This is a genomic window from Agarivorans sp. QJM3NY_33, assembly GCF_050870865.2.
Lineage (GTDB): Bacteria > Pseudomonadota > Gammaproteobacteria > Enterobacterales > Celerinatantimonadaceae > Agarivorans.
Map to the genome: position 1 here is coordinate 57672 of NZ_CP194039.2, position 56412 is coordinate 114083.

Annotated in this window: 55 protein-coding genes and 3 pseudogenes (1 of these 58 cut by a window edge); 39 read left to right on the forward strand and 19 right to left on the reverse strand. The window is 47.3% G+C overall.

Features of this window, described 5'->3' with window-relative positions; translation table 11 throughout:
- The first annotated feature begins 180 nt into the window (after window positions 1-180).
- A complete protein-coding gene (gene efpL / locus ACRRSY_RS00255; RefSeq protein WP_432455206.1) occupies window positions 181-756 on the forward strand; it encodes an elongation factor P-like protein EfpL in 576 nt (191 codons plus the stop codon).
- 423 nt (window positions 757-1179) lie between these two features.
- Here the strand turns inward: efpL and ACRRSY_RS00260 are convergent, their stop codons facing one another.
- The 6 genes from ACRRSY_RS00260 to ACRRSY_RS00285 form a co-directional block, all read right to left on the reverse strand.
- A complete protein-coding gene (locus ACRRSY_RS00260; RefSeq protein ID WP_432455204.1) occupies window positions 1180-3120 on the reverse strand; it encodes a propionyl-CoA synthetase in 1941 nt (646 codons plus the stop codon).
- A gap of 104 nt (window positions 3121-3224) precedes the next feature.
- Window positions 3225-4403, reverse strand: coding sequence for a 2-methylaconitate cis-trans isomerase PrpF (gene prpF / locus ACRRSY_RS00265; RefSeq protein ID WP_432460571.1), 1179 nt, complete (start codon window positions 4401-4403; stop codon window positions 3225-3227).
- A gap of 9 nt (window positions 4404-4412) precedes the next feature.
- Complete coding sequence (acnD, locus tag ACRRSY_RS00270; protein WP_432464127.1) at window positions 4413-7007, reverse strand: Fe/S-dependent 2-methylisocitrate dehydratase AcnD; 2595 nt, start codon at window positions 7005-7007, stop codon at window positions 4413-4415.
- Between the two features lie 119 nt (window positions 7008-7126).
- On the reverse strand, window positions 7127-8251 hold the full coding sequence (gene prpC / locus ACRRSY_RS00275) for a bifunctional 2-methylcitrate synthase/citrate synthase (RefSeq protein ID WP_432455201.1): 1125 nt from the start codon (window positions 8249-8251) through the stop codon (window positions 7127-7129).
- 472 nt (window positions 8252-8723) lie between these two features.
- On the reverse strand, window positions 8724-9599 hold the full coding sequence (prpB, locus tag ACRRSY_RS00280; protein WP_432460574.1) for a methylisocitrate lyase: 876 nt from the start codon (window positions 9597-9599) through the stop codon (window positions 8724-8726).
- A complete protein-coding gene (locus ACRRSY_RS00285) occupies window positions 9596-10351 on the reverse strand; it encodes a GntR family transcriptional regulator (RefSeq protein WP_432455199.1) in 756 nt (251 codons plus the stop codon). Before ACRRSY_RS00285 ends, prpB begins: the two co-directional genes overlap by 4 nt.
- Window positions 10352-11203: 852 nt before the next feature.
- On the opposite strand from ACRRSY_RS00285, the gene ACRRSY_RS00290 reads away from it, so the two are divergent.
- Entirely contained in the window at window positions 11204-11488 is a 285-nt protein-coding gene (locus ACRRSY_RS00290) for a hypothetical protein (protein ID WP_432455198.1), read from the forward strand.
- 123 nt (window positions 11489-11611) lie between these two features.
- On the opposite strand, the gene ACRRSY_RS00295 is transcribed toward ACRRSY_RS00290, so the two are convergent.
- Window positions 11612-12544 (reverse strand): AEC family transporter, encoded by a 933-nt coding sequence (locus tag ACRRSY_RS00295; protein WP_432455197.1) that lies wholly within the window; start codon window positions 12542-12544, stop codon window positions 11612-11614.
- 309 nt (window positions 12545-12853) lie between these two features.
- Between ACRRSY_RS00295 and ACRRSY_RS00300 the strand changes: the two genes are divergently transcribed.
- Both ACRRSY_RS00300 and ACRRSY_RS00305 read left to right on the forward strand, forming a co-directional pair.
- Complete coding sequence (locus ACRRSY_RS00300; protein WP_432464128.1) at window positions 12854-13327, forward strand: type 1 glutamine amidotransferase domain-containing protein; 474 nt, start codon at window positions 12854-12856, stop codon at window positions 13325-13327.
- A 368-nt stretch (window positions 13328-13695) separates the two neighbouring features.
- The gene (locus ACRRSY_RS00305) at window positions 13696-14628 is read left to right on the forward strand and encodes a ketopantoate reductase family protein (RefSeq protein ID WP_432455195.1); all 933 of its coding nucleotides are present in this window, start codon (window positions 13696-13698) and stop codon (window positions 14626-14628) included.
- A gap of 107 nt (window positions 14629-14735) precedes the next feature.
- Here the strand turns inward: ACRRSY_RS00305 and ACRRSY_RS00310 are convergent, their stop codons facing one another.
- The 4 genes and pseudogenes from ACRRSY_RS00310 to ACRRSY_RS00325 form a co-directional block, all read right to left on the reverse strand.
- A complete protein-coding gene (locus tag ACRRSY_RS00310) occupies window positions 14736-15335 on the reverse strand; it encodes a hypothetical protein (protein WP_432455194.1) in 600 nt (199 codons plus the stop codon).
- Window positions 15336-15701: 366 nt separating this feature from the next.
- Entirely contained in the window at window positions 15702-16067 is a 366-nt protein-coding gene (locus ACRRSY_RS00315) for a hypothetical protein (protein WP_432464129.1), read from the reverse strand.
- Between the two features lie 66 nt (window positions 16068-16133).
- Window positions 16134-16241, reverse strand: a pseudogene (locus ACRRSY_RS00320) (transposase); the annotation flags it as partial.
- 425 nt (window positions 16242-16666) lie between these two features.
- Entirely contained in the window at window positions 16667-17656 is a 990-nt protein-coding gene (locus ACRRSY_RS00325; RefSeq protein WP_432464130.1) for a transposase, read from the reverse strand.
- Window positions 17657-17979: 323 nt separating this feature from the next.
- On the opposite strand from ACRRSY_RS00325, the gene ACRRSY_RS00330 reads away from it, so the two are divergent.
- The 6 genes and pseudogenes from ACRRSY_RS00330 (at window position 17980) to ACRRSY_RS00355 (ending at window position 21077) form a co-directional block, all read left to right on the forward strand.
- Entirely contained in the window at window positions 17980-18870 is an 891-nt protein-coding gene (locus tag ACRRSY_RS00330; protein ID WP_432464131.1) for a hypothetical protein, read from the forward strand.
- A gap of 7 nt (window positions 18871-18877) precedes the next feature.
- Complete coding sequence (locus ACRRSY_RS00335; RefSeq protein ID WP_432455191.1) at window positions 18878-19432, forward strand: hypothetical protein; 555 nt, start codon at window positions 18878-18880, stop codon at window positions 19430-19432.
- Between the two features lie 64 nt (window positions 19433-19496).
- Window positions 19497-20057 (forward strand): hypothetical protein, encoded by a 561-nt coding sequence (locus tag ACRRSY_RS00340; protein WP_432464132.1) that lies wholly within the window; start codon window positions 19497-19499, stop codon window positions 20055-20057.
- 112 nt (window positions 20058-20169) lie between these two features.
- Entirely contained in the window at window positions 20170-20610 is a 441-nt protein-coding gene (locus ACRRSY_RS00345; RefSeq protein ID WP_432455189.1) for a hypothetical protein, read from the forward strand.
- A 102-nt stretch (window positions 20611-20712) separates the two neighbouring features.
- Window positions 20713-20829: pseudogene (locus ACRRSY_RS00350) on the forward strand (IS5/IS1182 family transposase); the annotation flags it as partial.
- Between the two features lie 107 nt (window positions 20830-20936).
- The gene (locus ACRRSY_RS00355) at window positions 20937-21077 is read left to right on the forward strand and encodes a hypothetical protein (protein WP_432469374.1); all 141 of its coding nucleotides are present in this window, start codon (window positions 20937-20939) and stop codon (window positions 21075-21077) included.
- 61 nt (window positions 21078-21138) lie between these two features.
- Here the strand turns inward: ACRRSY_RS00355 and ACRRSY_RS00360 are convergent.
- A protein-coding gene (locus ACRRSY_RS00360) for an IS3 family transposase (RefSeq protein WP_432463767.1) occupies window positions 21139-22223 on the reverse strand; the annotation gives its coding sequence in 2 pieces (ribosomal slippage) (window positions 21139-21974 and window positions 21974-22223; 1086 coding nt in all).
- A gap of 446 nt (window positions 22224-22669) precedes the next feature.
- Here ACRRSY_RS00360 and ubiE point away from each other — a divergent pair.
- The 12 genes from ubiE to ACRRSY_RS00420 all read left to right on the forward strand — a co-directional run bounded on the left by ubiE (window position 22670) and on the right by ACRRSY_RS00420 (window position 32712).
- Window positions 22670-23422 (forward strand): bifunctional demethylmenaquinone methyltransferase/2-methoxy-6-polyprenyl-1,4-benzoquinol methylase UbiE, encoded by a 753-nt coding sequence (gene ubiE / locus ACRRSY_RS00365; RefSeq protein WP_432455188.1) that lies wholly within the window; start codon window positions 22670-22672, stop codon window positions 23420-23422.
- A gap of 9 nt (window positions 23423-23431) precedes the next feature.
- On the forward strand, window positions 23432-24031 hold the full coding sequence (locus tag ACRRSY_RS00370) for a ubiquinone biosynthesis accessory factor UbiJ (RefSeq protein WP_432460582.1): 600 nt from the start codon (window positions 23432-23434) through the stop codon (window positions 24029-24031).
- Window positions 24028-25656 (forward strand): ubiquinone biosynthesis regulatory protein kinase UbiB, encoded by a 1629-nt coding sequence (gene ubiB / locus ACRRSY_RS00375; protein WP_432455186.1) that lies wholly within the window; start codon window positions 24028-24030, stop codon window positions 25654-25656. The genes ACRRSY_RS00370 and ubiB overlap by 4 nt, the downstream gene beginning before the upstream one ends.
- 44 nt (window positions 25657-25700) lie before the next feature.
- Window positions 25701-25946 (forward strand): Sec-independent protein translocase subunit TatA, encoded by a 246-nt coding sequence (gene tatA / locus ACRRSY_RS00380; RefSeq protein ID WP_432455185.1) that lies wholly within the window; start codon window positions 25701-25703, stop codon window positions 25944-25946.
- A gap of 2 nt (window positions 25947-25948) precedes the next feature.
- Window positions 25949-26335 (forward strand): Sec-independent protein translocase protein TatB, encoded by a 387-nt coding sequence (gene tatB, locus ACRRSY_RS00385; protein WP_432464133.1) that lies wholly within the window; start codon window positions 25949-25951, stop codon window positions 26333-26335.
- Between the two features lie 3 nt (window positions 26336-26338).
- Window positions 26339-27085, forward strand: coding sequence for a twin-arginine translocase subunit TatC (gene tatC / locus ACRRSY_RS00390; RefSeq protein WP_432455183.1), 747 nt, complete (start codon window positions 26339-26341; stop codon window positions 27083-27085).
- Entirely contained in the window at window positions 27063-27872 is an 810-nt protein-coding gene (locus ACRRSY_RS00395; RefSeq protein ID WP_432455182.1) for a TatD family hydrolase, read from the forward strand. The genes tatC and ACRRSY_RS00395 overlap by 23 nt, the downstream gene beginning before the upstream one ends.
- A gap of 191 nt (window positions 27873-28063) precedes the next feature.
- On the forward strand, window positions 28064-28987 hold the full coding sequence (locus tag ACRRSY_RS00400) for a hypothetical protein (RefSeq protein WP_432464134.1): 924 nt from the start codon (window positions 28064-28066) through the stop codon (window positions 28985-28987).
- Complete coding sequence (locus tag ACRRSY_RS00405) at window positions 28984-30927, forward strand: methyl-accepting chemotaxis protein (protein ID WP_432464135.1); 1944 nt, start codon at window positions 28984-28986, stop codon at window positions 30925-30927. Before ACRRSY_RS00400 ends, ACRRSY_RS00405 begins: the two co-directional genes overlap by 4 nt.
- A 293-nt stretch (window positions 30928-31220) precedes the next feature.
- Window positions 31221-31865, forward strand: a complete 645-nt coding sequence (locus ACRRSY_RS00410; RefSeq protein ID WP_432460587.1) for an FMN-binding negative transcriptional regulator — start codon at window positions 31221-31223, stop codon at window positions 31863-31865.
- Between the two features lie 149 nt (window positions 31866-32014).
- Entirely contained in the window at window positions 32015-32104 is a 90-nt protein-coding gene (locus ACRRSY_RS00415) for a DUF1294 domain-containing protein (RefSeq protein ID WP_432455177.1), read from the forward strand.
- A 128-nt stretch (window positions 32105-32232) separates the two neighbouring features.
- Window positions 32233-32712 (forward strand): GNAT family N-acetyltransferase, encoded by a 480-nt coding sequence (locus ACRRSY_RS00420; RefSeq protein ID WP_432455176.1) that lies wholly within the window; start codon window positions 32233-32235, stop codon window positions 32710-32712.
- Between the two features lie 134 nt (window positions 32713-32846).
- On the opposite strand, the gene ACRRSY_RS00425 is transcribed toward ACRRSY_RS00420, so the two are convergent.
- Window positions 32847-33269 carry an organic hydroperoxide resistance protein gene (locus tag ACRRSY_RS00425; RefSeq protein WP_432455175.1) on the reverse strand — a complete coding sequence of 141 codons (423 nt, stop codon included), beginning with the start codon at window positions 33267-33269 and terminating at the stop codon, window positions 32847-32849.
- Between the two features lie 111 nt (window positions 33270-33380).
- On the opposite strand from ACRRSY_RS00425, the gene ACRRSY_RS00430 reads away from it, so the two are divergent.
- From ACRRSY_RS00430 to ACRRSY_RS00470, 9 genes and pseudogenes are all read left to right on the forward strand, one after another.
- Window positions 33381-33836, forward strand: coding sequence for a MarR family winged helix-turn-helix transcriptional regulator (locus ACRRSY_RS00430; protein ID WP_432455174.1), 456 nt, complete (start codon window positions 33381-33383; stop codon window positions 33834-33836).
- A gap of 56 nt (window positions 33837-33892) precedes the next feature.
- Window positions 33893-34339 (forward strand): annotated as a pseudogene (locus ACRRSY_RS00435) (PLP-dependent transferase); the annotation flags it as partial.
- 262 nt (window positions 34340-34601) lie between these two features.
- The gene (locus ACRRSY_RS00440) at window positions 34602-36251 is read left to right on the forward strand and encodes a CHASE2 domain-containing protein (RefSeq protein ID WP_432464136.1); all 1650 of its coding nucleotides are present in this window, start codon (window positions 34602-34604) and stop codon (window positions 36249-36251) included.
- 32 nt (window positions 36252-36283) lie between these two features.
- The gene (locus ACRRSY_RS00445; RefSeq protein WP_432455172.1) at window positions 36284-36685 is read left to right on the forward strand and encodes a hypothetical protein; all 402 of its coding nucleotides are present in this window, start codon (window positions 36284-36286) and stop codon (window positions 36683-36685) included.
- 2 nt (window positions 36686-36687) lie between these two features.
- Window positions 36688-38289 carry a M48 family metalloprotease gene (locus ACRRSY_RS00450; RefSeq protein ID WP_432464137.1) on the forward strand — a complete coding sequence of 534 codons (1602 nt, stop codon included), beginning with the start codon at window positions 36688-36690 and terminating at the stop codon, window positions 38287-38289.
- A 119-nt stretch (window positions 38290-38408) separates the two neighbouring features.
- The gene (locus ACRRSY_RS00455; protein WP_432455170.1) at window positions 38409-39068 is read left to right on the forward strand and encodes a substrate-binding periplasmic protein; all 660 of its coding nucleotides are present in this window, start codon (window positions 38409-38411) and stop codon (window positions 39066-39068) included.
- A 251-nt stretch (window positions 39069-39319) separates the two neighbouring features.
- On the forward strand, window positions 39320-39871 hold the full coding sequence (locus ACRRSY_RS00460) for a PepSY domain-containing protein (protein ID WP_432464138.1): 552 nt from the start codon (window positions 39320-39322) through the stop codon (window positions 39869-39871).
- Between the two features lie 135 nt (window positions 39872-40006).
- On the forward strand, window positions 40007-40687 hold the full coding sequence (locus tag ACRRSY_RS00465; RefSeq protein ID WP_432464139.1) for a winged helix-turn-helix domain-containing protein: 681 nt from the start codon (window positions 40007-40009) through the stop codon (window positions 40685-40687).
- On the forward strand, window positions 40626-42023 hold the full coding sequence (locus ACRRSY_RS00470; RefSeq protein ID WP_432464140.1) for a sensor histidine kinase: 1398 nt from the start codon (window positions 40626-40628) through the stop codon (window positions 42021-42023). The genes ACRRSY_RS00465 and ACRRSY_RS00470 overlap by 62 nt, the downstream gene beginning before the upstream one ends.
- An 88-nt stretch (window positions 42024-42111) precedes the next feature.
- Here ACRRSY_RS00470 and ACRRSY_RS00475 read toward each other — a convergent pair whose 3' ends face one another.
- From ACRRSY_RS00475 to ACRRSY_RS00495, 5 genes are all read right to left on the reverse strand, one after another.
- Window positions 42112-43512, reverse strand: a complete 1401-nt coding sequence (locus ACRRSY_RS00475) for a metallophosphoesterase family protein (RefSeq protein ID WP_432460596.1) — start codon at window positions 43510-43512, stop codon at window positions 42112-42114.
- 122 nt (window positions 43513-43634) lie between these two features.
- A complete protein-coding gene (locus ACRRSY_RS00480) occupies window positions 43635-44807 on the reverse strand; it encodes an ABC transporter permease (protein ID WP_432455165.1) in 1173 nt (390 codons plus the stop codon).
- Window positions 44804-45979: an ABC transporter permease gene (locus ACRRSY_RS00485; RefSeq protein WP_432455164.1), complete on the reverse strand. Its 1176-nt coding sequence runs from the start codon at window positions 45977-45979 to the stop codon at window positions 44804-44806. Before ACRRSY_RS00485 ends, ACRRSY_RS00480 begins: the two co-directional genes overlap by 4 nt.
- A 13-nt stretch (window positions 45980-45992) precedes the next feature.
- On the reverse strand, window positions 45993-46976 hold the full coding sequence (locus ACRRSY_RS00490) for an HlyD family secretion protein (RefSeq protein WP_432464141.1): 984 nt from the start codon (window positions 46974-46976) through the stop codon (window positions 45993-45995).
- A 9-nt stretch (window positions 46977-46985) separates the two neighbouring features.
- The gene (locus tag ACRRSY_RS00495; protein ID WP_432464142.1) at window positions 46986-48386 is read right to left on the reverse strand and encodes a TolC family protein; all 1401 of its coding nucleotides are present in this window, start codon (window positions 48384-48386) and stop codon (window positions 46986-46988) included.
- Between the two features lie 600 nt (window positions 48387-48986).
- Between ACRRSY_RS00495 and ACRRSY_RS00500 the strand changes: the two genes are divergently transcribed.
- The 3 genes from ACRRSY_RS00500 to ACRRSY_RS00510 all read left to right on the forward strand — a co-directional run bounded on the left by ACRRSY_RS00500 (window position 48987) and on the right by ACRRSY_RS00510 (window position 50824).
- A complete protein-coding gene (locus ACRRSY_RS00500; protein ID WP_432464143.1) occupies window positions 48987-49517 on the forward strand; it encodes a GNAT family N-acetyltransferase in 531 nt (176 codons plus the stop codon).
- A 137-nt stretch (window positions 49518-49654) separates the two neighbouring features.
- The gene (locus tag ACRRSY_RS00505) at window positions 49655-49834 is read left to right on the forward strand and encodes a hypothetical protein (RefSeq protein ID WP_432460600.1); all 180 of its coding nucleotides are present in this window, start codon (window positions 49655-49657) and stop codon (window positions 49832-49834) included.
- Between the two features lie 99 nt (window positions 49835-49933).
- Complete coding sequence (locus tag ACRRSY_RS00510; protein ID WP_432464144.1) at window positions 49934-50824, forward strand: DMT family transporter; 891 nt, start codon at window positions 49934-49936, stop codon at window positions 50822-50824.
- A gap of 260 nt (window positions 50825-51084) precedes the next feature.
- Here the strand turns inward: ACRRSY_RS00510 and ACRRSY_RS00515 are convergent, their stop codons facing one another.
- Window positions 51085-51987 (reverse strand): LysR family transcriptional regulator, encoded by a 903-nt coding sequence (locus ACRRSY_RS00515; RefSeq protein WP_432464145.1) that lies wholly within the window; start codon window positions 51985-51987, stop codon window positions 51085-51087.
- Between the two features lie 148 nt (window positions 51988-52135).
- Here ACRRSY_RS00515 and speB point away from each other — a divergent pair, with 148 nt between their 5' ends.
- The 5 genes in view from speB to ACRRSY_RS00540 are tightly spaced (at most 30 nt apart) and all read left to right on the forward strand, a layout consistent with a single transcriptional unit that may run on beyond the window.
- On the forward strand, window positions 52136-53089 hold the full coding sequence (gene speB / locus ACRRSY_RS00520) for an agmatinase (protein WP_432464146.1): 954 nt from the start codon (window positions 52136-52138) through the stop codon (window positions 53087-53089).
- Between the two features lie 25 nt (window positions 53090-53114).
- The gene (locus ACRRSY_RS00525; protein ID WP_432464700.1) at window positions 53115-53960 is read left to right on the forward strand and encodes a sugar phosphate isomerase/epimerase family protein; all 846 of its coding nucleotides are present in this window, start codon (window positions 53115-53117) and stop codon (window positions 53958-53960) included.
- Between the two features lie 30 nt (window positions 53961-53990).
- Complete coding sequence (locus tag ACRRSY_RS00530) at window positions 53991-55052, forward strand: isopenicillin N synthase family dioxygenase (protein WP_432464147.1); 1062 nt, start codon at window positions 53991-53993, stop codon at window positions 55050-55052.
- 28 nt (window positions 55053-55080) lie between these two features.
- Window positions 55081-55887 carry a transporter substrate-binding domain-containing protein gene (locus tag ACRRSY_RS00535; RefSeq protein ID WP_432464148.1) on the forward strand — a complete coding sequence of 269 codons (807 nt, stop codon included), beginning with the start codon at window positions 55081-55083 and terminating at the stop codon, window positions 55885-55887.
- Window positions 55888-55917: 30 nt separating this feature from the next.
- A protein-coding gene (locus ACRRSY_RS00540; protein WP_432464149.1) for an amino acid ABC transporter permease/ATP-binding protein crosses the window boundary here: on the forward strand, window positions 55918-56412 show its 5' portion. It continues 1032 nt past the right edge of the window; 495 of the gene's 1527 nt are visible here — the first part of the coding sequence; its start codon is at window positions 55918-55920; its stop codon lies beyond the right edge, outside the window.

A 56412-nucleotide genomic window follows, 5' to 3' on the forward strand; every position in this document is an offset into this window, starting at 1 on the left:
GTGAATTGTTGGTTTGATGCCTTTGCCGTTTAATGCAGCCGCATTATCGTATTAATTGGCGCGCGAGATGGGGCGTGTTGGGTGTTGGCCTGCTTAAGTTGGCGTAAACGAAGCATAACTATTGCCTTAAAATTAGATCATGATATTTTTTGTGCTCGAATTATTTAAGGAACCTCAGCCATGCCAAAGGCCAGTGACATTAAAAAGAACGCCGCGATTGAACATAACGGCAAAGTTTTTTTCGTGAAAGATATTGTGAAGCTCACCCCTAGTGGCCGAGCAGGCGCGAGTTTATACCGGATGCGGCTCTACGATGTCGCCACAGGCGCCAAAGCTGATGAAAGCTTTAAAGCTGACGAAATGATTAGCTTGGCCGATGTTAGTCGTCATCAAGTGATGTTCTCTTACATCGATGGCGACGAGTATGTATTTATGGATAATGAAGACTACACTCCCTACAACCTCAATAAAGAAACCATTGCTGACGAAGTACCCTTCATTACCGAAGAGACCAGTGGTATCCAAGTGGTCACCGTGAGTGGAGAGCCAGTGGCTATTGAATTACCGGCCAGCGTTGAGATGCTGATTGTGGAAACCGATCCTTCCATTAAAGGCGCTTCCGCCAGTGCGCGTACGAAGCCTGCGATTTTAAGCACCGGTTTGTCGGTACAGGTGCCGGAGTATATCTCCAGTGGTGAGAAGATTAAGATCAGCACCACCGAGAAGAAGTTTATGAGTCGCGCCGATAAGTCGTGATTTGCAGTGATTGATGGATAGGAAAGCAGCTTTATAGCTGCTTTTTTGGTTTTGAACCGGTAGACAAATTTTGCGGCTCTCAGTGCATAGTGTGCGAATGAAGCCTATGTAGCGAATTTGGGTGAGTCCTTGCTTCAACATGAGCTGGTCGAGGCCAATCTGGTATTCATTAGGGGTTACGGCATGCCAGCGCTGCATAAATGCTTTGGTAAACATCGTTTGAGTAGGCTTTTAGCTTGGGACTGGCTAAAGTCACCGGCTGTGTGGGGGGCCACCGTTTGTCTAAGCTTGCTATTGATGGATTTAATCTTAGTTAACAGGCCGAATACTAGCGATTATTGTTATTAAACACAATATAGAAAGCCACTTTTAAAAGTGGCTTTCTATTCTCATTGCTTTAAGCGCTGATGGAGCCAGGCTTTGTTAAATCATCACTCGACCTTGGCGCATTAATTCTTCTATTTCGCTGAGGCTGCTGGGGTCGTCGATGGTAGAGGGGATGGCGTAGTCTTCACCATCGGCCAGTTGACGCAGGGTGCGACGTAGTATTTTCCCGGAACGTGTTTTGGGCAGACGCTGCACGATAATCGCCTGAGTAAAACAGGCGATAGGACCAATTTCTTGGCGGACTTTTTTAATCAGCTCTTTTGAAATCTCATGGTCTGCTTGTTGTACGCCGTCTTTAAGCACCACCAAACCGAAGGGCACTTGGCCTTTCAACTCATCGTGGCTGCCAATCACCGCGCACTCTGCCACAGCCGGATGAGCGCCCACCACTTCTTCCATTTCGCCAGTTGATAGGCGGTGGCCAGCCACGTTAATTACATCGTCGATACGACCCATGACAAACAGGTAGCCATCTTCATCGATGTAACCGCCATCACCGGATACATAGTAGCCGGGAAATTGTTTTAAATAGGCAGATTCGAAACGGGCCTGATCGCCCCAAATGGTGCTTAAGCAACCTGGGGGAAGCGGTAATTGGATGGCAATAAAACCTTGCTGATTGGCAGCGCAGGGCTCACCCATTTCATCTAAAATGCTTACCTGATAACCGGGCAATGGCTTGGTGGCGCTGCCCGCCTTGACTGGCATGCGCTCTAAACCCAAAGGATTGCCGGCTATCGCCCAACCGGTTTCGGTTTGCCACCAGTGGTCGGTAACTGGTTTATCGGTTTTGGCAAGGGTCCAGTCGAGAGTGGGTGGGTCTAAACGCTCGCCCGCCATGAAAATATCGCGTAGCTGGCTGAGGTCATAGTTTTTTACCAAGGCCCCTTCGGGATCTTCTTTTTTAATGGCCCGAAAGGCGGTGGGGGCGGCAAATAGTACTTTCACTTTATGTTCGCTTGCTACTCGCCAAAAGGCACCTGCATCGGGGGTTCGTACTGGTTTACCTTCATACAAAATGGTGGTGCAGCCTTTGATGAGCGGGGCATACACAATGTAAGAGTGGCCCACCACCCAGCCGACATCGGAAGCCGCCCAAAATACTTCGCCGGGTACCATTTGGTAAACGCTGTGCATTGAATAGTGCATCGCTACTGCGTGGCCGCCATTGTCGCGAACCACGCCTTTAGGTTTGCCCGTGGTGCCCGAGGTATACAAGATATACAGCGGGTCGGTGGCTTTTACCGGCACACAATCGGCGGCGGGTGCTTGTTGTTGCAGCTGCCGCCAGTTGAGGTACTGTTGATTAAAACCAACCGCTTGCTGTGGGCGTTGCCATACTAGAACTGGGGTTTCCATTTGTTGGCTTTGCTCCAGGGCAAGGCTCACCATCGGCAGGTAGTTAATCACCTTGCTGCCTTCGAGGCCGCAGCTGGCGGTCATGATAACCTTGGGCCGAGCATCGTTAATACGCACCGCTAATTCCTGGGCTGCAAAACCACCAAATACCACCGAGTGAATGGCTCCTAGGCGAGCGCAGGCTAACATGGCGATGGCGGCTTGGGGGATCATCGGCATGTACAAGACTACCCGGTCGCCTTTTCTCACGCCTTGCTGAGCCAACATACCAGCGGTTTGTGCTACCTGATCGCGAAGCTGAAAGTAGGAGAATTTTTGCTGACTATGACTCACCGGAGAGTCATAAATCAGCGCCGTTTGATTGCCTCGCCCTTGCTCGCAATGATAGTCGAGCGCCAGATAAGCGGTGTTCATTTCACCGTCGGCAAACCAGCGATAGTTGCCATATTCGTCCTGGCTGAGTGCCTCTTGGGGTGGCTTGTACCAGGCTAATTGTTGCGCTTGGCTTAACCAAAACTGCTCGCGGTGCTGATTGGCATAGTTGATGGTTTGTTGATAATCACCGTTTTGTTGCTCGTTGCCGATGGGGCGCATGGGTTCATGGTGTTGCATATTCATCTTTTTCCTCCTCGTCCCTAAGCTAGTTACCTCTTGGCAAGGGGCGGATGTCTGCTTGGCTCCGCTGGCAGTGCCGCGGCTGATTTAGTGTGCTTGGTGGCGCTTTAATCGTCGTCGCCGGGTACTCGGATCCAACCTTCCATTAAGATCCTGGCGCTGCGACTCATCGCAACTTTGCTGATTTGCCATTGGCCATTGAGTTCTCGTGCCTGTGCTCCAACCGTTAAACTGCCAGAAGGATGGCCAAAGCGCACTGTTTCGCGGGCCTTACCGCCAGCGTTTAAATTGACCAATGTGCCGGGAATGGCAGCCGCGGTGCCAATGGCGACCGCTGCGGTACCCATCATGGCGTGGTGTAACTTGCCCATCGACAGTGCCCGCACCAGTAAATCGATGTCGCCTTGTTTTACGGTTTTACCGCTGGCGCTCTGGTAGTCTTTGCCTGGTGAGACAAAGGCAACTTTGGGGGTGTGTTGGCGTTGCTCCGCCTCTTGTAGCGACGAAATAAGTCCCATGCGCAGCGCGCCATGGGCACGGATCGACTCAAACATGGCTAAGGCGCGCGCATCATTATTAATCGCCTCTTGTAGCTCGGTCCCTTGGTAGCCCAGTTCGTCGGCTTGAATAAAGATGGTGGGAATTCCGGCGTTAATCATGGTGCTCTTGAGGCTCCCCACACCCGGTACATCTAACTGCTCCATCAGTTTCCCTGTGGGAAATATCGAGCCATCGCTGTCGGCGGGGTCGAGAAACTCCAAGCGTATTTCGGCGGCGGGGAAGGTCACACCATCTAGCTCGAAGGCCCCCGTTTCTTGGACCTGGCCTTGGCTGATCGGGACATGGGCAAGAATAGTTTTGCCAATGTTGGCCTGCCAAATTCGGACCTCGGCGATGCCGTTGTCGGGGATGCGTTGCGGATCGACCAACCCGGCATGAATCGCAAAGGCGCCGACTGCCGCAGTCAGGTTGCCGCAGTTACCACTCCAATCCACTTTGGCGGTATCGATGGACACCTGGCCAAATAGGTAATCGACATCGTGTTCTGGATGTTGGCTGGTGGATAAGATCACCGCCTTGCTGGTACTGGAGGTTCCCCCGCCCATGCCATCGGTTTGTTTGCCGTAGGGATCGGGGCTGCCGATCACCCTTAGTAACAGGGCATCACGCGCGGCACCAGCTTGTTGCGCGGCTGGTGGCAGGTCATCGCGTTTAAAAAATACCCCTTTACTGGTGCCACCCCGCATATAGGTGGCTGGGATGCGGATCTGTGCCGGATAAGTCATGATGGCTCCTTAATGCTGAGTCGAGCTTTCGAGAAAATCGTCGGCAAAACGCTGTAATATACCGCCCGCTTGATACACCGAAACTTCCTCGGCGGTATCTAAACGGCATAACACGGGTAAATCGATGTGCTCGCCGTTACTGCGGGTAATCATCAGGGTGAGTGTTGCGCCAGCGCTGGGCTCACCGAGTACATCGAAGCTTTCGCTGCCGTCGATGCGGTAACTATGACGGTTATTGCCGGTAGTGAACTGTAGTGGTAATACGCCCATCCCGACTAAGTTAGTACGGTGAATCCGCTCGAAGCCTTCGGCTACAATCACTTCCACCCCAGCTAAGCGCACGCCTTTGGCGGCCCAGTCGCGTGACGACCCCTGACCATAGTCGGCACCGGCAATAATAATCAGCGGCTGCTTCCGTTGCATGTAAATTTCGATGGCTTCCCACATTCGCATCACGTTTCCTTCGGGCTCTAAGCGGGTCAGCGAGCCTTGCTGAACCTGACCGTTTTGTTTGACCATTTCATTAAATAGCTTGGGGTTGGCGAAGGTGGCTCGCTGAGCGGTGAGGTGATCGCCGCGATGGGTGGCATAGGAGTTAAAATCTTGCTCGGGCAGGCCCATCTTGGCCAAATAAGCACCGGCTGCACTGTCCAGCATAATCGCATTGGAAGGCGATAGGTGATCGGTGGTGATGTTGTCGCCTAATACCGCCAAAGGGCGCATTCCCTGCATCCTGCGTTTGCCCGCCAAAGCTCCTTCCCAGTAGGGAGGGCGACGAATATAGGTGCTTTGTGCACGCCACTCGTAGAGCGGCGAAGTGTGATTGCCATAATCTACCTTCATATCGAACATTGGTTGATAAATCTGGCGAAATTGCTCGGGTTTGACGCTTTGAGCGATCACCGCATCAATCTCTTCATCACTGGGCCAAATGTCTTTAAGGGTGATCGGTTTACCTTGAGCATCGTGCCCTAAGGCATCTTTTTCAATATCGAAACGGATGCTGCCGGCAATGGCGTAGGCCACCACCAAGGGCGGAGAGGCTAAAAAGGCCTGCTTGGCATAGGGATGGATCCGTCCGTCGAAGTTGCGGTTGCCCGACAACACGGCGGTGGTATACAGCTCTCGTTCAATCACTTCTTTTTGAATCGCAGGATCCAAAGCGCCGCTCATGCCATTACAGGTGGTGCAGGCAAAGCCAACAATGCCAAAGCCCAGTTGTTCGAGTTCGGGTAATAACTTGGCCTCTTCCAAATACAGTTGCACTGCCTTGGAGCCCGGAGCCAGCGAGGTTTTTACCCAAGGCTTGCGGCTTAAGCCGCGTTGGTTGGCGTTGCGGGCAAGTAGCCCAGCAGCAATTACATTGCGTGGATTACTGGTATTGGTGCAGCTGGTAATGGCGGCGATAATGCAGGCGCCATCGGGCATTAACCCCGCTTGCTGAGGTACCGGAGAGGCAATTCCGCGGCTCGCCAATTCGCGAGTGGGAACGCGGCGATGCGGGTTGGATGGCCCGGCAATGTTTCGTCCCACGCTGGAGAGGTCGAAATGCAGTACGCGTTGGTATTCGGCCTGACGGAGGGTATCGGCCCACAAGCCAGTGGTTTTGGCATAGTTTTCCACCAGTCTAATCTGTGATTCTTCCCGTCCGGTGAGTCGCAGATAGTCGATGGTTTTGTCGTCGATATAGAACATCGCGGCGCTTGCACCAAACTCTGGCGTCATGTTGGAGATGGTCGCTCGATCGCCTAAAGTCAGCTGCCTTGCACCTTCGCCGTAAAATTCCAGAAAACTTGAAACCACTTTTTGCTCGCGCAAAAATTCGGTGATGGCCAATACGATGTCGGTAGCGGTAATTCCCGGCTGGCGTAGGCCACTCAGTTCCACACCAATGATATCTGGCAGTCGCATATAGGAGGCGCGACCGAGCATCACACTTTCGGCTTCCAGCCCGCCTACGCCCACAGCGATCACCCCTAAAGCATCCACATGTGGGGTGTGGCTGTCGGTGCCAACGAGCGTATCGGGAAATGCCACACCATCTCGAGTTTGGATCACCGGTGACATTTTTTCGAGATTGATTTGATGCATGATGCCGTTGCCGGGCGGGATCACATCGACATTTTCAAAGGCGCTTTTACACCAATTGATAAAGTGAAAACGATCTTCGTTACGGCGATCTTCAATGGCGCGGTTTTTGGTAAAGGCCTGTGGATCGAAACCGGCATGTTCCACCGCCAGCGAATGGTCAACGATCAGTTGAGTTGGCACCACCGGGTTCACCTTGGCCGGATCGCCCCCTTTCGCGGCGATGGCATCACGCAGGCCGGCTAAATCAACCAAGGCGGTCTGGCCAAGAATGTCATGACAAACCACTCGCGCAGGGAACCATGGGAAGTCAAGTTCGCGCTTGTTTTCGATGATCTGTCCTAAGGCGGCCGTTAGTTGCTGCGGTGGGCAGCGGCGTACCAGATTTTCGGCCAGTACCCGCGAAGTATAGGGCAGCCTGGCATAAGCGCCGGCTGAGATGGCTTCTACCGCAGCACGGGTATCAAAGTAATCGAGTTGGCTGTTCGGCAAGGCTTTACGGTATTCACTATTCATATACTCATCCATGGATGCTCGGTCGTAACTAAGGAGAGACCGGATCCGCTACTGTGACTAAAAATAAGCTGACAGGGCTGAGTTGCTGGTGTTTGCTCAGCCCAATTTATTCGTGCGATTTAACGTTGGTCTATGGGCAAATAACTGCGTGGGCCGCTACCAGTATAGTCGGCACTCGGTCGAATAATGCGGTTATTAGCCCGTTGTTCCATAATATGCGCCGCCCAACCGCTGACCCGCGAACAAACAAAAATCGGGGTAAACAAGGCCGTTGGGATCCCCATAAAGTGATAGGCACTGGCATGGAAGAAGTCGGCGTTACAGAATAATTCTTTTTCTCGCCACATTACTTGTTCTACTCGCTCCGAGACTGCAAATAAATGCTGTTCTGGGCTGTTTTCACTGAGTTTTTTCGACCAGGCTTTGATTAGCGCATTGCGTGGATCGCTGGTGCGGTAGACGGCATGACCAAAACCCATGATTTTGTCCTTGCGCGCCAGCATCGCCATAATTTCGGTTTCGGCCTGCTCGGGGCTGGTCCAATGTTCAATCATTGCCATGGCGGCTTCGTTGGCTCCGCCATGCAAGGGGCCACGCAGCGCGCCAATCGCTCCGGCGACTGCGGAGTGAATGTCTGAGAGGGTTGAAGCAATCACCCGGCCGGTAAAAGTTGAAGCATTAAACTCATGCTCGGCATACACCACCAGTGAGCATTGCATGACCTGTTCATGTAAAGGATCGGCGGGTTTACCGTGTAACAATTCCAGAAAATGTCCAGCAATCGACTTGGCCGAGCTTTGGGTGGAAATCCGCTGGCCATGTTGGCTAAAGTGATACCAATAACAAATAATGCCGGGCAAGGTGGCGAGTAAGCGGTTGGCGTGGTGTTGCTGTTGTTCGAAGCTGGCTTCGGTTTCCAGATTGCCTAACATCGACACGCCAGTACGCATCACATCCATCGGGTGGGCGTTTGCTGGGATCAGTTCTAACACCGCTTTGAGTGCATCCGGGAGTTCACGCAAGTTATGTAAGCTGTCGTGATAGGCCGCTAATTGTTCGCGATTGGGCAACTCACCATTGAACAACAAGTAGGCGACCTCTTCGAAGCTGGCTTGCTCGGCTAGTTCGCGAATGTCGTAACCGCAATAGGTGAGCCCCGAACCGCTTTGACCCACGGTACATAGTTTGGTTTCGCCGGCACTTTGACCGCGTAAGCCGGCGCCTCCGATGGCTTTCTGAACCATGATGTTCTCCTTCATTTCTTGATGTTGTAGGGCTAACGGTCAAATCTTTGTTTCACTCGCTAGTTCAGGTCATTGTTGTTTCTCATCACGCGTAGCGCTGCGTGATGTGGTGCTTTGGGTTTCCTGTCTGTTGCAGGCGCAGCGGTCAAATCTTGGTTTGACTCGCCAGTGCATGCTTTGTTCTATTCTGCTTTGTTCTATTCTGCTTGGCTAAGTGGCGAGGCTTTGGTCCGCTCACCTAGATAGTTTGGTTTCGCCAGCGCTTTGACCGCGTAAGCCGGCGCCTCTGATGGCCTTCTGAACCATGATGTTCTCCTTGATTTCTTTATGTTGTAGAGCTAACGGTCAAATCTTTGTTTCACTCGCTAGTTCTGGTCCTTGTTGTTTCTCATCACGCTTAGCGCTACGTGATGTGGTGCTTTGGGTTTCCAGTCTGTTGCAGGCGCTGCGTTTGTATTCTTTGCCGCGCGACTTAATCTTGTTTAAACAGCTGGTCTAACTTTTGTTCGTAGGCGTGATAGCCCAGATAATCGTATAACTCGGCGCGGGTTTGCATGCTATCGACCACGTTACGCTGGTGGCCGTCATCCCGCAGGGCGCGATATACATCGACTGCCGCTTGGTTCATGGCCCGAAATGCCGACAGAGGGTAGAGCACCATATCGACGCCGACAGCAGCCAGTTCTTCACCGCTAAATAAGGGGGTTTGGCCAAACTCAGTAATATTGGCTAATACCGGTACTTTGACCGCTTTGGAAAATTGCTGATATTGCTCCAGGGTGAGCATCGCTTCGGGGAAAATCATATCCGCGCCGGCTTCTACATATTGGCAGGCTCGTTCAATGGCACCGCCCATCCCTTCTATTTGCAGGGCGTCGGTACGAGCCATTACCACAAACTCGGGATCTTGGCGGGCATCTACCGCGGCTTTAATTCGATCAACCATTTCCTGAGTGGAGACAATCGCCTTGTTGGGGCGGTGACCACAACGCTTTTGTGCCACTTGGTCTTCCATGTGTACCGCGGCGGCTTCGCCGCGGATCATTTCTTTAATGGTACGGGCAATATTAAAGGCGCCGCCAAAACCGACATCGATGTCGACCAGCAAAGGTAAGTCACAGGCGGCAGTGATCCGGCGAACGTCTTCCAGCACATCGTTCATGGTGGTGATGCCAAGATCGGGCAATCCATAGGAAGCATTGGCGATGCCTCCTCCAGATAAATAGATGGCTTGATGGCCTTCGCGTTGCGCCATCATTGCGCAGTAGGGATTGATGGTGCCAACAATTTGTAGCGGCTGATTGCTACTGACGGCATGCCGAAAACGGGCTCCTGCTGAGAGTTTCATGAGTTCACTCCTGGTAATACGTGAGGGGATGTGGCCGTGGGCATTAAAGCCTCTGGGCTTTGGTCGGATCCAAATAAACTTTGTTGTTCAATGGCTTTACGAGCGCGTGCGATATGACGGCGCATCAGCATTTCGGCTAACTCGCCATCGCGATCGGCCAGCGCTTGCCAAATGGCCCAGTGTTCTTTGAGCGCGCGCTCGGGGCGCGAAACTTGTTTGCTGGCCTGGTAACGGTACATGCGCAACAGGTGGTAAAGTTCATCACAGAGCAAGTTGACTAAACGCTGATTGGCGCTGCCTTTAATAATGAGATAGTGAAAGTCGAAATCGCCCTGTTGTTCGAAATAAGCTTTGCCTTGGTGTTGCTGTAGATAATCTTGATGGTGTTCTAGTAATGATTTTAACTCGGCCAGTTGTTCTGTCGACAATTGGCTTGCCGCGAGGCGGCAGGCCATGCCTTCCAGCGCCTCACGTACCGAGTAAATGTCGACGAGTTGTTGCGGACTGAGTTGCACCACTCTCGCACCGACATGGGGGATCCGCTCAAGCAGCCCCATGCCTTGTAGTTTTAAGATGGCTTCGCGCAAAGGGCCACGACTAACCCCGTAGTGGCGAGCCAGTTCGGGCTCTGAAATCTTCTCGCCTTGAGCAATTTGGCCACTCACGATGGCTTCGATTAGCGTGTCGCTGAGATTCTGCGACAGCAGGTTTTGTTTATCACTCTGCTCTTTTAGGTGGCTTAGTTCGGACATCTGTTGTTACGTCTGTGTTGTTTAGATGTTGCACAGTGTAGTGTAAATAGTGAGCTACGATCAAGGGATTGTCGACAATCTTGTCTTATACTTTAGTTTTAGACGAGTTTTCACCGCTTAATAGTCTGTTTTGTTTACAATGATTGGGCTAGATGGTTTATTGTCGACAATGTTGGATTTGTTCAATGTTGATTCGGTATTTGGGCTGCATGATTTTGATGGATTTTGACTGCAGTCGTTGCCAGTTGTCATGGCTAGTAAACAGTTATCTCAGCGACTTCGTTGTTTAAATCGTGCCGAATGAAGCTTCACCCGATGGCCTCACGGGCCTGCAAAACGCCGATTGGAAAAATAAACATTGCGCACAATTGTGAGTTCACAGGTTTTATTCTCGTGATCGACTAAGCGTACCAAGCGATCATTCTGTTGGCGATGAATATCAAAAAAAACATGTGCGACGGGAGAGAGAACGATCCTTCAATGTGAATGGAAGGGATTATTTTTATTCACTCAAAATCAATGATAAAAAAAGTCATTTTATTGGTGTTGGTGCTTGATATTTGAGCGTTCAACGGTTATCTTACGTTTTCAATCATTTACTGCATAAGTCGAGGGGAAATATGAAACATTTATCATGTGTTACACATCATTCCGTACGACTAATGGCTAACGTTTCGCAAGCTCGTTTTTTCAATATGAATAAACGATGCGTGTTACTAAAGGCCTACGCAGTTAGCTAAGATTGAGACCCATCCCAATTTTACCCGAGCTGCGAAGTGTTGCAGTGAGGGATCATCATTAATACCCCTATATTAGCTGTATCACTTCGCCCTCTTTAATGGAGAATGCGACATGATGTCACTAAAAATTCGTTTACTTACTTTCATCGTAGAAAGCTTAATACGTTACCAGCGTCATTTGGAAACCCAACAATGGCTTAAGGCTCAGCGTCAACAACGCTGGCGAGTCGAAGGCTTGAATATACATATTGCCAAAGATATTGGTGCTGATGCTGATGGCCGATTCCGCACTAAGCTCGATCAAGTGGAACGCCCAGAGCGCCGCGAGCGAGCAAAGCGTCGAGTAAACCTCAAGGCTTGGCGTATTCGACAGAGACCGTTGAAAATTCGAACGTGAATCTGCGCTCCCGAAGGGGAGCGCAGATTGGTGGTCTTTATCTTCAATGATGAGCCAAGTTAAGCAATCGCTAAAATAAAAACCCTGCTTATTGCAGGGTTTTGTGTGATACAAAGGTGGGGATTACACTAAAAAGTGGAGCCATACGCTCAAACTCACAAAGGATAAAATGGTGGTCACCAACAAGGTACTGGCGCAAAAGCTGCGTTCACCATATTCGCCGCCAATAATTGGATAAATACTAAACATGGGAACAGCGGCAAAGATAATTACCGAGGTTTTCAAATCGCTGGATAGATCGGGAAACAATAATACCAAGCCCGATACCACCATTGGAAAAATCAGCAATTTCACCATTGCTACCAAAGACATTTGGCCAATATTACATTTGATGGATACCCCGCAAAGTGAGCCGCCAATTACCACCAGGGCCACGCAGGCCGCTCCTTGAGATAGCATGCCTAAACCATAGCTAATGAAGGCTGGCATTTTTAGGCCCAGCGAAGAGCAGAGCAGTCCCAAAAATACTGAGATAATAATTGGATTGGAGCTGATCCGTTTCACGACAGGGACAAATACACTGCCTTTATTCCCTTGGCGTTTTCCCATCATGGTTTCCAGGAAAATTAAGGCAGCTGGCATCAACACGATGTTCTCCACCATCACACTCATGGCGAAGGCTTGTGCCGGTGGGTGTTCAAACATTTGTAAGATCACCGGAAAACCAATAAAGGCACTATTGGGTAAGGCGGCACCTAAACCTCTTACCCCAGAGGCTTCCCAGGAATCTTTAAATACCAAGCGACTCAACAAAATGGTAAACACTAAGGCGAATAAGCCACCTAGGGTGTAGATTAGCATGTAATCGAGGTTAACCACTTCGGCTAAATCCATACTTAATAGTTTGGTGAAGACTAGTGCAGGTAAGGCAAAATACACCACAAAACGGCTTAAACCGGGCAAGGTGTCTTGCGGGAGAACTTGGAAGCGGACTCCCAAATAACCTAAGAAAATTAAGAAGAAAATAGGCGCAGTAATGCTTAATACAGCTTCCATTAAAACTCGTCCTTGAAAGTCACTTAGACCTGAATCGGCTAGCAAAACACCATTGTAAAGGACTTGATTAAAAAATCATACAAATAGTGAGGTGACAGCAATCGGGATAACAGCCTAACGGTGCTGTATTCAAGGCTTTATGGTTAGAGGCTTTGCAGCGAGCCTCCTGCGAGCCGGGATGATTCAATCATCGTCGTCAGCTCGCTTGGTTGTCAAATTGAGTTGTTAGTGGTGCTCCCGCAAATTTTTCAACGCCAAAATTCTCTGAATATGGCTAAAGGTCTAATATTTGTGCGCAGATGTCTACGAATGCACTTAGTTTGGGCTGATTTTTTGCCGCTATTGAAAAATAAAGAAACAGTCCATCTATACGGTGATATTGCTGGTTGGCGGGTGGGGCACGGTCCGATGTGGGATTTTGTGAATAACCCAGAGCTCATTGATATTGTGTGCACCATGTACCAAAAAAAAGACATTGTTAGCGCGGTTTGTCATGGTCCGGCCGGACTCATCAATGTGAAGTTAAGCAATGGCGAAAGCTTGATCAAAGGTCGTCATGTAACTGGGTTTACGCCAGAAGAAGAAAGCTCTCGGGATTACGATAAGATCGTTCCTTTTGAATTGGAAACCGCTTTAAAACAGACTGGGGCTATATTTGAAAAATCACCAATGTTTGAAAATAAAGTGGTGGCAGATGGGCGTTTGATTACCGGTCAGAACCCCGCTTCGGCGAAAGCCTTGGCAGAGGCTGTGATTCAGGCGTTGCAAGCGAAGGCCAACTAAAGTGTTGCGGTAGCGGGCATAACAGGGACGTAATTCAATCAAATGAGACTTAGCCAGACCTCGCTCATTTTTAAGTCGTTTGAAGCCGCTTGGGTCTATTTTATCTAATAATATTACCCAAGAGAAAGGCAGAAACATTTACTACTGCAATGGTTTTACCCATTTGTTTTGTGTATTTTGTGTTTAATAATACTCAAACGATTTCAAGTTATTGGGCTTAATAAAGATGATTTCGCAAGTCGATTAATATCTTTAGCTAGGGAAATAAGGGATCTCTTGTTGCTCGCATTTTTCGGGTCACTGTGAATTTGTCATCTTGAGCTTGTTTGAGATCTCTGCGTTATATTTTTGCGGTGAAAGGAATGATTATGTCGACGAAAGTTTTGGTGATAGGGGCAGGTGCGATTGGTGCCTATTATGGCGCGCGTTTGGCACAGGCTGGGGCAGAGGTGTCTGTGGTGGTTCGTTCCGATTATGACGGCCTGAGCCACAAGGGCGAGTATGCCATTCAAAGTCATCAAGGGGACTTTTCCTTTAAGCCGAGTCAAATTTTGAAGCATCCTAGAGATTATCAGGGGATAGCTGATTATGTGATTGTGGCGACCAAGGTGCTGCCGGGTATTGATACCCGAGAACTGCTTAAAGATGTGGTGTCGGAAACTACCACTATCGTTTTATTGCAGAACGGCGTTGAGATCGAAGAGCCGGTGCAGCAGGCTTTTCCAAAGGCAGAGATTATCAGTGGCCTGTGTTTTATCTGTGTGCAGCGTGTTGAACCGGGAGTGATTGATCATCAAGATTATGGTCACTTGGTGATAGGCCGTTACCCGCAAGGCGTGAGCGAACGCGCAGAGCGGCTTGGCCGTATGTTCAATCGTGCAGGGGTGCAATGTGAGGTCTCTGCTCATGTCCAGCAGGCAAGATGGATGAAACTGGTGTGGAATGCGCCTTACAATCCACTTTCAGTGCTTGCTGGGGGGGCCAATACCCAGCAGATTATGGCGAATCCACAAACCGCTCAACTGGTGACTGACATCATGGAAGAGGTCTACCACGTCGCAAAGGCTGTTGGTGCCGAGTTTGATTATGCAGTGCTTCAGCAAAATATAGATAGAACCCTTAAAATGTGTCCATATAAACCGTCGATGTTACTCGATTATGAGGCTGGGCGTGAAATGGAGGTGGAATCTATTTTGGGCAGTACAGTCAAAGCGGCGCGTCGAGTGAAGGTCGCAACGCCGCATATTGATTCAATTTATGCGCTATTGCAGTTGGTGAATCAGACAAAGCATTCGGCATAATCTAATCGCGATGCGTCCTGCCCTAAATCGGCATGGACGCACCCGGATCATATTTAGACGATTGTAGAAACAGTCAATTGGAATGGCTGTCTGAATGTTTAAGATATTTAAACAATAACGGCCATCTCTGGTGAAGAGTTAGTTTTTTTACGAGAGTGAGATAAAGTCAAACCTACTAGAATCAATATCAAGGTTAGCCATGTAGCAGGCTCAGGTACTGAATTAAGCTCTAGTGACACACCGCCGATATTATCACCAATATTACTATCTGGAATATAAAAACCAACATTGGTAACCGAATCTAAGTGAAAATTTGCAAACAAACCGCTTGATTTAGCGAGAGAATAGACAGCTGAGGAATAATAGCCATCACCAGGATTAATTGGCCCAAGACCCGCGATCCCTTGACTTTCGCCATACCAATAAGTTATATCATCAATAATATAACCCACTGTATTTTCCCAGCCTCTAACACAGTTTTCTCCCAAGCCATCACAAGCTCTCACCGAACCGAATCGGTTAAAAGCAGTATAAACGTCTTGAACAAAAGACAATTGATAGTCACCAGGTTCCAGTGACACGTTAAGCGCGTTACTGCCCGCTAAAGAGGCATTAGTTCTACCACTGATATTAATAATGGTTGCACTGGCACTAGAACTCATTACAGTTAATAAAAGCAAGGCACAATAAAAAGCTGATTTTTTCATAAAAACAAAAGTCCATTTAATAAAAATGGTATGTTCTCACAGTTGTCTTTTTTAATAAACAATAAATAACATAATTATCAGGTTGAGCCTTGAGAAAATATGCGCGTAACGTTAATTGAGTTTGTTTTTTACATTTATTGCTAATCTGTAACATTTGGTGGTGACGTCATTTCCTAAATAATATTGAACCTTTCGGCCCCTCTAATGATAATTTAGACGACCAATGTATAATCGTTAGTTGGGATGGCTGTTTTACTATTTCTCTGGGCTTGCTTTTGGTTAATCCGTAATACTAAATGATAGTGGTTAGAAATGATCACCCGTAACTTCAAATGGCTGGTGGTTAAAGGCTCTAGTTCTTCGGCTCTACTTGGATTTCTTTAAATAAGTGTACGTTGTTATAACTAAAAAATGCTGTGATTTTTCGTTTAACGATTTTTGGTATTTCTTACAGTTCGAGCTTTGGCTATTATATTCTGAATAACCTATCGCTCCATTTATACCTAAATCTGAGTCTGCAATAATAATCAAATGTTGTTCGATAATAGAAGGATTAAAGTTGTTTGATATTGCTATCGCTGACATATCGTCTATGTCTGGAGTAACATTTTGTTGTTCTAGTTGATTAGTGTTCGCATTTGATACTTGTACTCTTGAGCCTTCTTGTAAGTTTAAATTACTCTGAGAGGTAACTTGGTTACTACGATCAACTTTATGAGCCTTAATTAACACTTGACCGGTAGCCTCTTTTAATTTTCCTTCTACTCTTCTTTTAGTAAATTTGTCAACTATCCATTATTTTCGGTGGTTAAAATTAGCACCACTTGCTCGGTCTTTGCCACACAAAAATGCTCTACGAACGCAACGGTAAATGCAGTGGTAGTAGCAGGGCGAGATCGCGAACATTTATCAATCAAATGTTGACTAATTATCAAACGAAAGCTGGTTACTAAACTGTCGCTTTAATTGTGCTGTTTTCGAAACCTGGTTGGTTTGAAATCAAACTGTATGCAAAATGAACACTCACGCTCTCACCCTGGTGGTAGTATGGCGTACTGTCTAAACAAATTTGCTGTTCGCGAGCTCAAGTCATCACCGCACCTCTAAGGCTTTGAGTGAAGTCATTCGAGACAGCCATCTTAAGGACTGAACAGCCAACATCATACGATGAATATCACTTCTCATTCACATAAAAAGCAGCGTGATGTCGAAAATTGCAATATTGGTAAAGGTGTTACGACGAAAAGCCGCAAGAAGCCAAACAGCAAACACAGCGATTCGAGATATGCTAAATACCTACTCGGTCGACAAAAAATCAGACCATAAATTACTTAGCCAACATCCAGCCAGCGTTTGGCTGCTCCCATACCTTTAATTCGCTGCTGATTGTGCTGGCGCTTGTAGCACTCTAGTGCGTGACCGGCGCCCACCACACTGGCAAAGTGATGCTCTAAACCAGTGCTCAAGGCTAACCAGCTTTCTTCATCGATTTGTAAGCGCTGTAAAATGGGCGCTTGTGCATCATCGATATAACCGCGTTTATCTTCTCTGATAACGCGGCCGGTAAGTTCCACCAGTTGCAGGTAGTCTTGTAACTCGAAAGGCAAGCCTTTAGGCATGGTTTCTCTGGGGTTACCGACAAAGGGCATTAGCGGCTTGGGTTGCTGACCTTGTTTGGCTTGCTGAATGCGCTGTTTGATACTGGTGTGGTCTGAGGTTTCAGGCGTGCTCGCTATATTTGAGCGAACCGGGTTTAAATCCACATAGGCCATACAAGCTGCGAGGGCTGCTTCATCTAAAAGCGCTTGAGATTTAAAACGCCCCTCCCAAAAACGACCGGTACATTGGTCTTCTTTATTGGCAGCTCGAGCAATGTATTCATTCAAATGGCGCATAAACCAGCTTAAATCAAAAAGGCGAGTCCGATACACTTCGGCGGTGGCGTGAATGGCCTGTAGTTGCACCGCACTTAACTTTGGACGTAACTCAGAATTGAGATACATCTGAGTCAGTAAGGTGCCTTGGTGCAAACAATGCCAGCGTTCCAAGACTTCATCCATGGACCAGGCTTCGGCTTTGGCCTTATCAATATGCAATACCACATGGGTATGATTACTCATAACTGCATAAGCACAGACATCAATGGCAAACACCGCGGCAAGTTGCAGCAAATAGTCTTCCACCCACTGTCGTCGATGCTCATAGTTCTTGCCCGTTTGCTTGTCTTCGCCACATAAAAAAGCCCGCCGAACACAGCGGGAAACACAGTGATAATAAGGTGTATCCGATAAGCTCACTTGCGACTGTCTTGACCGAGGCATGGCACTAACTCCCCAAAAACCACTATTGGTAGTTTAGATTATTATCGGGGTGTGGCTAGTTGGTGTGGCTGTCTAGTTACCTTGTTTCTTGATTACCGGTCAGACCCCCCGCTTCGGCGAAAGCGTTGGCAGAGGCTGTGATTCAGGCGTTGCAAGCGAAGGCCAACTAAAATGTTGCGGTAGCGGGCATCGGGTCGCGAAGTTGAATTTAAAATAGCGAGGCAACAACTTGGGGGCCTCGCTTATTTAAAGCCAAGCTTATTGTTTACTTTATCATTATTGAAGTTTACTATCTTGCCCTGCAACTAAAGGAGATATTTGCAGTGGCTCAAAATCAATTTCAATGCTTGTCCCAACGAAACAAAGCCAAACGTGATGCTTGCTTAAGCAAACTTAAAGCCTCGGAAATGAAAGAAGTGGACCTTTATGTACTGCATGGGCCACAGTTTTTCTCATTATGGTTAGCCAAACAGCAAAGCCAAGGACTTGAGCAAACAGCGATTAGTCAGAAATTGGAAGATCTAGGCCTATCGGAGCTCGCTCAAAAGTTAGTTCTAAATACCGCTAGCCTCACCAAGCAATTTGCTAGCCAAGCCTTAGACGTAAAAGCTATGGGAGCGCTAGCACTAGACATGCAGCGTGGTGGGAGTATTTTGGGTAAATACGAAATAACTCAAAATGGCACTAAAAGCTACATTAGTTTTAAAGGCAATCACAAGCTAAGGACAATAATTACGGGGACTAGATACCTCTCTACAAACATTAAGATGCTGTCGCTAGGTATAGGTCAACAAGGTCTAAAAGCTTCAGCTAAAGGTGGCGTATTAATCACTGTTTTATTCTCTGTATCCCATCACACACTAGAACTAGTGCTTAAAAAAGACTACTTGATGACCAATTGGGTAGTCGACGTTGCCACAGACATAACAATCGCTTCGGTCGCAGCAGTCTTTGGTTACGCTGTTGGCACATTAGCAGTATCATCAATAAGCGTTGTCATTATTCCAGTTTTAGCTGGATTTTCCGTAGCATTTTACGTGCAAGGGGAGCTAACTACTTACGAGTCTCGCTACCAAATTAGGGATAAGTTAGTGAAAGCTCTCAACCAATCACTTCAGAAATCAGTCGAACGAGACCTAAAACAATTAGAACAAAATATAAATCAAATGAAGGGCGTGACTAGTATGAACAATTCAACCCAGCACTTTTTTTAGGGAATCGATGAAAACACTAATGACTAAAAGAAAGTCACTCTTAGGCTTTTTATTATTCTCTGTTCTCTTGATACCCTTCTTCGAAGCGTTATTTGGTAACAATGTGCCTGACAAGTTTGAGCAATTAAGCCAGCAGTTAGCCAAAATTTACCCTGTTATATATATCAATGTTGAATATAGTGCGTTTATTTCAGGAGGCATAATTGGCTTGACTGGTGCAATATTTATGCTTTGGCAGTTTGCTTGTCTCAGAAAAGGAAAACAAGCTCGGTCACTCAAACATCTGTCAACTAAAGCTTTTGTAGTAGCTATAATCATTAGCTTTTTGTTTATATTTCCAGGACGACATATTGAAAGATCCCACAAGGAAAGCCGCGCCGCGCAGCAAGGCTATCAAGCCTGCCCTCCTTTCACATTACTTATGAGCTCAGTTAGCATTGACGCTTGGGTAAAGGACTTTAGTCTGTGTAACGACCCGGAAGTCGACAAACTAGCCAGATACGGATATCCCGACGAACCCGCTAAAATAGCTAAAATGCTCGCTGATAGAGAGTCTAAATAACAACTCAAACCAATTTGCTAGCCAAGCCTTAGACGTAAAAGCTATGGGAGCGCTAGCACTAGACATGCAGCGTGGTGGGAGTATTTTGGGTAAATACGAAATAACTCAAAATGGCACTAAAAGCTACATTAGTTTTAAAGGCAATCACAAGCTACGAACAGTAATTAAAGGGACTAGATACCTCTCTACAAACACTAAGATGCTTAATGGTCTACAAGGACTTAAATCATCCGCTCGTGGTGGAGTATATGTTACGGTCTTATTTTCAGTAACAGAACACAGTCTAGAGCTAGTATTGAAAAAAAATTACTTAATGAGTAACTGGGTAGCAGACGTTTCGACCGATGTAGCAATAGCAGCTGTTTGCGGCTTTTTAGTTGGTGCAGCAATCGCACCTGCAGGTGTCGTTATGATTCCGGTAGCAGTTGGGTTTGTAGTTGCTTTCGCTGTTGGTACGGTGTTAAGCATGCTCGCAGATAGACTAGGTATTAAAAAACAGATTGTTGAATACATAAACCGACATGCGGAACAACAAGCACAAAAAAGTATAGTCAGCATGCAACAGAAAATAGAACAAATGAAAGTTATTTCAAGTATGAATAATTCCACATATAAGTTCCTATAAGCTAACCTCCAAAATGATAAAAACTCACACACCGAAAACTTCACTATTAGCTTGCTTAGCTTGCTTCGCTCTTTTCAACATATTCACTCTAGTCCTATTTTCTTCAAACACCTTGAATGAATTTAGTGGTCAAATTGGTAATGGTTTTCCAGTAATCTATTTGGATGTTAGCTACTGCTTTCTGATTGCAGGAGTCATTTGTACGTTTGCATGTTCTCTTTTGATGCTTTGGCAATATGTTTGCCTAAAAAAAACGAACCTCGCATTAACCGCGAAACATCTGTCCGTTAGAGTGTTCGCATTAGCAATTATTGTAAGCGTTGCCTTTGTGCTTCCAGGAAGGCACATAGAAAAATCCCGTATCGAAAAAATTGCTGAGCAACATGGCTACCAAGCCTGTCCCCCTTTCACATTATTAATGGGTTCAGCAACCATCGACGCATGGGTAAAGGACTTTAGCCTTTGTAACGATCCAGAAGTCGACAAATTAGCCCAATATGGCTACCCAGACGAGCCTGCCCAAATAGCCAAACTGCTTGCAGATAGAGAGTAGAGACAAAATTAGTAGTACAATATACTCGCTAAGAAGCGAGGAATAAAAGGGGCAGAGTCACTTTAATTTAGCTAACGAAAAGACTTGGATGTCCTATTTCTTTTGCTTTGTCGCAAAATTCGAAAAGTCTCGGCGGATGGGGCCTATGACACTAAACGCTGCTATGGGGTATTAGAACGAAAAAGAATAGCCCCAGTGATCCCCCCGAGACAAAACGCCGCTTACCGAGATAGGAGGCTAACGTTGAAGAAAGAACACTGGCAGCAAGTTATTGATATGCATAAAATACTAAGCACGAGTCCCGTTGAAAACGAAGCTGAGAAGGCATGAATAAACACGTGGGGATCCCTCAGGGGCAGAGTCATTTTTATTTAGCTAACATGCTTTCGCCACCCTTTACGCCTACCGCGAATGCCTTCCGTTACCCTCAGACCCGTATACGAACAGTGGAGTATGGACACCCATAATAAAAATCACAGCGGCAGTAACGGTAATCCTCCCATTATTAACCGCATTTATTCGTAGAATTCATGCTGCCGTTTTTAGTGGTGGGAACCCTCCATTTGCAAGGTGTGGTCGTTGATGATTGTAGAACCATAACCATTGGGTCGCCCGATCTTGAACCTCTTCAAGTGTGTCAAACAAATACTTACTCACTAAGCCAAACCTCATAGTACGGTTGAACCTTTCTATATACGCGTTTTGTTGTGGGTTCCCTGGCTGAATATAATCGATTCGAATGTCGTGGTTGTTGGCCCATTTAATAAACGCATGGCTAATGAACTCAGGACCATTGTCGCAGCGGATCGCAACAGGTTTGGTTCGTTGTTCGATGAGCTGCTCTAAGATCCGAGTGACTCGTACTGTGGGCATTGAAAAATCAGGTTCTGACGCCAGACCTTCACGTTTGTAATCATCTATCACATTGAATAAACGGTACTTCCGGCCATCAGATAGCTGATCATGCATAAAGTCCACGGACCAAACTTGGTTTGTTTTAATCGGCTCTTTAAGAGGCTCTGGCGTATGGCGATTCAGGCGTCGTTTTGGCCTAATACGTAAGTTTAGAGCCAATTCGCAGTAGATCCGATAAACCCGCTTATGGTTCCATGTATACCCTTTAACGTTCCGCAAATGGTGAAAACACAGGCCAAAGCCCCAGTCAGAGCAGTCTTCACTGTTGCACAGCGTTACTAACTCTTGAGCTATCAACTCATTCTCAGGTTGAAGCTTCGATTTATAGTGATAGCAGGTCTCGCTGATCCCAAACCAATAGCATGCACTTTTAATGCTGATGTGATAGTTCGCCACCGAACGCTGAGCCATCAATCGACGCTCACAGGGCTTCACCACTTTTTTGCCATCGCCTCTGAGATCACCTCTGCTTTAAGGCGTTCTTCCGCATACATCTTTTTAAGCCGTCGATTTTCATCTTCGAGTTCTTTCATCCGCGCCATAAGGGATGCGTCCATACCACCGTATTTCGAACGCCACTTGTAAAAGGTTGCGTTGCTCATTCCATGCTCACGACAGAGCTCAGGAACAGGTGTACCAGCCTCAGCCTGCTTGAGAATAGATAAGATCTGACTGTCCGTGTAACGTGACTTTTTCATGTTGAATCTCCTGTATTTACTATACGAGAAAATTCTACTTTTGCATGCGATTAATTTTCGGGGGGATTACCTAACATCCTTGCCTAAGCGAATCCCACTGTAATGACGTAGCTCTCAGGCTGGCGTAAAAAAGCACGATTCAGATATACGTTCAAACACTAAAAGTTTGGCGTTAATGAGTTGATAATTCTAATCATTTAAAAAGTGTTAAGCCATCGTCACTGCTATGACATTGTGATTTTGGTTATTGAATGAGTGGGAATATCTGCGCACTCGATGAATTGAGACCGGCTGAGAGGGGAATGCAGAACTGAGAATTAGGTTCTGGCTATTTTTTCGAAAAGACTCGCTTTTGCCAAAAAAGCGGAGGCTTGGCATGTACAAGCCTTGGAGCATTGGGTTGGCTACAGTACACTAGCGGCAGTTGGCATTATCAGGAAGTAAAGATGAGCGTTGAGCAGGAAACCATCGATTTTGGTTATAAAACGGTAAACCGCGAAGAGAAAGTAGGCATGGTTGCCGAGGTATTTCATTCAGTTGCCGCTAAATATGATGTGATGAATGATTTAATGTCGGGTGGCATTCACCGCTTATGGAAGCGTTTTACCATTGATTGTAGTGGCGCACGTCCTGGACAAAAGGTGTTAGATTTAGCGGGAGGTACTGGTGATCTTACTGCCAAGTTTTCACGTATCGTAGGTGATGGCGGTGAAGTGGTGCTGGCAGACATCAATGAATCGATGTTGAAAATGGGCCGAAGTAAGCTGCGCGACAAAGGCATTGTGGGTAATGTACGGTATGTGCAAGCTAATGCCGAGGCGCTGCCTTTCCCCGATAACAGCTTCGATTTGATTACCATTAGCTTCGGTTTACGTAATGTGACCGATAAAGATGCGGCGCTACGATCGATGTTTCGAGTGCTCAAACCCGGCGGTCGTTTGCTAGTGTTAGAGTTTTCTAAACCAGAAATGAAAGCGCTGAGTAAAGTTTACGATGCTTATTCTTTTCACTTATTACCGAAGATGGGCAAATTGATTGTTAATGACGCCGAGAGCTATCAATATTTGGCCGAGTCGATCCGAATGCACCCCGATCAAGAAACCTTAAAAGGGATGATGCAAGATGCTGGGTTTGAGGGCGTCGAATACTACAATTTAACTGGCGGTGTGGTTGCCTTACACCGAGCTTACAAATTTTAAGAGGCCCTTATGCCGCTATCTTCTCTGATTACTGCCGGTGTTGAAGTCTTAAGCAATCAAGTGTTGGCACTTGATGAGGCCAGCGCCGAGCGTCGCAGTCATTTGTCGGGCAAAGTTCTGGCGATTCAAGTTAGGCCATTGCCAAATTTTTATTTTGTGGTGAGCAAGCAGCAACTCGACGTACTTCATGAATATCAAGGCAAGCCGGATTGCAGCTTGAGCATGTCGCTGTTGACCTTGATGGAATTAAAACAGGCGGAGCGAATTCCCAGCTTGATTAAGCAAGACAAGCTGCAACTGGAAGGTGATATTAAGCTGGCGCAACATTTTGCCGACTTGTTCCTGCAACTCGACCCTGATTTTGAAGAAAAGTTGTCGCAGCGGATCGGTGATGTTGCCGCTTATCAAATCGTGTCCAAGAGTCGTTTGTTGGCTCAAGCATTGAACACGCTGTTCAATAAAGCCCCTACAAAACTAACTGAGTTAGCCAGTGAAGAATGGGGTTTAGTGGTGGGTCAATTGGAATATCAAGCGTGGCAACAGCAACTACAGCTACTGGTTAAAGATGTGGATACCTTGAGTCTTCGGATACAGGATTTGAGTCAATGACCCCCAAAGAGTTTGCGCGTTTTCGGCAGATTAATCGCACCCTGTGCCATTACGGTATAGACCAATTATTGCCGAAACGTTTTTGGCCTTGGCCCTTGCGCTTGTTGCGCAGCTTGGTTTTTTGGTGGCGTAATCAACACCAGCAAAGCGCGCCCGGTGCGCGTATTCGCATGGCGATGGAAGACTTAGGCCCGGTATTTATTAAATTTGGCCAGATGATGTCCACTCGGCGCGACTTATTTCCGCCAGATATTGCCGATGAATTGGCGCTATTACAGGATAAGGTCTCGCCGTTTAGTGGCGAATTGGCCAAACAACAGGTCGAATTGGCGCTGGGCCAGCCGGTCGAGGATCTGTTTGATGATTTTGACTTGCAAGCCTTAGCCTCTGCCTCGATTGCTCAAGTGCATACTGCCCGTTTAAAAGAGAATGGCGCCGATGTGGTGTTGAAGGTGATCCGTCCGGGGATTGAAGCGACCATTCTGTCTGATATCGCTTTAATGCAGCGAGTTGCTAGCTTATTTGCGCGTTTCTTTAGTGATGGTCGTCGCTTACGCCCTAAAGAGGTGGTTGAAGAATATCGCAAGACCATTGTAGATGAGCTCGATTTAGCGCGTGAAGCGTCTAATGCGATCCAACTACGGCGTAATTTTAGCGGTGCTAAAGAGCTGTATGTTCCCGAGGTTTATAGCGACTACTGTAGTAAAACCTTGTTGGTGATGGAGCGGATCTACGGGATCCCAGTGGCGAACATTGGTGAACTAGAAGCGCAGGGCACCAACATGAAACTGTTGGCCGAACGAGGCGTAGAAGTCTTCTTTACTCAGGTATTTCGCGATAGTTTTTTCCATGCCGACATGCATCCGGGCAATATTTTTGTGTCTCGAGAGCATCCTGAAGATCCCCAGTATATTGGCATTGATTGCGGTATCGTGGGTACCCTCAATAAAGAAGACCAGCGTTATTTAGCGGAAAACTTTTTGGCTTTCTTTAATCGTGATTATCGTAAGGTCGCACAACTGCATATTGATTCTGGTTGGGTGCCTTCCGACACTAAGGTGGAAGAATTCGAAGCGGCGATCCGTACCGTATGTGAGCCTATTTTCGCCAAGCCGCTGTCAGAGATCTCATTTGGTCATGTACTGCTGAATCTGTTTAATACGGCGCGCCGTTTTAATATGGAAGTGCAGCCGCAATTAGTATTACTGCAAAAAACTTTACTCTATATAGAAGGCTTAGGGCGTCAGCTCTACCCCGAATTGGATTTATGGGCGACTGCTAAACCATTTTTAGAGCGTTGGATGCGTAAGCAGGTGGGGCCCGAGGCGGTCTTCTCTGCAATTAAAGAAAAGGCGCCTTATTGGCTGGAAACACTGCCGCATTTACCGGAGTTAGTTTATGATAACTTGCAATTGGCGAAACAGCAGCAGCTTAAGTTTCAACGTTTTACCGAACGTTATTTACAGCAGCAGAAGCAACGCCAACGAAGTTTGGCTTTGGCTTTAGCCGCAGCGGCAAGCTTAATTTCGGCGGCGGTGATATATCCCAGTTTACCTGTCTTGGCCTTGGCCTTGGCGGTGACTAGCGGATTAGCTGGTTTAATCTGTTGGCAACAATTGAAGTAGACACTGGGCCTTTGGCTCGATAAAAGATGAAAGAGGATCACTAAATGGGCGGTATTAGTATTTGGCAATTGTTGATTGTTGCTGTAATTGTGGTGTTGTTATTCGGCACCAAGAAGCTACGTAACATGGGCGGTGATTTGGGCTCGGCAGTAAAGGGCTTTAAAAATGCGATGCGCGACGATGAAAGCAAGCCTAGTGATCATGCCACCGACAAAGCCACCCCAGAACAGCTTGCGCAGCATAAGCAAGCCGCAGAACAAGCAAGCAAAGACAAAGACCAACAAGGTTAAGCATGTTTGATATTGGTTTTTGGGAGTTAGTCTTGATCTCGGTATTAGGGCTGTTGGTGTTGGGGCCAGAACGTTTGCCGGGAGCGATCCGTAGCGTGTTATCTGTGGTGCGCTCGGTGAAGCAGGCGGTATCGTCGGTGAGCACCGAACTGAAACAAGAACTAGAGTTAGACGAGTTGCACCAAAACCTGAAGAAGGCCGAACAAAATGGTTTAGAGTCTCTTAATGGTGATTTACAAGCATCGGTAGAGACTCTAAAAGCGCGTGCCGAGTCAGTTTCTCGCCCCTATCAAAAGAAGACGGTTGGTAGTCCGCAGACTGCTAAAGCTGAAGCTGCAAATCAAGCTGTGCCATCCGATTCTGACATTAGCCAAGAAGACAATAAGTAAGCTATGAGCGATGCCCCCGCACAACCCTTGATCGAGCATTTAATTGAGTTACGTAATCGCCTATTGCGTGGTGTATTCGCCTGCTTAATCATTTTTCTCGGCTTGGTGTATTTTGCCAACGATATTTACGCTGCTGTCGCACAGCCCTTGCTCGCCGTATTACCAGAAAATGCGAGTATGATCGCTACCGATGTGGCGGCACCATTTTTTACGCCGATTAAGCTGACCTTAGTCACCTCGGCTTTTTTGGCCATGCCTTATTTATTAGCTCAGGCCTGGGGGTTTATTGCGCCCGGTCTGTACCAACATGAGCGCCGTTTGTTGGTGCCTTTGGTGTTTGGTTCGGCCTTGTTATTTTATGCGGGTGTTGCCTTTGCTTATTTTGTGGTGTTCCCGCTTGCCTTCAGCTTTTTTACTGCAGTTGCCCCCGAAGGGGTGACCATTGCCACCGATATTTCTAACTATCTCGATTTTGTATTGAAGCTGTTTTTTGCTTTTGGTTTAGCCTTCGAAATTCCGATTGCGACCTTGTTGCTGTGTTGGTCGGGGGCAACCTCTCCAGCGCAATTGCGAGCCAAGCGCCCCTATGTGATTGTGGGAGCCTTTGTGGTGGGCATGTTGTTAACCCCTCCCGATGTGATCTCACAAACTCTATTGGCCTTGCCGATGTGGCTATTGTTTGAGGTCGGTCTGTTCTTTGCGCGTTTTTATGTGCGCAAAGATGACGATGCCGAACAGGCGACGGATTAGCTTGGTGATGTTTGATATTGCGCTGAACCTTACCAGCTCACAGTTTGATAAAGATCGTGAACAAGTGCTACAACGGGCGCAGGCTGCTGGTGTGAGTGGCATGTTACTGTTGGCCAGCGATTTGGCCGAAAGCCAGCAAGTGAGTGATTTAGCCCAGCAGTGGCCGGGCGTATGTTATGCCACCGCTGGCGTGCATCCGCACCATGCAAAGTCGGTAAGTCCTACCGATATCGCCACTCTCAAACCGCTGTTTACCCAAACACAGGTTTTAGCGGTGGGCGAGTGTGGTTTAGACTTTAATCGTGATTTTTCACCACGTCCCCAGCAAGAGGCCATTTTTGAGGCGCAATTAGCCCTTGCAGCAGAGCTTAAGCTGCCTGTGGTGATGCATGAGCGGGATGCTCATCAGCGCTTCATCGATATCCTTAAGCCTTGGCGCGACCATCTGCCCGGCGCTGTATTACATTGTTTTACCAGCGATCAAGCGGCCCTAAAAGCCTGTCTGGATCTGGATTTGTATATTGGGATTACCGGCTGGGTGTGCGATGAGCGCCGTGGTCTCGATTTGCAACAGCGGGTGAAAGAAATTCCAATCAATAGACTGTTGTTGGAAACGGATGCGCCTTATCTGTTACCTCGCGATTTAAAACCCAAACCCAAGAGTCGCCGCAACGAACCTTGTTATTTGCCACATATCTACCAGCGAGTCGCGCAATTGCGAGGCGAGTCGTTGGTCGAGTTGCAGCAACAAGTGCAGCAAAACGCTCGCCGTCTTTTTTCATTTTAAGTTTATCTTTTCTTAATAAGTTGATCTAAGTTAATACTGAGCGAGTAGATTTCCGTTGAGTGAACATCTAGGTGTGCATCTTGCTTGCAATTGTGAATGGAACACGCCAATCCTTAGATGATATGTCTATAGTTAAGTAAATAACATTATAAAATAGGCGTGAGAACCGAACTTAAGGAAAAGAATATATCGTGACTCTGCAAATACGTTTTTACTTAATTATTCGACGCTTGGTGTTTATTAGCGGTATTCTACTGTTCAGTTCGAGTAGCCTGGCGGCGATTGTAAATAACAATCATCTGTATCAAAAAGTACAGCAGATTGCCCTGCAAGTTCAGGCTATTCGTGCCCAGCAACAGTTACCTACCTTAGAGCCCGAACCACAAATTGTCGCCGATAAGTTGGCTTCACACTTGGTTTTTAAAACCCAGCAAATTGGTCGTTTAGCTGCGGCCTTACAGCAAAAAATGTCTTTGCCAATCACGTCGTCTTTAGCGGTTGCATATAGTGTGATGCGCCCCCGTAATGTGCTGCCTTATTTAGATCAGGTTGAGCAACAGTTGGCCGCGGTCGCTAAGCACTTAGCACTACCAGAGGGCCCCGAATTGGAGCGTCCACTAGGAATGACTGAAAATGATGTTTATCAGCAGCTAGTGGTGATAGAACAATTGTTTGAGGGTTTGATTGAGCCGCAAACGGTCTCTGCGATGAGCGCAGATCTGGCGTTGATCCGCGGCGACTTGCAGCTGATTAGTGAAGCGAAAAACCTTCCTTTGCAACTCGGTTCACTTGGCCAGTACCATGATCGTCAAATGGCCGATGTGAATATTTTGGCTTATCAGAGCTTGTATCTGATTGAGCGTTTATTTCGCCAATTGGATATTGAACCAAGTAAGCCCGATCGTTTACCCGTTGGCGAGTCGAGTATTGAGGCGGTTCGTGATACCACCATTCTGATCCGCGCCGAATTACATCGCGGTAAAACCATTCTTAAAATTGAGCAGGATAGCCAAGTGATGGATCCTCTGTTGCTCAGTGATGCGAACCAAAGTTATGCTGCTTTTATTCAACTACGTGATGGCTTACTAAGCATGCTGGGAGCGCCAGCCCTATGATTAATCGATTAAGTTTGAGTCAAAAAATCGCGCTTATTCCGGTTGGTATCGTATTACTCATGGTCTTGATGATATGGAGTAGTAATCATTCGCTGACAGGGGTGCAACAGAAAACCAAGGCTTTCTCTCAGGAGGTTGAACCGAGCGCTCGTTTAGCTGGAGATTTATCGGTCAATGCGCTGCAACGTTTAGTGTTGCAGTCGCACTTTAGTGAAACCGAAGCGCCTGCGCTACTTGAGCAGTATCAACAACTGGCCGAACAAGCTAAGCAATTGGAACAGAGCCCGCACCTGCGCGGGTTTAGCGATGCCGCGCAAATTACCGCTAATAGCGAACTACTCGACCAACACTTTGTTGAGGGATTAGTACCATTATTGGCTGAAATTAGTCAGTTAGAAAGCCGTGTATTACGTGATGTAGTCCCACAAACTTTGGCTAAGCTCTCGGATATTCATGCCACCTTAGATATCACCAGTTCAGGCATGCTGCCCTCGCTCACGGTTAACTTGGCGAATCATATACAGGCCGCCTCGATTGCTTTAATGAGCCATCTCAACCGGCAAGATAGTCGCAGTAAAGACCGTTTTTATTTAGAGCTATTTGGCGCACAAAACACCTTACTCGATTTGATCAAGGGCTTAAATCGAGAGCGTCATCAACAGTGGATCCAGTTGGTAGAACAGCAGGTCCAGTTGTTCGCTGACTCGGCTGATCGTTTATTTGATCTGGTTGAGCAGCAGCAACTCTTGAAGGATGACTTACTTAACCCTGCGGCAGAGCAAGTGGTCGCGGCGGCCAGTAATACCCTGCAACAACAGTGGCAAATGGTGAGTCAATCGAGTTCAGCGATTAGTGAGCAGCTACAGCAAACAGCATGGACTAACATGGCCTTTGGTTTGTCGATTGTGGTGATTTCTTTGGTGATGGGCTTGATTATTACTCGTTTAATTCGCCAGCCCGTGGTAGCGATGGTGCAGGCGATGCAAGCGATTGCCCAAGGCGATGGGGATTTAACGCAGCGTTTAGTGGTAAAAGGGCGCGACGAGCTTGCTCAGTTGGCCTCGGCCTTTAATCAGTTTATTGCACTGTTACAAACCACCGTCACTAATATTAATCAGCATGTTGCCGAGCTGAATGGGGCTGCGGAGCAACTTAATACTTTAGCGCAACAGTCAAAAACTCAAATGGGTGAGCAGCAGCGGGTGGTATCAGAGGTTAGTGGTCATATTGGCCAGCTGTCGCAAGGTTTTAGCGAAGTGGCCGATTTGGTGCGTAATGCTGATAGTTCGGCAGTCTCCATTAATCAGGCCTCGGAGCAGGGCAGTCAATTAACTCAATCGGCAACTAGCGAAATTAAGCAGTTAGTGGCTCAAGTGGATGGCGCTTCGGAAGATATGCGTGAACTGGCTAAAAATAGTAAAGATGCCAGTAAAATATTAGAAGTGATCAACAGTATCGCCGAACAAACCAATCTCTTGGCGCTGAATGCGGCGATTGAATCGGCGCGTGCAGGCGAGCATGGCCGCGGTTTTGCGGTGGTGGCCGATGAGGTTCGAAATCTTGCAATGCAAACTCGTGGCTCAACGGAGCAGATTGAGCAGATGATGTCAGATTTAGTGAAAGGTGCGGAGAAAACTGAAATACAAATGCGTGAAGGGCGTTCTCAAGCCAGTAGTAGTTTTGAATTGATGTCAGAAATGCAAGGCTCGGTGACCCAAACCCATGAGTTAGCCAGCCATATTACCGGCTTGTTGGACGAGGTGAGTGGTGCCTGTGATACGCAATTGAATACTTCTGAGACGGTGGTCAATGAAATGCAAGGAATGGAATCAGGGGCGCAGCGTAGTTTAGAAGGGACCGAGCATACGGCTCTGCAAGCTGAAAAAGTTGGACAACTTAGCCATCAGATCCAAGCGAGCATCGCGAACTTCAAAGTATGATCAAGGCACTGAAGTGGCTTAAGTGAGCCGCTTCAGTGTTTGTGGCATTCAAGCTCTTAAATCACGTTGCTGGAACTTAGCTGAGTGCGCCAGCTGTGCAGATGTTTGATGGATACTGCGTTCCCTGCTGATTTCTACTGATCACTAGCCTTAGCTAAAAATTTGCAACATAATTTATAATATTCAGCAATTTATAGTTAAGTTGATGCTGTTTTGTATGATGGACATCGGCCAGCTTAAGTTTTCCTAGGAACGGCTTTGCTTCCGTTTCCAGAGTATCTTTAGAGGTTCTAATGTATCTTCCTAAGCCCTTCATCCAAGATGATTGGTCGAGCACTGTTGAGTTGCTCGGTAACTACCCTTTAGCCTGTATTGTGAGTCAAAGCGCAACCGGTTTGGTGGCGGAACATATTCCGCTATTATTGCATGAGGTGCAGCCTGAACAATGGGTTTTACGTGGGCACATTGCCAAGGGGAATCCTTTAGCTAAAAGACTGGCTCAGCCTCTGTCTGTGCTGGTGATATTTCAGGCGGAACAATCCTATATTTCGCCTAATGATTACCCTACCAAGCAAAGTGATCCTAGGGTTGTGCCGACTTGGAATTATCAGGTTGTGCATATTAATGGCCAATTGCGCGGGATCGATGATAGCCAATGGAAACTGGCCTTATTAGCCGAGTTAACTAAAACACACGAGGCGCAACAGCCGCAACCTTGGCAGCTCCGCGATGCGCCAGAATCCTACATTGAGCAATTGAATAAGGCGATACTGGGGATTGAGGTGAGTGTTGAGCAAGTACAAGCAAAAAGTAAAATGAGTCAAAACCAAAGTCCACAGAATCAAGCTGGGGTACTGCGGGGCTTGGCTGAGCGCCAACACCCGATGGCAGAAGTATTGGCTCGGCAAATGTCAGGGATCCAGTCTGAAAGTAATTAACAGACAGTTGATGCGGTGGGGTTTAGGCTTGCTATGCGGCTTAGCGCTATAAACTTTTACTTCTCGCGGTCATTTATTTGTTGATGAGTCTGTTGTCGGTGGCAGTTTACGCATTTGATCAATCGGCTACGCGACGCGGGGCGTGGTGAGTGAAAGAGCCTTACCTGCATGGGCTGGCGCTGCTAGGTGGCTGGCCGGGCGCGATGTTCGCGCAGCAATGGTTTCGCCATAAAACGTAGAAGGCCTGTTTTCGTCGGGTTTACTATCAGAGCATTGTGATTCATGATGCTTTGCTGGGGGATTGGTATAGCCCTTATACGACAGTTTATCGAGTCTGGTTGACTAAGCGATTGATGTGAGGAGGGCGATGTTGAAAATCTGTCATTATACTGAGCCCTATGCTCTGTTGGTCGCCGAGCTATTTACTGCGGCGGTGCATGCCATTGATGATGAGGTTTATTCCCCGCTACAAAAACAGGCATGGGCACCGGAGCCCTTTGATGAGACGCTTTGGCGAAGCCGTTTATTGCCCGAACGTTGTTTTTTGGCTTTGCACGAGCAGACGCTGTTAGGTTTTATTGAACTTGATGGCGACTATATCGATTGTTGTTATGTGCATCCCCAGTTTCAGGGGCAAGGGGTGGCCAGTGCTTTATATCAGCATATTGAAACGCTAGCTTTACAGCGAGGGCTGGAGCGCCTTTGGGTGGATGCATCGAAGCGGGCAAAACAATTTTTTGTTGGACAAGGTTTTATGCTGTTAAAACAAAATCAGGTGCACATTCGCGGCCAAACGCTGGAAAACTACAGTATGAGTAAAGATTTAACCGCTTTATCAGGATGGTAAAGGCTTGGCTCGCTGTGAGCTCTCGCTTTAGGGCGTGTATTGGTTTTTAAACTCCGAGTTCGCCTACCATTGCGAGTTTATCAAGCAAAAAAAAACCAAGCTCTTGCCTGGCTTTTTATCGGCGATGGAGGTGCTTAAAGTGCTTGACCGTTGACGCTTAGTTTGACATCGATGTTACCACGGGTTGCATTTGAGTAAGGGCATATTTGGTGAGCGGTTTTAACCAGTTCGACCGCGGCACTTTGCTCTAATTCTAATTCAGCGGCTAAGGCTACGCTGAGCACAAAACCACCCTGTTCATTGGGGCCGATCCCTACAATCGCGGTCGTTGGTGCTGATTTAATCGCGATTTTGCCTTCGCGCGCCACATGTAAAATTGCATTCGAGAAACAAGCGGCATAACCAGCTGCAAACAGTTGCTCTGGATTGGTCGCTTCGCCACTACCACCCATTTCTTTTGGATAGCTTAAGGCTAAATCGAGTTTGTTGTCGTCGGTAGTGACTTGACCGTTACGGCCGGCTAATGCAGTGGCAGAGGTAGTGTATAAAGTAGACATACTGGATCCTTTTATTTAGGTTGTGCGCAATTAAGTTGTTGGCAACTCTAATTGAGTTCTGGTTAGAATGCAAGTATATTGTGCACAATTTAATTCCGAGCGAGTTTAGCCATGAGTGACGCTTCTAAAGATAAACTACAATCCTTTAGCCTGAGTTTAGATAAGCAGCTGTGTTTTGCCCTTTATAGTGCTTCCAATGCGATGGGGCGAGCTTATCGCCCCTTATTAGAAAAATTGGACCTCACCTACCTGCAATACATTGTGATGATGGTGTTGTGGGAGCAGCGTCGCGTGAGTGTGAAACAGCTGGGGGAAAAGGTGCATCTGGATTCGGGTACCTTAACGCCGCTACTGAAACGTTTAGAAGCGAAAGGTTTGGTGGTTCGCGCACGTAGCGAGCAAGATGAGCGAGTGCGGGTGATTAGCTTAAGTGAAGCGGGACAAGCGATGCGAGAACAGGCGCTGGCCATTCCCACAGCGATGTTGTGTCAGGTAGACATGCCTTTAGAAGAGTTGCAGGCTTTAAAGCAAGGCTGTGAGCACTTATTGAGTCAATTGCTAAAATAAAATATCGGCATAAAGCAATCGGTATGAGAAAGAGAAAGCTTGATTGAAACGCTTTTAATGCCTTCCAAATCTTACAGGGCTTAGAAACCTTAGGCCTGCGTATGGAACGCCATTGTGAGAATGCCGAGAAATTAGCCCTCTACTTAAAACAGCATCCTAAAGTCGCTTGGGTTAATTATGCGGCCTTGCCCACCAGCCCTTACTATGCACTTTGCAATAAAATTGTCGGGGGGAAAGCCTCGGGTATTTTAAGTTTTGTCTTGAAGGGCGGTAAAGATGCTGGTGGAAAGTTTATTGATGCGCTGCAGATGATTTTACGTTTAGTGAACATTGGTGATGCAAAGTCTTTAGCTTGTCATCCCGCATCAACAACCCACCGTCAGCTGAATGATGAGGAGTTGGCAGCGGCAGGGGTGAGTGCCGATTTGGTGCGGATTTCGGTTGGGATAGAAAACATCGATGACATTATTGATGATGTGAGCCAAGCCCTGGATAAAAGTTAAGCAAGGCAGATTGCATATTCATATTGAGCCAGCTTTGTGCTGGCTTTTTTGTGTCTCAAATAATGAGCCAGTCGATGGGTGTCAAGCCAGAGATACATGCGGTAAAACTTACATTTTTGGATTTATCAATAATTGTTTTATAGTTAACGTTAGGTTGCAATTTAGTTAAATTTTCTGGGTTGTCGTTATATCACGCTTAGGGAAAAGTCGTGATTTCGTGAACCTGATGTGAGGCTCGGAGTTCGCAAGCAAGGAAGCATCGATGGATAATAGGGTGGTTCAGCTCAAGGCAGCCGTGATTTCGCTGTTATTGATGCTGGTTTTTTTTCTGAATCCTTTTGGATTACGGAGCGCTTCAGAAAAATACAATGAAGATCTTATCATTGGTTTTAATGCCCCCTTGTTTCCGCTTGAGGCACAAGCACAGCTCGCCGTGGTGTTGCTGGATGAAGCCTTTATTCGACATTATGCTGGCCGATATCCGGTTGATTATAGCTCGCTCAATCAGCTGTTGATCCGTATTGCACACTATCAGCCAAAAGCTGTTTTTTTCGATATTCTTCAATATTACCCAAGCTCAAACTATCAAAGTTTGTGGACCGAACGGTTACGCAAGAGCAATCAAAAATTCCCGGTTTTTATGGCGAGTATTCCGCATATGGATCGTTCGGAATACTTCCAGAAAGATTCTGGCTTGCGCCAGAGCATTTCCGCCGCTAGTCAGCTTAGTGCCGTTGGTTGGAGCGATTATCAGCATTATTATCCGCTAAATTTTCAGTTGGATGGCAAAGCTTACCGCTCGGCTGCTATGGATTTATATCGTATTTGGTGCCTTAGTGAGCCAAGTGTGTGTCCTTATAGCGATGAAGATTTGGTGGAAAGCGGGCGGTTTACCGCGCCAATGATCGTGCAATGGAGTAATCAAGCGGCTGAAAACCAGTCCGATTTTGCCTACTTACCGGAAGGTGTCCAGTGCCAGCCTCGGACCTTAAAGGCTGAGCAATCGACCTTGATTAGACTCTATCGGCGCCTTCAATCCTTGCGAGATAACTTTTTGGCGTTGTTTCATTCGGGATTATCTGGAGAGGCGCTTAAAAAATCAGTAGCTTACCCTTGCCCGCAAGTGCTGACGATTTCCGCTACTAAGTTTTTTCAAGATGATCAAGCTGCCAAACTCAGGCGACTGCAGCAGCGCTTGGTTTTGGTGGGTTATGGGATCGAAGGTTCTCCCGATCTGGTGGAATCACCAGTGAATGGGTCGTTGGCTGGGGTCTTCTTACATGCCGTTGCGCTCGATAACCTGATTAATTTTGGTGAGAACTATTGGCATGTGCCTGCAACCATCGATGGCTTAGGGATTAATGTGAGCGATCTTATTGAAGGAATACTACAGACTATATTTTTATATGCGGCCCTCTATTATCGATTTCACTATCTGGAGAATAGCGCTTTAAACGCCGTGGCTAAGCCGCATCAGCATCATTGGAAAGGACTCATCATGGCCTTGCTGGCGATTTTGTTGACCTTTCTCTGCGTCTTATCCGCATATCAGTATTTGAAATACGGGCCGGTCAATTGGTATGCCTTTATTCTAATTTTATTGACCATTATCCCTACGTTTTTACACCAATTATTCGCTCAGTTGATGGCTTTCTACTCCAATCAATTGACACTTTTCAAGTGCGAGTTGCTCCATATGTTCTATTCGCCATTGTCGCGGATGGCGAAGTTGACTTGCTGCTGGAGCTTAATCAAAAACAACAAATTGATCTTGCTGGCTTTGCTCGGTTTAGCTTGGTTGACTGGCTTGGTGTTGACCCATTGGTTCTATTACGCGGCGGTATTTTTGCTGAATCTGCTTGCCTTGATCGGCTTCCATGACTTGGTATCACGTTTGATGAAAGGAAAGTAATGGCTGCCTAAGCCATTTATTGGAAGGAGAATATGATGAGATTACGACTTTATTTCAGCTTACTCTTACTCGTCGTGGGTTTGCTTTTACTACCACCAGTGCAGGCGCTATCGTTGGTTGGCGCTAAAGTGTTGCGCTTTAAGTACGATCCGATAGAGCTTTGTTATCGAGACTCGCAGGGAGAGTTTACTTGTAAAGAAAGCCCTCATAGTGAGCTTCCCAATTTGCAAACAAGCTCGTTAACCGTGTTACAGCATATTGTTGACCCTGGTATGGTCGAGTTAAATATATCGGGGGAAAAGGTGTGGATCTTTCAAGACAGCGTCGAAACGGACAAAAAGGCAAAATCTTTAGGACCGTGTGTTACGCAAAGTCTTTCTAACGACCAAGGGACTAAGGTCTACGCATCGACTGGATTTGGAGAGGGATGCTAGCCATGAAGATATTGAAAATCATCTCTTTTACGCTGCTGTTAAGCGCTTGTGCCACTCAGAATTTTCCGTCGTTGAATTTGGCCTCGACCAATAAAGTAGACCAATTTGAGGGCGAATTTTTGGACAGTGAAGACGTTAGCTTAGCGCTTCAAGCAAGTTCGCTCAGTGAACCCGATGATTTAGCTCAGGATGTGATACTCAGCCAAGATCGACTCAGTCATCAGCAGTTGCTGCGCTACTTTGATGGGATCTTAAATCAGTTGTTATCTAGTTGGCCGGGTCATCGACCCGAGATTGATTTGTCGATTGAACTTTCGCGAAGTTACAGCGCTTACGCCACCCGCCAGCAGATCGTGCTATCGATGGGGATGATCTCTGATTGTGAGACAGAAGCTGAGATTGCTTTTGTGATTGCCCATGAGCTTTCGCATATTTTGTTGGGACACAATAATACCAACGCCTATTTTAAGCGACAGCATGAAACGGTTGAAGAAATGGCCCAGCTGGCAAACTTAGGAATGGCCATTGGCGATCTTGAAGTGAGTCGCGATCAGCAACAGATTAAAGTGGAGAGTAAGAACAGCCAGCACACGCAAAATACCTATAAGGACATATTTAAAACCAGTTTAGCGATTAATCGCCTGAGCCGGGATGTGATTAATTCCAGTATGAGCCGAGAATATGAGGATGAAGCCGATTTATTGGCCATCGACCTGTTAGTGAGAGCGGGTTATAACCCACGAGCCTACGACGTGGCGTTGCAACGACTTGAAAGTAGCCAGACTTTCACTCAACAGCAACTGCTGCAGAAGAAACAAGAATATCAAAAAGTGGTGACTATTTTATCCGAGTCAAAAATTCCGCAAGATGATTCCTTGTCACAGCGCTTGATCTATTATGCCGGTAACGAAGCGGCGACTCAGGCTTTACAAATTTTTGCGCAACGCCATCGTTCCGCTCAGTTACGTAGCGCGGATCTGAGTAAGTACATCCAACGCCAATATAAAGCGAGTTCAATTAAGCTGCGTCCTTTACATCAACAACGTTACCAGGCGCAGGTTAAGTCTGGTACCGATGTGCAAATTACCCGCAATTATTGGCATGCAAGCAATGCCATTCAGGCGATGCAGCAGGGCGATCTAGTGAGTGCCGAAAAATCGGCTAGAAAGGCGGTGTCAAAACCAACCAGCAGCGATGGCTATCCTCGCATAGTGTTTTCTCAAATTCGTTTACAACAGGGTCAATTGAACAAGGCGGTAAAGAATCTCGATTTAATTAAGGATTGGAAAAATTTGTCTTTGGAGTCAAGTCTCTATGCGGTGAAGACCTATCAGTTGGCTGAGCGTTATCGCCAAGCGGAAAAAATTTTACGGCAGACCCAAGCGCAATTGACCGAGCAAAGTATTTTGTATCCACAGTGGGTGAGTTTGTATTATCAAGAGAACGATATTGAAGCTTTGAATCAGTGGTTAGATAAATGTCGAGCCGTCGGTCGTAAAGATTTGAGTTTACGTTGTAACACGGCTGCGAAAATCCCAGTGGTGATCCCCGAACAAGCGACGCCAACAGAGTCGCTGCTAGAAAGGATCAATACACTGTTTTAGTATTGCGAACCAGCTGTTTGATATAGCTGTGGAAAAAAAACACTTAATGATGATTTAATGTATAAGTTGGCTAGAATAAAAATGACTAATCAATTAAATAAGCAAAGCGTAGGGACTGTATGAAAGCTTTGGTGATTGTGTTTTTGTTTATTTGCTTTCCCTTGATGGCGGGATCAACCATGCGGATTTCTGCTGCAGCTGGTGCCAATGCGCTACCAGAGGTGCTGGATATGGTCTCTTCCGCATATGCGATCATGGGCTATAAAATTGAATTATTGGGAATGCCGGCAAAACGTGCCTTACGACAGGCTAGAGACAACCCCAATATTGATGCCGAACTTGCCCGTAGTCAATTGGTGGAAAACTACTTGACCAACTATATTCGAATTCCGGTTCCGGTCAAAACGCTGGTGGTATCCGCATTTGTTGTCGATGACAGCATTCATGTGAGTCAATGGCAGCAATTAACCCCCTATCGCGTAGGCTTGGTGCGAGGTCATTTGGCTTTTCATGAGCAGCTAAAAAACCATCCTGCTGTGGAGTATTTTACCAGTGCCAATCAAGCGATTACGATGTTAGAGCGGGGTCGCGTAGATGTGGTTATTTTACCGAAGCAGATCGGAGAGTATGCGATTAAAAAGTATTGGCATAAACAGACTAGAGCCGTCACTCCGCCGATCGACCAGATTTATTTATATCATTACTTGAATCAAAAGCATCAGGCTATTGCCTCAGAGCTCACGCACATTCTGCAGCAACTCACGATTCAATCTGAATAAGCAGATTCGAATTTGACTCTGTTGCATGGATGGTGGTTTGTTCAAACTAAACTTCTGAAGATAAGAATTGACCAATCTCATACAGAGCATGCGTGGGTGAATGCCATTGATAATGGCGCTTTTTCTTGGTGCTTGTGGTGACGGATTGGAACATGAACAAAATGTAATGTGATCGCCACCTTGCGGTAAGGAGGGATCGCTTATAGTGAGTGCAGTGACATAACACAGGACCACAAGTGATGAGATCCCCCATGAAATTATCAACAAAAATCTGTCTGGCGGCTGCGCTTGCATTCAGTTCTACCGCAGCGATGGCCGATGACGAGGCGTTATCTGCTTTAGCCATTAAGCGGGCCAACTTTAGCTTAGAGCAGGCTATCGAAAAGGTTCACAATACTTACGCTGGACAAATTACCGAACTTGAGTTGGATGACTATCATGGTCAGGCCGTTTATGAAATAGAAGTCGTGAACCTAAACCAAGGACAGCAACACAAGCTTAAATTGAGTTTGAGCGATGGCGAAATGTTAAAAAATGAAAGCCGCAAGTTGACGCTGTTAGGTATCAGTAAATTGGATGAGGATGAGCGTTTAGCGCTGGAGCAGCTAAGCCAAGCAGATTTTTCTTTGAGCCAAACGGTGGCGATGCTTAGCAGTAAGTTTCAGGCGCAAGTGCTAGAGTTGGAATTAGAAAATGAAAAGGGCATCACTTATTACAAATTCAAGTTACTCGGTGAGCAAGGTAAGCAGCGAGTGATTGTGGATGTACTAAATGGTGAAACCATTCCGGTATTGAAACACTAACAGGTTTGAATTATCACGAATCAGTGTTGCAGTTACCTCGATCAGGTAGTGCTTATTGGTTTATTGGGGATGAGTTATGGGGTGGGTAAGGCCGCCCATGACCCATCTGAGGTCAAGCAATCAAAGGTAAGTTAGGTGCGAATATTAGTTGTTGAAGATGATCGAACCACCCAACAGTTTTTACAACGCGCTCTCAGTGAGCAGGGGTATCTGGTGGATGTTGCCAGTGATGGTCAAGCGGGGTTGTTTTTAGCCTTAGAGCATGACTATCAATTGTTGGTGCTGGATCGAATGTTACCTAAACTGGATGGTTTAAACCTGTTAAGCACTTTACGTGATGCCAATAAAACACTACCGGTGTTGATCTTAAGTGCCTTAGATAGTGTTGATGAACGGGTTAAAGGTTTGCGTCAAGGGGGAGATGATTATTTAGTGAAACCTTTCGCCTTAGCCGAGCTATTAGTGCGGATCGACATTCTGTTAAAGCGTCCGCGAGGCCCAGCTGCGTTCGCCAGCAATCGGCTTCAAGTTGCGGATCTTAGTATCGACTTGCTGGCGCGTCGGGTGTGGCGTGGTGAGCAGGAAATTTTACTGCAACCCAAAGAATTTAAGTTGTTACATTATTTAATGGAGCATGCAGGCCAAGTGGTGACCCGAACCCTATTATTTGAAGCCGTGTGGCATTATGATTTTGACCCCCAAACCAATGTGATCGATGTGCATGTGGCACGTCTAAGAAAGAAGGTAGAACTGGATGGCCATCGACCACTGCTTGAAACCGTTCGTGGTGTGGGTTACCGAATGCTGGCAAAATAATTTTAAAGCCAGCTCCATTTGGCGACTAACTGGTATTTATACCGGCTTATTGATGCTGGTGGTGGGTATTTTACTGTGGGTTCTTTACCAGCTGAGCGTGGGGCAGTTAAGTCGTAGCCAAGCCCAGCAAATTAGTCAGTTGTTACAGCAGCAAACCTTATTGGCTAAAGAGTTACAGCCAGCAGATTTTATTCGTCAGTTTGAGCTGCAAGCGGAGCAAGCTGGACAGTTTGTATTAGTCTTTATTAGCCCTGAGCGCAGCTATGGTCGTTTACAGAGTATTCCTTCCCAAATCAGTACTTGTCCGACGTTGAGCCGTTTTCCGGTGTATAGCTACAACGAAATTCGTTTATTTTCTGGTTGTGTTGAGTTGCTCAACACGGGTCGTTTGCTGGTGGCCACCGACGATGAAGCGCTGGTTGAGATGCGCGAGCGCTTCATTCACGCCAGTATGATTGCCTTAGCTTTGGCTCTGGCCTTGGGACTGCTTACCGGATGGTGGTTCTCGGCTCAGTTATTACGCCGAATTAACCGGATCAATCAAGTTGCTTTGGCCGTAGAGCAAGGGCAGCTGGATGCGCGAGTGCCCTTGAGTCGCCACCACGATGAATTTGACCATCTGGCGAAACATATGAACAAAATGTTGGCTCAGCTAGAGTACTCTTTTCAGGCGATTGCAGGGGTTACCGATGCGATTGCTCACGATTTACGAACCCCCTTAGGACGACTGCGATTGGCTTTAGAGCAAAGCCTCATTGATGTGGAACATCAGCGGCTGAGTTCGACGCAAGTATCCGCCATGTTAGCCGAATTAGACGGCATATTAGTCACTTTTAGCGCCATGTTAGAGTTGACTCGCTTGGAGCAGCACCAGCAACAGGCACAGTTTAGTGCCGTGGATTTAGTTCAAATTGCGGAGGATGCCATCGAGTTATTGTTGCCGGTAAGCCAACAGCAAGACCAGCATTTATGTTTGTTTAATGCTAGCGCGGCAAAGCCCTTGCAAGGGGATGCCAGTTTATTGTTTCGCGCGATCTATAACTTATTGGAAAACGCCAGTAAGTATGCCGGACCACAGACCCAAATTAGTTTTGAGTTCAGCGGTGATGGCTTTATCGTCAGTGACAATGGCCCTGGCATTCCCGAGATGGAAAGCGAGAAGGTCTTCCAACGCTTATATCGTTTGGAGAGTAGCCGTCATAGCCCCGGTTACGGTTTGGGGCTGCCCTTAGTTCGGGCGATTGTTGCTTTGCATGGTGGTGAGATTAAACTCAGCGATAACCAACCGGGACTTAGAGTCAGCGTGAGTTTTAGCCAAAATGAAGCTTTTGTATAAGCCGCCTGTTGGCAAAAGTAATGGCGGAATGTCCAGCCATTACCTGAGTACTTGGTGTTGGTTTGCTTCTCTGTTTTAGACACTCGCGCTAAGCGAGCGCCTTGCGATGGAGTACTCGCTTGATCAAGGTGAACAGAGCAATGCTTTCCCCAGAGAGTGACAACGCGAGTTGATTATCACTTAATCCCGGATCGACGGCTAAGCCTAATAGCGCATTTCCCAAATAAGCGGTGTTGGCATCGGGGCTAGAAGCCAAGGCCTGTAACGTAGTGAGAGTGCTGGTTTCGGTGGACTCATCGCCTTTGTAATGAGCAACGTGTAACGAGGCAGCTAAGCTGGCAAATTGATTCAGACTATCGCCGGTCAATCCCATTTGAGCCAGATAGCGACGATATAGGCTGAGCATACCTTGGTTGATAAAGTTTTCTTTATATTCGGCAAAGTTGCTCATGGAAGTGATGCTATCGATGAAGAGACTCGAGATATTGAAGCTTTGATTCGCGATGTTTACATCCACTAGACGATAAGGGCAGGGCGCAGTGACGGTGGAGCCTGTTTCTACATCATATAAAAGAGTTGAACCATCTCCATTATAATCAGCCATGCTGACATCTTGCGCATGAAAATGTCCGGTAAAAACTAAATTTAAGCCATAAGCTGCCAGCATCGCACCGACGGACTCATAGTCATCAATCAGGTATTCAGGGAAAATGGTCCGTTGGCTGGCAAAGTGCGCAACGAGGCCATGGTGTTGCATCCCAAACACTAATTTGTTTTGTGCCTGTGCTTCAGTGAGTAGTGGTTGTAGCCAACCCAGTAAATCATCAGATAAAGCGCCAGAGGTTTCCGGGGAGCCGAGACTGGCGTTATCTTGATACTTGCAAGAGTCTAGTGCGACTAACCAGACCCCGCTAGTTGGCTCGGCGATATAGCTCAAAGAGTTGTCGTGTCGATAGAGTGCTTGCTGGTAGCCAAAATCTGCATATAAAGAGGCAAATTGTTCAGCATTGACAGTTTCGACCGCGCTCGTTGTATCGCCATTAAAGGAGACCGCGTCGGGATTGTTGATGTCGTGATTGCCCGGTATGACATACACTTTTTTCCCCGCATCGCGTAATGGTTGTAATAATTCGAGTGCTTTTTGGTGACACACGAGCTCGCCATCTTTGGTAAGGTCGCCGGGGATTAACAATGCATCCAGCTCCGGTTGTTGCAGTAACTGCTGCACAATTGCACTTAAGATTTCACCGCTTTGGAGGAGCATTTTACGATCTTCTGCGAGGTAATTTTCAAGGGCCTGCCCAGTCGTACCTAATGCGAGGTTATAGACGTGAGGATCGGAGAGTACCGCAAAGCGCAGGGTGTCTGAAGCGCTGCGGCTTTGTGAGCTACTGCTCTGATGACATGCGCTTAAGCTGTGACCCAGAGTGATAGTAGAGCCTAGTAATGCAGTGGTCTTTAAAAATTTTCTTCGATTAAAATTAGTCATGAATTTTCTCTTTGATTGATGAAAGATGAATTCACGCTAGGCTGGTCGGATGACTATTGGGTGACAGAATTATGAAAGGCTTTTTTTTATTGATTTAGAACAAATAGATAATGAATTCAGGCTTAAATATGGTTTGAGAATTTTGAATTATTGTCTTTAGAACTTGGCGACTTATATTGATTCATCGCCACCGCCAATAGTAAGTAGATGACCGCCAACAACCATAAATGAGTAAAGTGGTTTTGCACTTCAGTAAAGCTGGCGCCCATTTGGTTGAGCTTTAATAGGCCCAGCACCATTGGTTTGGCGGGAACTAAATCGGCTAGCATGTTGATTGGCATCGGGATCGCGCTCTGTGGCCAAATAAATCCGCAGCCAAATACAATCGGCAGAGAACTTATCAAACCGACCACCGTGGCGTAATCGCGTTTTGGTAATAGGGTTGCGATACACATTGAAAAACCGCAGCTTGCAAGCAGAAAGGGCAGCAGCATGGCCGCGATGTCTGCCATATGTCCCCAGAGGTGAACCTGGTAATAATCAAGTACAAAACCAAGATAGAAGCAGCTGAGTACGCTGTAGAGGGCCACAAACAACAGGCTGCGTACCAGCACCAACTTCCAGGCGGGCACAAAGTGCAGATAATTGGGTTTGAGTGCAGGGCGACTGGGAGTGGCGTGTAGGCCTACGGCGATTAACAAAGTTTGGTGTAACAAGATAATAAAGACAGCGGGTAATACATAATCTAAATAGCCTTGATTGGCATTAAAAACCGGATTGCTACTCAGCTTGATGGGCGTGTGTGATTCGGCGGCACCTTTAAGGGGGATGCCTTCGATAAGCATTTTGCTGACCTTGGTTTGCGCCGCTAAAGTACCCGCGGTGGTACTTAGGCCTTCTACAATGGTGCTGTAAACTAAGAAATAAGAAGCATCGCCAGCATAGGAGAGCGCTGGAGAGCGGTCCTGCAATAGGTCACGATAAAAGTGTTTCGGGATCACCAGTAAGCCGCCAACACGGCGTTCCACTAGCAGTTGCTGAGCCTGTTCAATGCTGGCCACCTGTGCGCTTACTTTGATCAGTGGGCTGGCATCGACCATCCTAAGTAGTTGCCGACTGAACTGATTGCCATCGTGATTGACCACTGCTATCTGCTGTTCTCGAGGGCTTTGTTGCATATAGGGTCGTGGATAGAGAAAGGCATAAAACAGCAAGCCCCCAATGGCGGTGAGTAACAGGGCTCGATTGGCGAACAGCCGCCGTATCTCTAGCCGCAGCAATAGGTAGCTGTTCATGATACGGACTCATCAGGTTGTGATAATCCCTGAAAACGCAGCTTGACTAGCCATGCCGCGCTGACGAAAGCCAATAGGAATATCAGTAAGTGGCTGAGTGCGGGCAGTGATTGCAACACTGGTGCCCCATAGTTTGCCTGAGTGATTTGGATCTCGATGTAGTGGCAAACCGGAATTAAGCTTCGCCAGAATTGGGCAAACCAAGGCATATCACTCACTGGGAAGGTCACCCCCATAAAGGCGAAACTTGGCGCGGTGAGGGCGGCGGCGAAACTTAAAGCGCGAGCAAGATCTTCAAATAATAAGATAAACAGCAGGGCAATGGCTTGTGAGGCCAATACACAAAGCACTAAGGCCAGCAATAGGATGCTCCACGAGCCCCGCATTGGCCAGTCGAAGCTGGTAAACATTAGGCTACAAAACAACACTCCTTGTAGCCATAGCAAGGCGCCAAAAAATAATAGTTTAGCGGCAATTTTCTTGCTGGCATCCTTTTTAAGCCAAGACCGAAAACTTTGCTCACGCAGTTCTGCGCCAAGGGCGAGTACCATCACCACCATGCAGAGCACTTGCCAAAAAGCTGGTAGGGCTGCCGAAACGATAAATTGAGCGTAGTTGCTATTGCCGTTAAACAGCGCACTAATTTGGTTGCGAATGGGGACAGCTTGGGCCAGTGCTTGCGAGGTTTGAGTATTCCCTTGGCTGAGGACTCTGAGCAGTGCAACTTTGGCATTAAAAGTGGCGTGGCTTTTTTGCAATGCCGAGTTGATTTGCTTACCCACCACCATCAGTTGGCCATTATAATAGGCGGCCACGGTAGGTGCCTGACCCAGTTTGGTATGTTGTTCAAGCTGATTGGGGATAATGAGTAACGCGTTCACTTGACCAGTGCGGAGCAGGACCCCTGCCTCCACTTGGTCGGCTACACTCTGCACCTGCAAGCTTGGGCTGGCATCATAGTGGGCGATAAGGCTACGCGACAATTGGCTGTGATCATGGTCGACCACTGCGATGGTTAAATCTCGGGTAAGCCCTGCGGAAAAAATCCACCATAACAGTACAAATAACAGTAAGGGAACCCAGCTGAGCAAGGCGCTTAACCATGCATCTTGTCGCAGCTGGTGCCACTGTTGCGCCAGCAGTTGTGAAAAGCGAGGTGATGGTGAAGACATCAGCAGGTTTCGCCTAGTGTTCAAGAGTGATAATGGCACTCATGCCGACTCGCAGTTGCGGTACTGCTTGGGTGGGCCTCGCTTCAATTTCAAAGGTGCGCAGGTCAAACCCGGTGCGACTGTCGGTGGCCCGCCAGGTGGCAAAATCCCCCATTACCGCCACATGGGAAACTTTAAAATCAACCTGTTGATTATTTAAGGCGGGCAGCGTGGCACTAAACTGCTGACCTTTCTGAAATCGGCTGAGTTGATCTTCGCGCACATGTAAAATCAGCCAGGCATCTTGCATGTCGATGATTGAAACGACTGGAAAACCTGTAGGGGCTAGCTCGCCTTGCTGCAGCAAAATTTGACTGACTTCGCCAGCGTGCCAGCTTTTCACTAAGGTATCACTGGCATAGGCTTGCACTTCGGCCACTTTCCCTGCGGCAGCTCGCAGCTGTTCGACGGCGGCTTTTTTGGTTTCGTCACGCGCGCCAGCCTTGGCCATTTGATACATTTCGGATGCCGAATTTTCAGTGTAGCGGGCTGCTTGCCATTGGGTATAGGATTCGTCGCGTTTTTGCTCAGAGACCACACCGTCTTTAAAGAGGTTATTGACCCGTTGATAGGTCTTTTCGCTTAGCTGAGTGGCCGCTTGAGCTTTTTGCCATTGATCTTTGGCCGCTGATATTTCTTGGCTGCGAGCCCCATTTTCAGCCTGTTCGGCGATTGCCGACGCAGCTTGTTGACCGGCTTTGGCTTGCTCTAGTTTGGCTTCGAGTTCAGGACTGGTAATTGAGAAGATCAGTTGTCCTGGCTCAACCTGTTCACCCTTTTTAACCAAGACTTGATCGATCCGTCCCGCTACCTTTGAAGAAATGTTGTATTGCTGGGCCTCGATTTGCCCCTGCAGAGTTTGTGCCTGCGGTTGATAGGCTTGCCAAAAGGAATAGCCGACCCAAGCAATAATTGCCAGTAACGGTGCGATGGGTAATAGAGCGGAAAACTTACGCATAATCAGGCCTTAGTTAAATCGATAATATTGTGAAAACCGGTCCATTTCACCACTCAGTGCAGTGAGCTTAGCCAACGCGATAACATGATTATAAGCTGCCGATTGGCGTTGGGTTTTGACCTTCGCCTGAAATAGTTCAGCATCCACCACATCTAATGAGGTGGCTAAACCTTGGCTAAAAGCCTTGAGACGGATCCGCAGGTTTTCTTGCGCTAGGGCGAGGCTGGATTCCAGACCCTGATATTCTTCTAAGGCTTGTTCGGCTTCGCGGTAGGTTTTTTCAACGAGTAGGCTCAGGTCTCGCTGGGCTTGAGCATGTAAATAATGGATTTGGACAAGGTTGCTATGGGCGGCTTGTACTTTGCCCGAGCGACCGCTGTTATCGACTAAGGGCACTGATACGCCAAGGCCGACCATCCAGTCAGGCGAGACTTTAGCTGCCAGACTGTCTCCTTCGTAAAGTTGGTAGTTACCAAACATGTAAACCTCTGGCTGGTAAAGACTTTTGGCAATAATCTGCATGTTTTTGGCCTGCTCTGCCTTGCTGTCGAGAATCGCGAGGCCGGGGTAGCTGCTGAGTGTTTTTGACATAAAAGCTGCGAGGGCTGGGATGCGAGGTTCGGTAAATAGCTTGGTGGCCGGCTGGATCGCCGTGTCTTGATGTAATAGCTTACTTAAGGCGAGTTGCGCGATTTGGTAGTTGCGCAGCGCTTTTTTGGTATCAACTTTGGCCTTATCGTAGGATGCATCGGCCTGCAGACGTTCTACCAGCGCGATTTGTCCTTGTTGCTCTAGCTTCATCGCGTTGCGTCGATGTTTGGCGAGACCATCTTCGACTTCTTGGTAGGTTTGGGCGACCTGAGTGGTGAGAACCACGCCAAAATAGACGCGAGCCAAATCTTCAAACTTCGCCTGCTGTCGCATCGCTAAGATTTTAGCGGCTTCGATATGTTGTTCGCGCGCGATATCAATCGCGGCACCGCGTCGGCCGCCCAGGTAAAGCGGCCAAATAGCGCGGATGGAACTGGTGGTGATATTTTGCTCGGTGAAGTTGGTCGTCGTGGGTAACTGAAGTAGCGGTCCAAGAATTTGTGCCAGCACTGGGTCTAGGGCACTTGGGTCGAGCGAGGCCAGAGGTTCTAGGTCTTTGAGATCGAGCGCGATTGGTTTCTCCAAACGGGTATAGCTGCCGCTGAGATCTATTTTGGGGTAATACAGATCGGTCGCTGCATCACGCAAAGCCTCACTGCGCGCCAAATTGGCTTTATCGGCGGCTAAGCTGTCGTTATGTTGCAGTACTTGTTGCCAGGCCTGCTCGAAACTCATGGCCTGTGCTGTGGAGATCAAGATGAATGCGCTTGCGCCAAACCAGCAAGTCGCGGTAATCGCGCAGCGTAAAAAGTACCTCATCAGTATGGTCGATCCCTATCCAATTAGAATATTTACTCTAGCTTAATCCTTAAGGCTGGTTCAAGCCTTTCGTGGTTGCAATGTGCGTCTGGACAAGCCTTAGTGTAAATCCTTTTATAAGCCGATTACTGGGGCAGCGTCGCGTTATTTGCTAAGGATCTTGGCCACTGTTGATCATCATGAGATTGAGCAATAGCAGTTTTGTTTCAATTGACTGGCTCTTTACTCAATTTAGGCTCTGAGAGCCCGCGATAGATGGGAGTAGGAAGCAGGGCTTCAGTGGTGGTTTTGTCACGAAGCTGTGCTATTTGCTTATGTGCTTGTCTGGAAAAATAACAATAGAGATATCGACGCCACCATGACAGCTGATGTTGCAGCAGCTAAGACGAGATTGTGAAGCTGGGGCCATTGTCATGCTGGTGAAGCCTGCGAATAACAGGCTGGCATACCGAGTGGCCTTTGCTTGAGTAGCCGGCTTTTTAAGCTGATTTTTTTATTGTATTAGAGCACCAATTAATTCATAAATATCAAGCTGCTGCTTTAGCCTGCAAGCAATGCGCTGCAGATATCATTTGCTTAGGAGTAACAAAGACGATAAAAATGGAAACCAAGCGATTAATCCTTCGGCAATGGACTTGTGCAGATTATCGAGCGTATGCGCAATTGAATGCAGATCCCAGAGTGATGCGCTATTTTCCGGCAGTCCTTTCAACACCGGAAAGCGACCAACAAGCCAAGCGTATTCAAAATCTTATTTCAGAAAGAGGCTGGGGGTTTTGGGCCCTTGAGTTGAAATCGACGGGCCAATTTATTGGATTTGTTGGACTGCATCAGCAAGATGAAAATAGCGGCATTCCTGATGCGCCATTGATTGAAATTGGCTGGCGTTTATCTTCAGACTGTTGGGGACTCGGCTACGCCCCCGAAGCGGCGGAAAAAGCCTTGGAATTTGCCTTTTTAAAGTTAGCTGTGACTTCGGTGTATGCATTTACGGCAATACAGAATCGAGCCTCTCAGCGGGTGATGTTGAAATTGGGGATGCTAAATACTCAGCAAGATTTTAATCATCCTCAATTATCGGCTGGACATCGATTGGAGCGGCATTGCCTGTATCAAATCACGAAACAATAGTGGCTCGAAAAACAGCCTTTGTCGGTTTTTTCACAAGCAAAAAGCACCGGACTCAGCGCTTCGAAATCTTAGCGAACGATCATTTCCGTATGCTTAGCCTTTGGCTAAACAGGGAATAGCAAGGCAGAGCGGCAATTATGGATAAAGGGAGTTGTTTGTGTGGTTCGATTCAACGCAGATTAACTGGCGATATTAGCAACGTGATTCATTGTCAACGCAGATTAACTGCCGATTTACCGCGTTATCAAGAAGATGAATTCTCTCGTCAAAAATGCGACTCGCTTGGCTTGAGTCATGGAGCGCAGCTAATCAAGTAATCAGGAAGTATAAACTGTGAAGCAAATGATGAAATACGACAATAGCTTTGGAAAGTGGCTTTACTCGGACCTTTCATACCGTTTGAGAGGGCCGTCCCTATGCCAGTCTTAGCACTGCTTGCCGCTTGTGGTGCGGGTTTTCTTTGGGGAACGGGGGCATTGGTGGTGAACCTATTGGTGGCGCAGCATGGTTTCACGCCAGAGAATATATCATTTTGGCGTTTTGCGATTGGTTCTGTGGTTTTGCTTGGGATCTTTGGTAAAAACATTCATTGGCGCTTGGTTCAGCCGGTTTTAGGTCGCTTGACGATCGCTGGTATCGCAATGGCTGGTTATGTATTGTGCTGGTTTCTCGGCATCGAGCGGATGGGCGCAGCAGTGCCGACTCTGATCGCACTTTGCCTGCCTCCGGTTTTAGTGACTATGGTTGCGGTTGTTCGAGGCCAGGAAATCATTGACCGTCAACTCTTCAGCGTATTGGTTGCGGCGATTATTGGCACCATATTGATTGTGTTTCAGCATGGCGAGGCGAATACCGCGGCAGGTTTTAAAAATGTGGTCATCGGCATCGCTTTCTCGCTGGTATCGGCTTTTCTTTATGCTGGATTTTCGATGACTAGTGGCCGTTTGTCAAAGGTGTTAGGCGCGGGCCAGTCAACCACCTGCCTCACCGTCATTGCGACACTTGTGATGGCGATCTTTGGACTGTTTCGACCATTAAGCTGGCCAGTTGCGGTCCCACCACAAGCTTGGTTTCTATATTTGGGAGTGGTGACTGCGGCTCTGGCGCTGTTGGCATTTAGTTGGGGCGCTGCCAAACTGAGCCCAACAACCCTTACCGTCGCCACGCTTTTAGAGCCCCTCACTGCGGTAGTGCTCTCGGCTTTTATCCTCGGAGCTCAGATGAGTCACCTGCAACTGCTAGGCGGCGGATTGCTGATGCTCAGTATTTGGGTGCTTGGCAAAAGAGCTAGCACGGTTGATTCGTAGTGGAACGTCGCAATCTACGTTGGTACTTTAAAGTGAGCGACGGTCCGCTGCGGGTACACCGTATGACTGTTTATCGTTTGCCCCGAGAGCCGCTAAGCTGCAATAAACATAAAATCATCTAGATTAAAGTCTGGCCAGTCAGTTGGTGGCTAAGGTGTTATAAGTTTGCTGATGTAAATCCGATGGTTAAAGATTAGGAGTTATACCAATTGGGTCTCTGCTGGCAGAAAAACCTGACCAAAGATTAAGCTTTAAGCGCCTTACTTGGCTTTTTTAAGGGTTTGTTGATTTAACAGTTTGCGTAGGCTTCGAATGAAAACCTCACGGCTGCGACCTCTTCGGTAAATCATAGCGAAATGTGCCTGATAGCCAAATTCACTGGGTAATATCGGACGTAAACGTTGGTCATTGAGCCATGAGTCAGCGTAGTGCTCGGGTAGATAGCCGATATATTTTCCCGATAGAATAAGCGCCAATTGCGCCTCCATGCTTTCTACGGTGGCGGTACTATGACCAAAACCACGGCGTCTTAAATCTGCGGTATTCCAATAGCTACGTGTGACTAAGCCATAACCAATGATTTGCTCTCGGGTGGTCTGACGTTGCTCATATAAGGGGTGTAGGTCGCTGCAATAGAGCCAGTGTTGCTCGCGATATAACTTTTCAGAAATCACGTTGTTTACGCTGGAGGGATAATTACCGATGGCGAAGTCGAGTTGATTGTTTAAGATCCCCTCAATTTGCTCGTAAGGGCTACGGATTTGCAAGTTGAGATGTACTGCGGGATAAAGTTGATTAAATTGACGCAGTATCATTGGCAGTGATAAGGCGTTGTCCATCACGGTGGCGTCGAGTACCGCAATTCGAAAAGTACCCCCTTGATCGCCCTTCAGGGATTCAGCCTGACGTTCCAGTGCGTCAAATTCGTTTAATAATTTTAAACTTTGATGGAGAAACTGTTGGCCTTTTTCGGTTAATAAAAAACCAGAACGGCCACGTTGGCAAAGCACAAATCCTACGCGATTTTCTAGGTCACTCATGTAGTTACTAATCGCTGACGTTGTGAGGTTCAAAGCTTGCTGCGCCCCGGCATAACCTTGGTTTTGCACCACGGCTACAAATACCTCGATGAGTCGCATGTTGATGGATTTATTGTTTTTCAAGGGGCGCTCCGATGAACTTTTAGTTCAGTTTTTTGTGAAGTAATTATTTGTTATTTGCTATTTAACCGTCAAGTTTTGGTTTCTATGATGACTTTAAAGCTGCCATTGAGCAGCATTTCTATTCGCTGATTTATGAGGGAAGTCATTTATGTCGAAACTATATCATCAACCACAAAGTGGTAATGACATGCCTCGGTTTGCGGGCCGTTCCACCATGATGAGACTGCCATTTGTAGAGCAACTCGACAGTTTAGATGTGGCCTTCGTCGGCATTCCGCTCGATGTGGGAACCTCGTTGCGAGCTGGTACGCGCTACGGGCCGCGCCAGATCCGCGCCGAGTCGGTGATGATCCGTCCCTATAATATGGCCACCGGCGCAGCGCCCTTTGATAGTTTGTCGGTGGCTGATATTGGCGATGTACCGATCAATACCTATAGCTTGTTGAAGTCGGTCGAAATTATTGAACAGTACTATGACAACTTAGCCTGCTACCCCTTAGTTCCCTTGACCCTTGGTGGTGATCATACCCTGACCTTACCAATCTTGAGAGCGTTGGCAAAGAAGCATGGCCCCGTGGGCCTGGTACATGTGGATGCTCATACTGATACCAATGACACGATGTTTGGCGAGAAAATTGCACACGGTACAACCTTTCGACGCGCCGTAGAGGAAGGTCTATTAGATTGCCAGCGAGTGGTGCAGATCGGTCAACGGGCCCAGGGGTATGCGGCTGAGGATTTTCAATGGGGCGTTGATCAGGGCTTTCGTTTGATTACCGCAGAACAGTGTTGGCACCGCTCGCTCAGTCCGTTAATGGCGGAGGTAAGAGAGATGATGGGCCGCGGATCGGTTTATTTATCCTTCGATATCGATGGCATTGACCCCGCTTGGGCTCCGGGTACCGGTACTCCCGAAGTTGGCGGTTTGAGTTCGATCCAAGCGATGGAGGTGGTGCGCGGTTGTCGTGGGCTAAATCTGATTGGCGGCGACTTAGTGGAAGTATCTCCGCCCTATGATGTAAGCGGCAATACCTCCCAGTTAGCGGCCAATCTGTTGTATGAAATGCTGTGTGTAGTTCCCGGTGTGGACTATCACAAATAGGCGGTAAATAGGAGAGGCTAAGGTGATGCAATTAGATCTATTTCGAACACTGTGGGGCGTTGAGCAAGCCATCTCTGAGATAGCCGAAACGCTAAAACAGGAAGGTTATGTTGGGGTTGAAGCTCGAATTCCGCAGAGTCCGTCTGCAAGAGTACAATTGTGCCGAGATTTAAATGCGCAGCAATTGGACTATATCGGGATCCTGTTTACTGGCGGGGATGTCATTCCGCATCAGGGGGACGGACCAGAGCAACACTTGGAGCGCTTAGCCAGCGGTTTGGACGCCGCTGTCAGCTTGAATCCTCGTTTTGTGAATGTGCTGGCTGGAAATGATCGCTGGTGTTTGTCTGCGCAAGTTGATTTCTTCGCCGCTGCACAGCAGCTGGCTAATCAGCGAGGCATGATTTGCGCTTTCGAAACTCACCGCGCCACGTCACTCTATTCCCCTTGGGTAACCTTAGAATTGATCCGCCAGTTACCGGACTTACGCTTCACCACCGACATTAGTCATTGGGTGGTGGTGTGTGAACGTCTATTGAATGATCCAGCTGATGACCTTTCCGCATTTATTCGTCAGGTCCATCATATTCAAGCGCGAGTGGGTTACCCACAAGGCCCACAGACGCCCCATCCTGGTGCGCCAGAATACCAGCCTGCTCTAGATTTTCACCAACAATATTGGCAGAGCATATGGGAAGAGCAGCGTCGTCAGGGGTATAGCGTGACAACGATGACCACCGAGTTCGGCCCAGATGGTTATTTGCATCACCTGCCATTTACCGATGTTCCGGTGGCGGACCTGTGGTCACTCAATCAATGGATGGCGAAGCAACAGCGTTGTCATTTTGAACAATATAGTCAATCTATTTAGCCAGCTTCATTGAAGCTGTAGGAGTTTCTCATGGAAAAATCGAAAGTTCCTGTCTTTACGTCTATCCCCGTAGTGAATATTGCCGATCTGTTTGATAAGCAGCTTGAGAAACGTTGCGCGGTGGCCGAGCAGTTGGCACAGGCAGCACGTGATGTGGGCTTTATTTATCTCACGGGACACGGAATATCGGCAGAGCTGATTGCTGGATTAAGGAATGCGGCGAAACGATTTTTTGCACAAGACATGGCAGCTAAGATGGATTACTACATTGGTTCATCTAAAAGTCACAAGGGCTATGTACCAGAAGGCGAAGAGATTTATGGGACCGGCAAACCCGATCGTAAAGAAGCGTTTGATGTGGGCTTTCAGGCACCTGACGATCATCCTTTAGTGCAAGCCGGCACGCCGCTGATCGGTGCCAATCAATGGCCCGAGTTGGAGCACTTTAAACAACCCATATTGGAATATTATGCGCAAGTATTTGCCTTAGGTCGCCGGGTATTTTCGGGTTTTGCTCTTGCCCTGGGGCTGGACGAAGATTACTTCGATGCGATGGTGACTTGTCCGCCCTCTAAACTGCGTTTGATCCATTATCCCTTTGATGCCGAGGCAGAAGACGCACCCGGTATTGGTGCTCATACCGATTATGAGTGTTTTACCTTGTTACTTGCAGATCAAGCCGGGCTGGAAGTTTTAAATGAGGCGGGTGAGTGGATCGATGCGCCGCCTTACCTTGAAGATGGCGAAGAGGCCTTTGTGGTGAATGTGGGAGATATGTTGGAAGTGCTCACTGCTGGGCAGTTTGTTGCTACCGCACATCGGGTGCGTAAAGTGAGCCAGGAGCGTTATTCTTTCCCGTTATTTTTCGCCTGTGACTATCACACTCTGATTCGTCCTTTGGCTGACTTTCAGCAGCAAGCTGATCCTCAAGACTATCCAGAAATTAGTATTGGCGAGCATATGTATAGCCAAGCATTACAGACTTACCGCTACTTGCGCGAGCGAGTGGCAAACGGAGCGGTCTCTTTACCTGAAGGAGCCCGTGATGTCGCCAGTTTTGGCCATTTAAAAAAACACAGCGAGAGCGCTTAAATTATTACCAATCTTAAGGAAGAGACTTATGTTTAATACTCAAAAAACTTGGTTAGCCCGTCTAGCTGTTGTCGGTTTCGCACTGAGCGGACCATTGATGCATACCGTACAGGCGGCTGATTTACTGGCTGATGGAGAGTTTAAAGTTGGCATGGAAATTACTTATCCACCCTTTGAATCTTATGAGGGCGATAAAGTGGTTGGATTTGACCCTGAAGTATCAGCCTTATTGGCCGAGCAAATCAATGCTCAGCCTAAATTCATTGATAATAAATTTACCGGGCTGATTTTAGGTTTAGCTTCGCAAAAATTTGATGCGGTTATTTCTGGGATGTATGTGACGCCCGATCGTCTGAAGAAGGCGGATGCGATCCCCTACGCCCGAACAGGAGCATCGATCATGGTGGTTAAGGGCAGCCAGTTCCAGCCAAAAACCGAACAAGAACTATGTGGCTTGTCAGTGGGTTTACAACAAGGAACCACTTGGGTAAAAGCCTTAAATGAGCTTTCAAGCAGCTACTGTGAAGCCAATAGTAAACCTTTAATTAAGGTCCACGAGTTCCCTTCTGCGCCGGAGGTTTCTCAGGCTTTATTATCGAAAAATGTTGATGCTCAGCTGGAAATTGCCGGTGCGGCCAAGATGTTTGTTGAACGCACCAAAGGGCGGATAGAAATTAGCTCCCCTGATTTGGTTTATCCACAAACCCTAGGGATCTATGTCAAACAAGGGAATAGCCAATTAAAACAGGCCTTAGAGAGCGCTTTAGCGACGATTACCGCCAATGGTAGTTTTCCTGCCTTGCTTGAAAAATATGATTTATCGCCGGCGCAATAGTCGCTTCACGCGTATCAATATGGAGTGAATATGAGCTTGGATTGGAACTACTTTTTCTCGTTGTTCTCTATGGTGGCATTCTGGAAAGCCTGTGTCATTGTGGTTATATTGAGTACTTTATCTTGGAGTATCGGACTGGTATTGGGATTTGTGCTGGCCTGCTTCAAGATGTCTTCCAATCCTTGGTTCGCCTGGCCCACAAAGGTTTACATTTGGTTTTTTAGAAGTGTGCCCTTGTTGGTCGTTTTGGTCTTTGTATATAACCTGCCGCAGTTATTGCCTAACTCGGGTGCCCTGTTAGGCGTTCCGTTCATTTCTGGTTTGGTCAGTTTGGTGGTGACCGAGGCGGCATATATGGCTGAGATCCATCGTAGTGGTCTACTTGCGGTTGCCAAAGGACAGCGAGAAGCGGGACATGCTTTAAATATTGGGTTTTTAGGTATTCAGCGCCTCATTGTGATCCCCCAAGCTTTTCGTATTTCATTACCATCGATGATCAATGAATATGTCACGGTGATTAAACTC

What these genes read in the sequence shown, in the direction of transcription:
- efpL (WP_432455206.1), top strand. Translation starts at nt 181, where the DNA reads ATGCCAAAGGCCAGTGACATTAAAAAGAACGCCGCGATTGAACATAAC.
- ACRRSY_RS00260 (WP_432455204.1), bottom strand. Translation starts at nt 3,120, where the DNA reads ATGAATATGCAACACCATGAACCCATGCGCCCCATCGGCAACGAGCAA.
- prpF (WP_432460571.1), bottom strand. Translation starts at nt 4,403, where the DNA reads ATGACTTATCCGGCACAGATCCGCATCCCAGCCACCTATATGCGGGGT.
- acnD (WP_432464127.1), bottom strand. Translation starts at nt 7,007, where the DNA reads ATGAATAGTGAATACCGTAAAGCCTTGCCGAACAGCCAACTCGATTAC.
- prpC (WP_432455201.1), bottom strand. Translation starts at nt 8,251, where the DNA reads ATGGTTCAGAAAGCCATCGGAGGCGCCGGCTTACGCGGTCAAAGTGCC.
- prpB (WP_432460574.1), bottom strand. Translation starts at nt 9,599, where the DNA reads ATGAAACTCTCAGCAGGAGCCCGTTTTCGGCATGCCGTCAGTAGCAAT.
- ACRRSY_RS00285 (WP_432455199.1), bottom strand. Translation starts at nt 10,351, where the DNA reads ATGTCCGAACTAAGCCACCTAAAAGAGCAGAGTGATAAACAAAACCTG.
- ACRRSY_RS00290 (WP_432455198.1), top strand. Translation starts at nt 11,204, where the DNA reads ATGATGTCACTAAAAATTCGTTTACTTACTTTCATCGTAGAAAGCTTA.
- ACRRSY_RS00295 (WP_432455197.1), bottom strand. Translation starts at nt 12,544, where the DNA reads ATGGAAGCTGTATTAAGCATTACTGCGCCTATTTTCTTCTTAATTTTC.
- ACRRSY_RS00300 (WP_432464128.1), top strand. Translation starts at nt 12,854, where the DNA reads ATGCACTTAGTTTGGGCTGATTTTTTGCCGCTATTGAAAAATAAAGAA.
- ACRRSY_RS00305 (WP_432455195.1), top strand. Translation starts at nt 13,696, where the DNA reads ATGTCGACGAAAGTTTTGGTGATAGGGGCAGGTGCGATTGGTGCCTAT.
- ACRRSY_RS00310 (WP_432455194.1), bottom strand. Translation starts at nt 15,335, where the DNA reads ATGAAAAAATCAGCTTTTTATTGTGCCTTGCTTTTATTAACTGTAATG.
- ACRRSY_RS00325 (WP_432464130.1), bottom strand. Translation starts at nt 17,656, where the DNA reads ATGCCTCGGTCAAGACAGTCGCAAGTGAGCTTATCGGATACACCTTAT.
- ACRRSY_RS00335 (WP_432455191.1), top strand. Translation starts at nt 18,878, where the DNA reads ATGAAAACACTAATGACTAAAAGAAAGTCACTCTTAGGCTTTTTATTA.
- ACRRSY_RS00340 (WP_432464132.1), top strand. Translation starts at nt 19,497, where the DNA reads ATGCAGCGTGGTGGGAGTATTTTGGGTAAATACGAAATAACTCAAAAT.
- ACRRSY_RS00355 (WP_432469374.1), top strand. Translation starts at nt 20,937, where the DNA reads ATGAATAAACACGTGGGGATCCCTCAGGGGCAGAGTCATTTTTATTTA.
- ubiE (WP_432455188.1), top strand. Translation starts at nt 22,670, where the DNA reads ATGAGCGTTGAGCAGGAAACCATCGATTTTGGTTATAAAACGGTAAAC.
- ACRRSY_RS00370 (WP_432460582.1), top strand. Translation starts at nt 23,432, where the DNA reads ATGCCGCTATCTTCTCTGATTACTGCCGGTGTTGAAGTCTTAAGCAAT.
- ubiB (WP_432455186.1), top strand. Translation starts at nt 24,028, where the DNA reads ATGACCCCCAAAGAGTTTGCGCGTTTTCGGCAGATTAATCGCACCCTG.
- tatA (WP_432455185.1), top strand. Translation starts at nt 25,701, where the DNA reads ATGGGCGGTATTAGTATTTGGCAATTGTTGATTGTTGCTGTAATTGTG.
- tatB (WP_432464133.1), top strand. Translation starts at nt 25,949, where the DNA reads ATGTTTGATATTGGTTTTTGGGAGTTAGTCTTGATCTCGGTATTAGGG.
- tatC (WP_432455183.1), top strand. Translation starts at nt 26,339, where the DNA reads ATGAGCGATGCCCCCGCACAACCCTTGATCGAGCATTTAATTGAGTTA.
- ACRRSY_RS00395 (WP_432455182.1), top strand. Translation starts at nt 27,063, where the DNA reads ATGCCGAACAGGCGACGGATTAGCTTGGTGATGTTTGATATTGCGCTG.
- ACRRSY_RS00405 (WP_432464135.1), top strand. Translation starts at nt 28,984, where the DNA reads ATGATTAATCGATTAAGTTTGAGTCAAAAAATCGCGCTTATTCCGGTT.
- ACRRSY_RS00410 (WP_432460587.1), top strand. Translation starts at nt 31,221, where the DNA reads ATGTATCTTCCTAAGCCCTTCATCCAAGATGATTGGTCGAGCACTGTT.
- ACRRSY_RS00420 (WP_432455176.1), top strand. Translation starts at nt 32,233, where the DNA reads ATGTTGAAAATCTGTCATTATACTGAGCCCTATGCTCTGTTGGTCGCC.
- ACRRSY_RS00425 (WP_432455175.1), bottom strand. Translation starts at nt 33,269, where the DNA reads ATGTCTACTTTATACACTACCTCTGCCACTGCATTAGCCGGCCGTAAC.
- ACRRSY_RS00430 (WP_432455174.1), top strand. Translation starts at nt 33,381, where the DNA reads ATGAGTGACGCTTCTAAAGATAAACTACAATCCTTTAGCCTGAGTTTA.
- ACRRSY_RS00440 (WP_432464136.1), top strand. Translation starts at nt 34,602, where the DNA reads ATGGATAATAGGGTGGTTCAGCTCAAGGCAGCCGTGATTTCGCTGTTA.
- ACRRSY_RS00445 (WP_432455172.1), top strand. Translation starts at nt 36,284, where the DNA reads ATGATGAGATTACGACTTTATTTCAGCTTACTCTTACTCGTCGTGGGT.
- ACRRSY_RS00450 (WP_432464137.1), top strand. Translation starts at nt 36,688, where the DNA reads ATGAAGATATTGAAAATCATCTCTTTTACGCTGCTGTTAAGCGCTTGT.
- ACRRSY_RS00455 (WP_432455170.1), top strand. Translation starts at nt 38,409, where the DNA reads ATGAAAGCTTTGGTGATTGTGTTTTTGTTTATTTGCTTTCCCTTGATG.
- ACRRSY_RS00460 (WP_432464138.1), top strand. Translation starts at nt 39,320, where the DNA reads ATGAAATTATCAACAAAAATCTGTCTGGCGGCTGCGCTTGCATTCAGT.
- ACRRSY_RS00470 (WP_432464140.1), top strand. Translation starts at nt 40,626, where the DNA reads ATGGCCATCGACCACTGCTTGAAACCGTTCGTGGTGTGGGTTACCGAA.
- ACRRSY_RS00475 (WP_432460596.1), bottom strand. Translation starts at nt 43,512, where the DNA reads ATGACTAATTTTAATCGAAGAAAATTTTTAAAGACCACTGCATTACTA.
- ACRRSY_RS00480 (WP_432455165.1), bottom strand. Translation starts at nt 44,807, where the DNA reads ATGAACAGCTACCTATTGCTGCGGCTAGAGATACGGCGGCTGTTCGCC.
- ACRRSY_RS00485 (WP_432455164.1), bottom strand. Translation starts at nt 45,979, where the DNA reads ATGTCTTCACCATCACCTCGCTTTTCACAACTGCTGGCGCAACAGTGG.
- ACRRSY_RS00490 (WP_432464141.1), bottom strand. Translation starts at nt 46,976, where the DNA reads ATGCGTAAGTTTTCCGCTCTATTACCCATCGCACCGTTACTGGCAATT.
- ACRRSY_RS00495 (WP_432464142.1), bottom strand. Translation starts at nt 48,386, where the DNA reads ATGAGGTACTTTTTACGCTGCGCGATTACCGCGACTTGCTGGTTTGGC.
- ACRRSY_RS00500 (WP_432464143.1), top strand. Translation starts at nt 48,987, where the DNA reads ATGGAAACCAAGCGATTAATCCTTCGGCAATGGACTTGTGCAGATTAT.
- ACRRSY_RS00505 (WP_432460600.1), top strand. Translation starts at nt 49,655, where the DNA reads ATGGATAAAGGGAGTTGTTTGTGTGGTTCGATTCAACGCAGATTAACT.
- ACRRSY_RS00510 (WP_432464144.1), top strand. Translation starts at nt 49,934, where the DNA reads ATGCCAGTCTTAGCACTGCTTGCCGCTTGTGGTGCGGGTTTTCTTTGG.
- speB (WP_432464146.1), top strand. Translation starts at nt 52,136, where the DNA reads ATGTCGAAACTATATCATCAACCACAAAGTGGTAATGACATGCCTCGG.
- ACRRSY_RS00525 (WP_432464700.1), top strand. Translation starts at nt 53,115, where the DNA reads ATGCAATTAGATCTATTTCGAACACTGTGGGGCGTTGAGCAAGCCATC.
- ACRRSY_RS00530 (WP_432464147.1), top strand. Translation starts at nt 53,991, where the DNA reads ATGGAAAAATCGAAAGTTCCTGTCTTTACGTCTATCCCCGTAGTGAAT.
- ACRRSY_RS00535 (WP_432464148.1), top strand. Translation starts at nt 55,081, where the DNA reads ATGTTTAATACTCAAAAAACTTGGTTAGCCCGTCTAGCTGTTGTCGGT.